This window comes from Streptomyces sp. NPDC102437, from assembly GCF_044765565.1.
Lineage (GTDB): Bacteria > Actinomycetota > Actinomycetes > Streptomycetales > Streptomycetaceae > Streptomyces.
The window spans coordinates 115,343-173,013 of the sequence record NZ_JBIWKI010000007.1; the positions used below are offsets into that span (position 1 = coordinate 115,343).

Here is a 57,671-nt window from a genome sequence, read left to right on the forward strand (position 1 = left end):
GCCGCGGCCGCGCACCGGCTGCGAGGGGGGCCCGCCGCCCCCGGCGGGGTGAGGAGCACGCAACACTCCGTAAACACCGCAGGCGTCCGGAATTAACAATTACGCCGTATACAGAGGGAAGCAATCGGGCGGGATGTCGTCACCGGTTCGGACCGAATTTCGCGCCACCTGAATTTCGCGTGCCCGCGCTCCGCCCGCCCGCATTGTTTCATCCGAATCCTCGCCGGAGGCTCTGCTCCGGAAAACAAAAGAGCCGCGGCCCCGGTTCAGGGTGCCACGGCTCTTTCGCGGAACATGATTCAGACGGTCTCCGGGAGCTCCTCGAGCCCCTCGGCGACGAGCTTCGCCAGGCGGTCCAGAGCCGCTTCGGAGTTGTCGGCCTCGGATGCGAGCACGATCTCCTCGCCGCCCTGCGCGCCGAGACCGAGGACCGCGAGCATGGAGGCAGCGTTCACCGGGTTGCCGTCGGCCTTCGCGATCGTCATGGGGACGCCGGAAGCCGTGGCGGCACGGACGAAGATGGAAGCGGGGCGGGCGTGCAGGCCCTCGGCCCAACCGACGTTGACGCGGCGCTCAGCCATGGTTCTGCCCTTCACGAATCAAAAGTTGTCTAGACCAGTCTCTCACGCGGTGCGCGGTGCTCCGGCCGACCAGGGGAACAGCCCGCAATGCCCGCGACCCCGCCGATCGGCCCTCTCAGACTGCCCCGGCCCCGGGACCTACGCGACCGCTGACAGAGCCGTACGCTTTGCCCATGCAGCCCGCGCCCGAGCAGAGTCCGCATCACGCTTATCCCGACCACTGGGAAGCGGACGTGGTGCTCCGCGACGGAGGCACCGCACGCATCAGGCCCATCACCACGGACGATGCCGAACGGCTGGTCAGCTTCTACGAGCAGGTCTCCGACGAGTCGAAGTACTACCGGTTCTTCGCCCCGTACCCGCGGCTGTCCGACCGGGATGTGCACCGCTTCACCCATCACGACTACGTCGACCGGGTGGGGCTCGCCGTCACGGTCGGCGGCGAGTTCATCGCGACCGTCCGCTACGACCGGATCGACGAGCGGGGCAGGCCCGCCTCCGCCCCCGCCGACCAGGCCGAGGTCGCCTTCCTCGTCCAGGACGCGCACCAGGGCCGGGGCGTGGCCTCGGCGCTGCTCGAACACATCGCGGCCGTCGCACGCGAGCGCGGCATCCGCCGCTTCGCCGCCGAGGTGCTGCCCGCCAACAACAAGATGATCAAGGTGTTCCGGGACGCCGGATACACCCAGCGGCGCAGCTTCGAGGACGGCTCCGTCCACCTCACCCTGGACCTCGAACCGACCGCCGAGTCCCTCGCCGTCCAGCGCGGCCGTGAGCAGCGGGCGGAGGCGCGGTCCGTGCAGCGCCTGCTGGCCCCCGGGTCCGTCGCGGTCATCGGCGTCGGCCGGACTCCGGGCGGTGTCGGCCGCACGGTCCTGCGCAACCTTCTCGGGGCCGGCTTCACCGGCCGCACGTACGCCGTGAACCGCGCCTTCGCCGCCGGCCAGGCGACCATCGACGGCGTCCCCGCCCACCGCTCGATCGGCGAGACAGACGAGCCGGTCGACCTCGCGGTCGTCGCCGTTCCCGCCGACCGGGTCCCGGAAGCCGTCGCGGACTGCGGCGAGCACGGCGTCCAGGGCCTGGTCGTGCTCTCCGCCGGATACGCCGAATGGGGCGCCGAGGGCCGGGAACGGCAGCGCGAGCTGGTCCGCCAGGCCCGCTCGTACGGGATGCGGATCATCGGCCCGAACGCGTTCGGCCTGATCAACAACGCCGAAACGGTTCGGCTGAACGCCTCGCTCGCCCCCGAGCCGCCCGCCCCCGGGCGCATCGGCCTCTTCACCCAGTCCGGAGCGATCGGCATCGCGCTGCTCTCCGGGCTCTACCGGCGCGGCGCGGGCCTGTCCACCTTCATCTCGGCGGGCAACCGCGCCGACATCTCCGGCAACGACTTCCTCCAGTACTGGTACGAGGACCCCGACACCGACGTCGCCCTGCTCTACCTCGAATCGCTCGGCAATCCCCGCAAGTTCACCCGCCTCGCGCGGCGTACCGCGGCAGTGAAGCCGGTGGTCGTGGTGAAGGGCGCCCGGCACAGCGGTTCCACCCCGCCCGGCCACGCGGTACCGATCAGCCGGATCCCGGACGCGACGGTCTCGGCACTGATGAGGCAGGCGGGCGTGATCCGGGTCGACACGGTGACCGAGATGGTCGACGCGGGCCTCCTCCTCGCCGACCAGCCGCTCCCGGCCGGCCCCCGGGTCGCGATCCTCGGCAACTCCGAATCGCTCGGCCTCCTCACGTACGACGCCTGCCTCGCCGAAGGGCTGCGCCCGCGCCCGCCTCTCGACCTCACCACCGCCGCCACCCCGCAGGACTTCAGGAACGCCCTGGCCGAGGCCCTCGCCGACGACGGCTGCGACTCGGTGGTGGTGACGGCGATCCCGTGGGTCGGCGAGGACGGCGAGGCGGAATCGGGCGACGGGGAGGTGCTCGCGGCAGCCCTGCACACGGCCGCCGCCGCAGGCCCCGCCAAGCCGGTGGCCGTCGTGCACGTCGAGATCGGCGGGCTGGCCGAGGCTCTCGCCGCGGCCACCAGCACGGTCGCCCAGCCCCGCCCGGCCCCGGCCCAGAACCCGCCCGCCCCGGCAGCGCGGACCGGATCGACCACTCCGCCCGGCCCCGCCCCGGCACCCGCAGCCCCCCTCGCCGGCGCCCCCGGCACAGCCCCCCTCGCCGGCGCCCCCGGTGCCCGGAACGGCCGGATCCCCGCGTACCCCGCCGCCGAACGGGCGGTGCGCGCCCTGGCCGAAGCGGTGCGGTACGCGCAGTGGCGGCGGCAGGCCGCCGTGCCCGGCAAGGTGCCCGAGTTCCTGGACGACACCATCGACGAGCCCGGCACCGCCGGCCTCATCGACACCCTCCTCGGCCCCGACCCCGACCCGAGGGGTCTCCAGCTCACACCCGACCAGGCCCGCGAACTCCTTGGCCGCTACGGCATCACCGTACGGGCGACGCTCCCGGCGCCCGACCCGGACGCCGCGGTCGCGGCGGCGGCCCGGCTCGGCTACCCCGTGGCGCTCAAGACCACCGCGCCGCACCTGCGTCACCGGGCCGATCTCGGCGGTGTCCGGCTCGACCTCGCCAACGAGACCGCGCTGCGCCGGGCGTACGGCGAACTGACCGACCTCCTCGGCAAGCCCGCCGAACTCCAGCCCGTGGTCCAGTCCATGGCGCCGCGCGGCGTCGACACCGTCGTACGGGCCACGATCGACCCGGCGGCCGGCGCTGTCCTCTCCTTCGGGCTCGCGGGCGCGCCCTCCGAACTCCTCGGCGACACCGCCCACCGCCTCGTCCCGGCCACCGACCGCGACGCCGCCGAACTGATCCGGTCCATCCGGGCGGCCCCGGTGCTGTTCGGCTGGCGTGGCGCGGCGCCGGTGGACACCGCCTCGCTCGAAGAGTTGCTGCTGCGGGTCTCCCGGCTGGTCGACGACCACCCCGAGGTGGTCTCCATCGCCCTGGAACCGGTCGTGGTCGCAACCCAGGGGCTGACCGTCCTCGGCGCGAGCGTCCGCCTCTCGCCGCCCCCGGCCCGCACCGATCTCGGCCCCCGCCGCCTCCCCAACTACTGACCCGGGCGCCGTCGGGCCCGGACCGCCCTGCCGCGCAACGTCCCCGGCAGTCATCAGCCCCCCGTAGGATGGTCCTCATGGCAAAGACCGGTACGACGACCCAGGGGCTGCGCGCGGCGATCGAGCGCAGTGGCTACTACCCGGCCCTCGTGGCCGAGGCGGTGGAGGCCGCCGTGGGCGGTGAGCCGGTCGCTTCGTACCTGGTGCACCAGGAGACCACCTTCGACTCCAACGAGGTGCGCCGCCACGTCACGGTCCTGGTCCTGACGGACAACCGTTTCATCGTCAGCCACACCGACGAGCAGAACGCCGACACCAGCTCCCCGACCCCGTACGCCACCACCTCCACGGAGTCGGTCAAGCTCGACCGGATCTCGTCGGTCGTGGTCAGCCGGGTCGTCGCCAACCCCGAGAAGTACGTGCCCGGCACGCTGCCCCGCGAGGTCGTCCTCACCATCGGCTGGGGCGCGGTCTCCCGGATCGACCTGGAGCCGGCCGCCTGCGGCGACCCCAACTGCGAGGCCGACCACGGCTACACCGGCAACTCCACCGCCGACGACCTGAGCCTGCGGGTCAGCGAGGCCGGGGACGGCCCGGACACAGTCCGCCAGACCCTCGCCTTCGCCCAGTCGCTCTCCGAGGCCACGGCCGCGACCGCGGCGACCGGCCGCTGATGGCACAGCCGGCCTGGCAGGACCCCGTTCTGCTCCCTGTCGAGAGCGCCCCGGTGCCGGAGTACGGCAGCGGATCGCTCGCCGATCTGCTGCCCACGCTCGTCGCCGGACAGGGCGTTCCGGGCTTCACCGCGGCGATCCCCGAACTCACCCCCGCCGACCGGAACTGCGTGTTCCTGATCGACGGCCTCGGCTGGGAGCAGATCAAGGCCCACCCCGACGAGGCACCGTTTCTGCACTCCCTGCTCCCCACCTCGCGCGGCGGCACAGGCCGTCCGATAACGGCGGGCTTCCCGGCCACCACGGCGACCTCGCTGGCCTCCGTGGGCACAGGCCTCCCGCCCGGGGAGCACGGCCTGCCCGGGTACAGCGCGCGCAACCCGGAGACCGGCGAGCTGATGAACCAGCTCCGCTGGAACCCCTGGACCCCCCCGAAGGTCTGGCAGCCGTACCCCACCGTCTTCCAGCTCGCGGACGCCGCAGGTGTGCGTACCGCCCAGGTCTCCGCCCCCGCCTTCGAGCAGACCCCGCTCACCAAGGTCGCGCTCAGCGGCGGCTCGTTCCTCGGCCGGCTCTCCGGCGAGGAGCGGATGGAGACCGCCGCCGAACGGCTCGCCTCGGGTGACCGGTCGCTCGTCTACACGTACTACAGCGAGGTCGACGGCAAGGGCCACCGCTTCGGCGTCGACTCCGATGCCTGGCGCGGCCAGCTGATGTACGTGGACGGCCTGGCGCGGCGCCTGGCCGAACAGCTCCCGCCCCGCTCGGCGCTCTACATCACCGCCGACCACGGCATGATCGACATCCCTTTCGACGAGCAGTCCCGGATCGACTTCGACGAGGACTGGGAACTGCGCGCGGGCGTCGCCCTGCTCGGCGGCGAGGGCCGGGCCCGCCATGTGTACGCCGTCCCGGGAGCCGAGAACGACGTGCTGGCCGTCTGGCGTGAAGTGCTCGGCGAGCAGTTCTGGGTGGTGAGCAGGGACGAGGCGATCGCGGCCGGCTGGTTCGGCCCGAAGATCGACGAGCGTGTGCACGGCAGGATCGGCGACGTCGTCGCGGCGGCCCACGACGACGTGGTGATCACCGCCTCCGTCAATGAGCCGCACGAGTCCGCGATGGTCGGCATGCACGGCTCGATGACCCCCGTCGAGCAGCTCGTCCCGCTCCTCGAAGTACGCTCGTAACCGCGTTCTTCCCCACCGCCCACTGCTTCTCCTCCCGCCCGAAAGGTGCTCAGCCCCTCATGCCCGAGCTTGTGTTCTTCTCCGGAACGATGGACTGCGGAAAGAGCACACTGGCGCTGCAGATCGCGCACAACCGGTCGGCGAGGGGGCTGCAGGGTCTGAACTTCACTCGGGACGACCGCGCGGGGGAGGGGAAGCTCTCTTCGCGGCTCGGGCTGGTGACCGAGGCGGTCGAGGCGGTGGCCGGCATGGATCTGTATGCCTATGTCGTCGACCGGGTGTCGCAGGGTGGCAGGGTCGACTACTTGATCGTGGACGAGGCGCAGTTCCTGGAGCCGGTGCAGATCGATCAATTGGCGCGGGTTGTGGACGACCTGGGCCTGGATGTCTTTTCGTTCGGGATCACCACTGACTTCCGCACGGAGCTCTTCCCCGGCTCGCGGCGGCTGATCGAGCTGGCGGACCGAGTGGAGACGCTTCAGGTGGAAGCGATGTGCTGGTGCGGGGCGCGTGCTACGCACAATGCCCGCACGGTGGGCGGCGAGATGGTGATCGAGGGAGAGCAGGTCGTTGTCGGTGACGTGAGCAGCCCCGCTACGGAGATCGGCTACGAGGTGTTGTGCCGGCGTCACCATCGTCGCCGTATGACGAGCGGTTCGGCCCGCGCCGGCGCGCTCTCGCCGGATGTCCTGCCGGTGACCTCCGACTGACGCTTGCCGGCCGAACGAGCCGGTCACCGCCTGCCCCTCCCGCTGTCCGCACTGCGGCCGGTGCGCTGCTGGTGCTGGAGGCGGGCGACCGCAACGTCGCCGGACCGGACACCGTGCCGAACAGGAGCGCGGCGGACGCGGCGGAGGCTGAACACGGCCGGGCGAGCCCGTGGCTCCAGGGCGGCACTGGTGCGGCAGGTGCCCTGGTCCCCGGAGGCCAAGCCTTCCGGGGACCGGGCGCCTGCCGCGTTCGTTTGGTGCGCGGGGCGTCGGCGGACCGCGCCGCCGGCCGGTGACGCAGCCGGATTCTCAGTGGTGTCCGAGCCGGTTTCTCAGCCGGTGCAGGTCACCTTCAGCGCGGATATCGCGTGGTGCTCGTAGTTGTTGTCCTCGCCCCGGTCGTGCAGTTGCACGGAGAGCTTCTTGGCGTCGACGGAGAAGGTGCCCGGGACGTTGTACCAGGTGCCGCGACGCTCCTGCTGGCGGACGTAGTAGGAGCCGACCAGGTTGCTGGTCCTGGGCAGGAACCGGTCGTACACGGTGTAGTAGCTCGGGTTGCCGCCGACCCGATTGATGTCGGAACTCCCGGGCACGTGGACGGAGATGCTGCACTTCCTGGCGGTGGCGGGCAGGTCGAACAGCCAGGTCGCCGATCCGCCCGAGTCCTTGGAGGAACTGCCGGACATGGGCATGGAAAGGTACTTACCCGCGCAGCCGTACCCGCCGAAGCCGCCGCTGTGGGTGGCCCAGCCCTCCTTGCCGTCGCTGTAGTAACCCGACTTCTGGAAGCGCTGGGTGGGGCACTCCGGTCCGGACACGCCGCTGTACACCACGGCGGGCGCCGACTTGGGCGCCGAACCGGCCGAGGGGGCCTTGGTGGGAGTGTCCGAGCCGGTGTCGGCAGGGGCTTTGTCGCCGGAACCGCTCTTCGCCGTCCTGTCGGCCGGGCCCGTGGTGTCCTTGCCGCCCTTGGCCGTCTCCTCGGCCGATCCGTCCGCGGGCTTCCGTCCGTCCCCGGTGTCCGCGCGAACGTCACCGACGGGGCCTTTGTCACCGCGGGCCGGGCCACCACCCGGCTTGTCGCCACCGACGGCTCGTTTGCCTTCGGGGCTGTCGGGGTCGGTGCCCGGTACGTAGCCACCGGCCCGGCCGTCCTCCTTCCAGGCCGCCGCCGCTTCGGTGTTCCCGGGCTTGTCCTCGTCCTTCTGGGCGCCCGCCACGATGAACGGGGTCGCGAGGAGCAGTGCACCGGCGAACGCTGCCGCGACCACCATCGGGCGCGACACCCGGCCGGGGCGCTCCGGGTCACCGCCCTCGCCCGCCGCGGCATCGCCGGGAGGGCCGGACGAAGCCGCGGCGGAGACGGCGGCCGTGGCGGTGGCCCGCCCGGCCGCGACGGCCGCCGCTGTGGAGCCGGTCGTCGCGGCAGCGACAGCCGGCTCCGTAGCGGTCTTCTCGGAAGCGGTTTCCTCGGAAGCTGCCTTCTTCGATGCGGAGCGTACCCCTGCGGGCGTCGGTTCCGCGGCGGCCGTCGCGGGCGACGACGTGCTCGCCCCGGTCGTCCCCCCGGCGGTGCTCTCCGCGACGCCCGACGAGCCCGAGGAGGCAGTGCCCGCAGCAGTGGTGGTGGCGGTGTTGGCCACCACCGCGGGCGTTTCGGCCGCCGGCGTCGCCTCTTTTTCCTGGGCAACCGCCGAGTCCTCGCCGCCCGGTTGGCCCTCGGCCCCGGACGCGGTCCTGCCGATGGAGACCCCGGCCGCGTGCACCACCGCCGGGGTCTGGACCGCGGGTTCCCCGGCCTCCTCCGGGCCGGACTTCGACGAGGTCGGTGTCCGCGCGCCGCCACCGTCCTTGCCGCCGGTGACCGAAGTGCCCCCGCCCTCTGTCACTGTGCGGGACGAGGGTGCGGACGGGGCGCCTATGCTCCCGGGAACCGCGCCCTGCGAACCGTCCGGAACCGTTCCGCCCGAGGCCTCGCTCCGGCCGTTGCCGGACTCACTCTCCTCGCTGGACCGCTCTCGCTTCACAGGTCGCCCCTCTTTCCCTGTCATTGATTCCCTTTATTCTCTTCGCTTGCTGATGAGAGCACTCGGTACCCGCCCCTGCCCGGCGATGTGATGGTCAGTCACATGTGTTCGTAACCCTGGTTCCCGTTTTCGGCCGCCGGCCAGTCCATGGCGTCGTGCACGTGTCCTCCCTGGCGCCGGGACCGCGGGAACTCGCCGCGTACGTGGTTCATCACCCCGAACGCATCACGCAGGTGGACATTGACTACCCGGAGCAGGGGGATCGGCCCCGAGGACGCCGGGCCCGACAACTTCCTGGCATCCAGGGTATCGAGCATTTCGATGGTGTCGGTGCTCCCGCCGTCGCCCCCTGCGGATCCCCGCCGGCGACGCGTGGCCCAGCGTCCGGCCGTCGGTGTCACGCATCACCTGGAGCCTCCGCGGAGCTGGCCGAAGGAGACCTGACGTCCTTCCGTGGAGTTGGATCGGGGCCCCCGAGCCCGTGGTACATCCGCATGACCTCGGGCGAGAACGGCTTCCCGTACACCAGCCCGGTGAAGACCTCCGCCACGAACTCGCGGGGGTTGCCGGCGGCGTAGGCGCTTACCCCGAGGGCGAGAGCCTGATGGGGTACGGCGTCGCCGCCCTGTCCGCTGCGGCCGGCGAATTGAGTGAAGGCCAGATCATGGTACTGGGCGCGGGCGTTGGCGTAGTGCAGGAAGTGGCCCAGTTCATGCACCATCGTGCCGACGCCGGAGGGGTCGAGCTCGGTGGAGAGGTAGCGGTACCGATGGCCGGCGAGCTTGTTGGTCAGCGGATTGCCGACGACATCGGGCGAGGCGATCACCGCGTTGGGTGCGAGGTACTCGGCGCGCTGTAGCCGGCCCCCGCTCCGCTCGGCGACAACGTCGTTGTGGACTTCCAGGAACCGGCCGTACTTGGGCAGGTGCAGTTCGACATCGGGTACGTGGAAGCCGGCCTCCTGCACTGTGATGACGGCCTTGCGGAAGTTGTCGATCCGAGCGTCGCGGAGGCTGTCCGTGGGGTCCCCGTGGATGGTGACCTGCGTGCCGTGGACGTCCTCGACCACCGGCGTCAGCTTCCCGAGGTGGGAGCCGGTGTCGAGCGCCTCGGTCTGGTCGGCCCGGTCGAGATAGGAGTTGAGTTCCGGGTAGAGCGTGGAGCGGGTCAGGTCGTTGCGGGCGCTGTCCATCAACTCCCGTACACGCTCGGCGGACACACCGGCGTCGACGGTCACCCCACCGGCCGCCGCCTGATCCCGCTTGGCCGCCAACTGCCGGCGCGAGAGCTCATCGGCGGCATCGAGTGCGTCGTCCGACAGAGCGCCGTGGTGGGTGCGGTCGCCGGTGAAGATGTCGTGCGTGGGGTTGTTCGCCGGATCGACCCGGTCCGGCAACCGTCGGCCCGCGAAGTCGCTCACATCGGGATGGATGCGGGTGTACCGGTCGAGAAGTTGTGCCTGGTGCGCCCGCTCGGCGATGCGCTGGTGCAGATCGTCCTGCTCGGACCGGACGTGTGCGGTGAGGCGGTCGACCGCCCCGGCACGGTCGCTGGGGCCGTTCTTGCCCGACTTCCACGCCTCCACGGCATCGAGGATGGCCCCCAGCTGACGCTGGTTGATGTCATGGGCACCAGGCAGCTGCCGGCCTCCGTTCGCCCACTCCTGGACAGCCGTGTCGATGCGCCGCAGGGTGTTGGAGCGCCGCGCCCGCGGAAGCGTAGACAGAGCCCGCCAACTGTCGACGATCTCGCTGTCCCCGGCCCCGCGGCCGTCGGCCCGGGGGGCGTCCGGCGTTGCCGTCGTCGGAGTGTCAGCGGGGTTACCGGGTGAGCGTGACGTGGGCCAGCGGTCAAGGGCCGGGTCGGTGGTGGGGCGGTGGTCGCGCCGGACTGCGGGGTTCTCGCCCGGGGCGGTGAGGGGGTGGTCGTGGAAGACGGTGCTGAGGTCGACCGTGTCCTCGATGGCGGCCAGATAGCGCTCCGGCAGCGGCGCCAGGCGCGCGGTGTCGGCCATCAAGCCATCGGTGTGGACGGCCCCGCTGTCCGCGTTCCGGCGGAAGAGGAAGTCCCGGTCCCGGTACTCGTCGGGCAGGCCCAGGTAGTGCAAGACCTCGTGGATCATCACCGGCAGATACCTGTGGTCCTCGGCGGGCGGTCCGAGGTTCCAGTGCCGCTGGTCGGAGCGACCGGGATTGTCGGACCGGCTCACGATCACATGCTCGGGGTGATCGTCGTCATGGACCAGTCGCAGATCGACATTGAACTGATCACCGGAGCGCGGAAGCGCGTAGCCGACTGCGTTGAAGTGCTCGTCCAGCGCGCCCTGGACGCCTGCCCGGAGGCCGGCCAGATCCTGCTCGGACAAGCCACTGCCGGCCAGGCGGACGGGGAGCGTCACGACATGGTCGCGCACCCATGTGCCGTTGTGGGCCTCGATGCGGGAGACCTCGGCGCGCATCAGGGTCTGCGAGCCGGCCAGCGTGCCGGGAACACGGTGGCGGCTCATGGCGTCGACGGCCGGGTCGAACCTCTCGACATGCAGACGCCCGACATGCCCCGCCGGCACCTCCTTCCGGCGCTCCACCCAGGTCGAGGGGTCGGCGGGGAAAGGCACCTGGCGAGCTGGACGACTCAGCACCTGTGCATCTGACGAGTCGTCGGGAACATGAGGCGGCGCCATGCTGACCGAAGGCCCTGCCGCCGGCTGCTCGGCAACCGGTCCGTCCAGCTGGCGCTCACTTTCCGCGGTGACCCAGTGGATTCCCTGGAAAGCCTCCAGCGTGCGGGGGGAGAACAGCGCTATCGCCTCCTTCCGCTGGAATGTCGGATAGGAGGAACCATCGAACTCGGCAACCCCTTCCGCACCCGCCTTCATGGCGAACCGTTGAAGCGGAGGGAACTTTTCGCCACCGGGGATCCGGTCCTCGATCATGGCGGGGCCACTGATCTGCGGTGCCAGGTTCTTGAGCTCCTCGGCGAACTGCGACGCATCCGCGGAGGACACCTCCATGTGCTTCCGCAGGGCGGCGAAGTTCTTGGGAATCGCGTCCAGGAGCGAGGTGATGAACTCCGATCCCGGTGGCGCGACGATGAGGTGGTTGCCGAGGACGCCCGCTTCCCACCGAAGCCGCGCCGCCAGATCCACTTGCTCGTTCCGGACGGCGGGAGCGTCCACCCCTGCCGTGGCCAGCGCGTCGGCGACGCTGGCCATGTCCCGCACGCGCGGGGCGAGCAGGGGAAGATCCCCCGAACGCATGGTGATCGCTTCCATCGAGGACAGATCCACGGTTCCCGGATGCAGGTCCACGTCGGCGTAGACCCCACCGATCCGCTCAAGGATCAGGTAGCGCGCGATGTCGGAGGCCAGGTTGTAGGCCCCATTCGCCACAGCTGTCTCGTAGACCTCCAGCACTTGCGGCCGGTCCGCCATGCGCAGGGAATCAAGCGAATCCTGGTGGACGGTGACGATCTGCTCAAGACGCGTGCGCACCGGTCCGCTCCACTCGGCGTAGGTCGCGTCGGTCCACAGGTGCTGTTGCCACCTGCCCCCGGCCGATCGTGCCCACGCCTCAAGGTTGTTCAACGCCGCCGCGCTGGGCTCCTCGCCCATCCAGAAGAAGTGAACGTCCTTGGGCACCGGGGTGAGCGTACCGGCGGGCGTTGCGATCTCGGCAACCCGCTCCGCGTAGCGCGATTCGAGCTCACCGCGCAGTACGTGAAGGTTCTGAAGCTCCAATCGGCGCAGCAGGAGTCGGACCCGGGCATCTTGGCCACCCCTCACGGACTCGTCGACGTAGTCCATGAGCGCCTCGCGCCGGTCGGCGTCGAGTGGCGTCCCGTCGTGCGCCAGCAACCGCAGTACGCGTGCGGGCCCGTCGGCCGCCGCCCAGATCCGGACCGTACGACGGGCCGCACGAGCCTCCGCGGCGGTCAGCGACGTTATGGGCGTCCCGGGAACCGGGGCGGCGGACTCGCCCTGGCCCCGGGACCGGGGCGCCTGGAGCAGGGAAGTGGCGGTCAGGGTATCCGGATCTCCGCTCCACAGCCGGGAGATCTCCTCGTTCAATTGGCTGCGCAGCACGTTCCACACCGACTGAGCACGCTCCAACCCGGTGTCGGCTCTGCTCGGCGTTCCGCGCAGCGACTGCCATTTGCTGCCGTTCCCGCCTCCTTCGACGTACACCCGGAGCGGCTTCTCGTCGTGGGTGGCCCGGCGCACCGCTTCGGCGGCGACCGACGCCGAGAAGACCTCGATCCTGGTCAGTTGGTCTTCCCGCGGGCGCTTCGAACCCTCCCCGAAGGCGATCTCCGCAGTCGCCCGGAAGGACTCCCCCGACGAGGGTGAAGCGTGGGGCGCCGGTGGCGCGGGCTCTGTCTGATCGGCCTCCGGGCCGCTCTGCGCCAGGTCGTCGGACATCACCTGCTCCGCACTGTTCTGCGAGGCGGAGTTGAGGGTTTCGAAGATCATGTCCGAGAACGTGGTGGTGGGCGGCACCGCTTCCCCCTGCGTGTCGGGGACGAAGGCCGGGCCGGTTTCGGGTGACTCTCCCGCCACGATCCACGTACCGCGGCGCTGTGCGACGGGGTCCGCGAGCAGGCCCAGCACACCTCTGACGCCGTCGGAGCCGTTCGACGGTCCGACATGGCCGACCTCGGTGTCGGGCGCGTACCAGAGACGTCCCGATACGGCACGTGCCGCGTCCGTCGCCACGCTTCCGCCGTCGCCACTGCGGATCTTCGCCGTCTCGCACGCGACCAGTACGACCGGAGCCGGGGGCTGCGCCGGGTCCCTGAGCGTCTCCATGAAACGCGCGAACCGGGCACCGTCGACGACCAGCGGCTTTTCGCCCACCACATGGAGTTCGATGCCGTTCTCGCTGCCGTGCGCGTCGAAGAACAGAGGCCTGACCGGCTCCTTCGCGTCCCGTACCGGTGCGCCGGTCTGCCAGGGGACCTTGTTGGCCGGGGAGTCCGGGTCGCTGTCGGTGTCGAGTACGGCACCCCCTTCCTCCGTGGGCCGATAGTGCGCGAACAGGGCCTCGTCGGCGCGGTACTTCTTGTAGAAGTCGTTGCGTGGGGCCCAGTCCCGGTCGCTGTGCGAGGCGTATCCGATGACCTCGCCGGTGGCGTCGCGGATGGTGTGAAGGTTCTGGCGTGCTTGTGCGAAGGTGATTTTCCGGCCGTCGTTGCCGACGAGTTCGTCCTTCGGTGTCCCGTTGTCCTGTTCCAGGCGTTGTGGTGCGGGGTCGAGGCCGGTCAGGAGTGTTCCGTTGTTCGGTAGCAGTGCTGTGTCCGAACCGGACCTGCCGCTGCCCCATCGGATGGAGCCCTTGATTGTCCTGACGGTGTCGCCGAGGCGTTTGGCCAGCGTTTGGCTCCGGGCGGGTGCGGACGTGGTCTGGGGGGTTTCCTGGTTCTCGCTCTCTTCGGTCAGCCAGTCCAGGCGGGTCCAGTCCGTCCACTGGTCCGTCCGGACACGGAACTCGGGGGGCGGCCCGAACCTGAGGTTCGGGGTGTGTGTGGTGTCGAGGGACTTGATGTGCTCGTTGAACTGTCGCAGGAGGAATATCGGACCGGTGCTGGCGCCCACGTTCTTCGACTTCATGGCCAGCTCAAGGACACCCCTGGCGTAGGCGTCCTTGTTGTTGATGTCCGGGAGGTTGTCCAGAACCTGCTTCATGAAGCGGCTGCGGGGGTGGGTGACGATGAACTGGTTCCCGAAGCGTCCTTCTTGGTAGGCGACTTCGGCGGCCTGGTGGATGTGGTCCGCGGTCACGGGTGCGTTCTCTTCGAGTCGGAGCAGTTTCCGGACGCTGTTGGGGTCGCGGAGCATGGGTCCGAACATCGGCAGGGTGTCGTCGCCCCTGGGCATCGTGACGCCCTCGGGGCGCAGTACGACCTCTCCGGGGCCCAGGTCCACATCGAGATAGACCCCGCCGTGCTTGTGGAGGAGGGCGTACCTGGCGATGTCGGAGGCCATCGCGAAGCTGTTCTGCTTGCGCGCGGCCTCGTAGAGCTTGGACACCTTGGAGGGCAGCTTCTCCGCGCCGGTGGTCTTGTCCTTTTTGAACAGGTCCTCGACCCGGCCTTGATGAACGGTGCCGGAATCGGCCAGGCCCGTGAGGAACTCCTTGTTGTTGCGCCGGCCGCCCTCGTCCGTCCAGATCGTCAGCTTCCACTGTGCTTCTTCTGCCTTGGCCGCCCATGTCCGGAGGTTGGCGCGGGCACCGTCGGTCAGTTCGCCACCCAGCCAGACGAAGTTGAGTTCCTTGGGGACCACGGCCGACGGACCGAGACCGGCGCCCACGTAGTGGACCGGACCGGCAGGAGACGCATCGCCGGCCGACGCGGTCGCGGTGCTCCGGGACAAAACCGGGCCGGCCGGCTGCTGCGTGATCTCCGAGTCGGCGTTGAGCAGCAGGCCCGGACCTTGACTGTCCGGGAGTTTCGTTCCGTCGCCGGTGTCCTGGTGGGTCTGTTCTTTCTCCCGGGTGAGGAGGGTTTCGAGTGCGGTGGGCTCGCTCGCGGTCACCCACCGGCCCTGGCGCCCGGTCGTCCGGTCCTGGAGAAGGGCCAGCACTCCGGTTGCCCCGCCCGCGGCGGCTCCGGTCGGCGGTCCCACGTGGCCGACCGCGACATCGGGGGCGTACCAGCGGCGTCCGGGCACCGCCCGTGCCGCGTCCCGCACGACGCTTCCACCATCCGTGGAGCGGACGCTCGCTGTGTCACAGGCCACGAGCACCACCGGAGCCGGAGGCTGGTCGGGATCACTCAGGGACTCCATGAAGCGCGCGAACTGCGCACCGTCCACCTCGAGCGGAAGGTCGCCGGCGATGTGGAGCTTGACGCCGTCCTGGGAGCCGTGCGCGTCGAAGAAGACAGGTTCGGGTGTCCGCTGCCCGGCCGGGGCGTTCGTGCCGGTGCGCCAGGGAACCGTGCGGGGCGACGTCTCGTCCTCGGCCACGGGGACGAACTTGCCGTCGTCGGTCGTCCGGTAGGCCTTGAAGGACGTCTCGTCGGCGCGGTACTTCTTGTAGAAGTCGTTGCGTGGGGCCCAGTCCCGGTCGCTGTGCGAGGCGTATCCGATGACCTCGCCGGTGGCGTCGCGGATGGTGTGAAGGTTCTGGCGTGCTTGTGCGAAGGTGATTTTCCGGCCGTCGTTGCCGACGAGTTCGTCCTTCGGTGTCCCGTTGTCCTGTTCCAGGCGTTGTGGTGCGGGGTCGAGGCCGGTCAGGAGTGTTCCGTTGTTCGGTAGCAGTGCTGTGTCCGAACCGGACCTGCCGCTGCCCCATCGGATGGAGCCCTTGATTGTCCTGACGGTGTCGCCGAGGCGTTTGGCCAGCGTTTGGCTCCGGGCGGGTGCGGACGTGGTCTGGGGGGTTTCCTGGTTCTCGCTCTCTTCGGTCAGCCAGTCCAGGCGGGTCCAGTCCGTCCACTGGTCCGTCCGGACACGGAACTCGGGGGGCGGCCCGAACCTGAGGTTCGGGGTGTGTGTGGTGTCGAGGGACTTGATGTGCTCGTTGAACTGTCGCAGGAGGAATATCGGACCGGTGCTGGCGCCCACGTTCTTCGACTTCATGGCCAGCTCAAGGACACCCCTGGCGTAGGCGTCCTTGTTGTTGATGTCCGGGAGGTTGTCCAGAACCTGCTTCATGAAGCGGCTGCGGGGGTGGGTGACGATGAACTGGTTCCCGAAGCGTCCTTCTTGGTAGGCGACTTCGGCGGCCTGGTGGATGTGGTCCGCGGTCACGGGTGCGTTCTCTTCGAGTCGGAGCAGTTTCCGGACGCTGTTGGGGTCGCGGAGCATGGGTCCGAACATCGGCAGGGTGTCGTCGCCCCTGGGCATCGTGACGCCCTCGGGGCGCAGTACGACCTCTCCGGGGCCCAGGTCCACATCGAGATAGACCCCGCCGTGCTTGTGGAGGAGGGCGTACCTGGCGATGTCGGAGGCCATCGCGAAGCTGTTCTGCTTGCGCGCGGCCTCGTAGAGCTTGGACACCTTGGAGGGCAGCTTCTCCGCGCCGGTGGTCTTGTCCTTTTTGAACAGGTCCTCGACCCGGCCTTGATGAACGGTGCCGGAATCGGCCAGGCCCGTGAGGAACTCCTTGTTGTTGCGCCGGCCGCCCTCGTCCGTCCAGATCGTCAGCTTCCACTGTGCTTCTTCTGCCTTGGCCGCCCATGTCCGGAGGTTGGCGCGGGCACCGTCGGTCAGTTCGCCACCCAGCCAGACGAAGTTGAGTTCCTTGGGGACCACGGCCGACGGACCGAGACCGGCGCCCACGTAGTGGACCGGACCGGCAGGAGACGCATCGCCGGCCGACGCGGTCGCGGTGCTCCGGGACAAAACCGGGCCGGCCGGCTGCTGCGTGATCTCCGAGTCGGCGTTGAGCAGCAGGTCGTCCGTCACGAGAGGGACGGCGGGCCGGTACCGGTCGTCCGCCATGTGCAGCACCACGCCCGACCGCGTGTTCCCTCCCGTGCCCGTTCCAGGAGCGCTGAATGTCAGATGGTTCAGGTCCGACAGGACCACGGTCACCGGGACCCCGAGCACACGGGCCGCGAGCAGCGCCGCCAGGTCGCCCGCGGAGTGGTTCCAGCCGGCGTCCTTGCGGTCGCCTATCCGCCCGTCGCCGGACCGCAGCAGTGTCGTACGGGCCAGTTCCAGACGCTGGTCGGGGGTCAGCCCGGCGGCCACCGTGTCCGGGAGACGTCCACGCGAGTCGACGTGTTCGGCGGCCTGCGCCGCGCTGAGCGTGATACCCGCGTCGGTCAGCTCCTGTGGGGTGAACCGCTCCTGCGGATCGATGGCGAGGAACTCCGCGAGTTCGTCGCGGTCCGCCATCAGGCGGTCGGCGAGCCGCTCCCTCAAGTGCTGGACATCAGCGGCGGAAAGGCTCCTGCCCCGCGCGTGCAGCCCCAGCTCGGCGAGGAGCCCCGGATGGGCGCGCTCGACCGCGTCCAGGAGGGACCGGTGGAAACTCGTACCGGCATCGAGGCGCGCGGGTCCGACGGAGGGCGGCTCCACGAGGTGGAGGACGCGGCCGTCCGGCGCCTTCAGTGCGACGGGCCGGCCCTCGGTGTCCTTGCCCTGGGCGATGTACGGGTCGGGGACGGATGTCGCGTCGGCCGGACGGATGTAGCCCTCCGGTTCCGGCGCGGGGTGCCAGGGGGTGACGACGCGGGGGACGCTTCCTTCGGGCCGCGGCTCCAGAACCTGGCGCGTGGACGCGTCCACCGAGTCGAAGTTCGTCTGCACCAGAGCGAGTTCGCGGTAGTCGGCAGTCAACTGTGCGACCGCCCCGTCATACGCCGACCGCGCGTCCCGCAGCTCGGCATCGACCGCGTCGAACCGCCCCGCGGTCACCTCCCGGTCCGGTGTCTTCCGGGCTCGGGCCTCCCGCAGCTGGGCGGCCTCCACGGTGTGCCGGGCGGTCCGTACGGCCTCCAGCGACGACCGGTAGGCGGCGTCCGCGACCCGCAGGCGCTGTGCCCAGCCCGCAGCCTTGGTCTGCTCCCGGCGTACGGCGTCCGTGTCCGGCAGCGGTCCGGCGTCGCCCAGCCAGAACTCCGTGCGGGCGAGGACGTCCTGCCGTGTGACCGGGTGCGGCAGTCCGGTGAGCCCGGCGGCCGGGCCCGCGTGGGGCACCGTGGCTTCGAGGGCTTCGAGGGCTTCGAGGGCTTCGGCGAGCGGGGGGTAGCCGGCGACCATGACGGGAACATCGTCGACGGCCGCGGCCGCGGCCGGTTCGCTCCAGGTGACCGGCGGCGTACCGGAGGGACGGGGGCCGGTGATCGTGTAGTGCTCGACCGCCTTCCAGGCGGCCTCGGAGGCACCGGCGAGGCGCTGCTCTGCGGTCGCGAGGTCGCGACGATGGTTGACCAGGTCCTGCTGGGCTTCGGCGTACCGTGAGCGGGCCGTGGCGAGCCGCTCCCGCGCCGTGGCCACGTCCGTGCCGGTGGGAGTCGGCGTCTCCAGGAGGCGCCGGAGCTCCGTCCGGAGGGAGGAGGCCTCGCCGTCGAGTGCGCGCAGGCGCCGCTCGGCCGTCTCGGCCTTCTCGGCGGCCTCGATGTACTTCTTGGTCTGCTCCTTGACGGTGACCGCGGCGGCCTCGACCTCGGGTGGCAGCAGTCCGTGCTCCCGGGCGACGTCGAAGGACACCCACATCGTCACCCCGTCCTGCACCGTGTGCTCGACGGTGACCGGCGGCCGGGACCCGGACCTGAGGACGGACGGGACGACCGGAAGGTCCGCGATGCGGTGCGATGCCTTCGCCGTCTGGAGTACGCGCAGGGGTGCCTGGACGAGTACGGCGCCGCCGGCGAAGGGCTTGAGCGTGGTCAGCGCGGAGGTCCGGCGGTCGGCGGCACCGCCTGCCGCGTCGGAGTCCGCCCAGCCCGGCACGGCGGCAGTGGTCTGGACCAGGGGCTGCGTCTGGAAGCCCGGTCCCGCGGTCATTGCCGGCATGTGCGCTTCGGTGGTGTCACCCGTGTAGGTGTCGTTGTCCATGGTCCGGCGGCTGCCGCCGAGCCCCGCTTGCGGGTCCACCGCCAGCAGACGGGCCCCGGACAGATCAACGTCCGCGGAGATCTTCAGGTTCGCGTCCGACCCGCCGATCGTCGACGTGGTGTCGTGCAGTGTGATGGTCAGGCTGTCGCGGACCATCTGCGGCAGGTAGGCGCTCAGCACCTCGGTGCTGATGGCCCCCTTGAGGGCTTCACCGGCTGCGGTGCCGGGCCGCGTCAGCTCCGTCCTGCGCACATAGCGGCCATTGCCGCCCGCGGGCATGGCCGTCGCGGTGTCGCTCGTGGCGCCGCGTCCCTTGACGGCGAGGTCGACGGCGTACGCCGCGGCGTCCCGGAGAACGGTGATGCCGCCCACAGTGGTGACGACGACGCTCTCCGGACCGGCCGCGAACAGCTTCCTGCCCGCCGCGTTGCGCTCCCGCAGTGCCACGGCCTGCTGCTGGTCCGGGGGAAGCAGTACTGGGCGCGCGGCTTCCCGGGGTGTGCGTGCCACCGACGGTCCGGTCCGCGGTTCAGTGGTCCGCTGTTCGGTCGTCCGAGGTCGGGCGAGGCTCAGGGGCAGCACCACCTCGGCGTCACCGACGGGGTACGTGTCACTCACCACTGTTCCGTCGGGCAGCTCCAGGGTGAAGGTGACGTCGAACCCCGTCCGACCGGTCACCACGGGGCCCTCGAAGGCGACTTGGGCGCTGACGGCGTCGGTGACCGCGTGTGCCAGGGAGGACGAACGGGTGGATCCGACCCGGTCGTCGAGGGTGAAGCCGCCGCTCCGGAGACCCGGTTGGCCCAGGACGGTGGGCACCTCGCCGAGCCGGTAACCGGCCTCGTACCCGCGCGCCAGCTTCTCCGTGACTGTCTCCGCCGTGGACGTGGGCCGGGTGATCGTGGGCTTCACGTCGTGGCGCAGCGCACCGGCGGTGAAACCGGACCGTTCCAGGGTCACTGTGAGACTGGCGTCCTTGGCAGGCCCGATCTTGTTCCGGGCCAGCCGCAGGGAGGTGCCGCCGTTCTCCATGCCCGTCTGGAGGGCGCGCATACCGGACGGCGACAAAGTGGTCATCTGCCGCGCCAGGCCGCCGAGCTGGTCGGCCAGCAGACTCCTGGGCCCGAGCCAGCTCTTGTGCTTGGGCAGGGTTTCCAGCAGGCGGTTGGTGAAAGCGCTGATCGCCGGTGCCATGTCGAGGCGGCCGACCGTGAGCGTGGCATGAGCGGCCGCATCCACGGCGGTGTAGAGCTGCGGGGGCGGCGCAGCGGTGAGACCGTCGTCGAAGAGACCGGCCTTCCTTGCCTCGGCGAGCGGCAACCATACGAGCAGACCGTCGGGGATCTCCACGATCCGGCCCTGGGGCGGCCGTCCACGCATCAGTTCCATGGGCGCCTGGAGCAGACCGGACGGCTGGGAGCGGGCCGCGAGGTGCCAGGCCACATCGGCGCTGACCAGGACCATCGGTCCGGTGCACTGAACCGTGTGAGCCGGGTTCGCCGAGAAGGTCTCGGCGGTGGTAGCGGTGCTGGTGCGCTGGTACGGCGACGCGGCGAGACCGTAGGTGCCGGCGGTCTGGAACGCGTCGGTGTGCTTGGCCCGGAAGGCGAGCAGGGACGAGATGGTGTGACTGCGGACGTGGGCGACCGAGTGCCCCGCCCCGCTGGTTCCGGAGCCGATGTTGGAGAGGGCCAGGTCCCTGGAGTCGACGACGGCGAGCACGCGCGTCCCGCGCACCTGGGGCCAGGCGCTCACCGACGCGGTGATGTCGGTGACGGCCGTCCGCCCGAACAGGTCGCTGACGTGCTTGCCCGTCTGCGCCGCGTCGCTGAAGTCCGCTTCGTTGCGGCCGACTGCGAACGCCTCGGCCAGGGCGCCGGAGGCGGGGGTCCCGTCGGTGCCGTAGATCCAGGACTTGCCGGAGACGGAGGCGAGCAGTTCCTTGAGGTGGTGCAGCACGACCTCGGGCGAGGTGACGCCCTGCACGGAGTGCAGGCCGTCGAAGAGCGCGTGGGGCGTCCAGTCATCCGTGGAGACGGGTTTCCCGGAGGAGAGCAGTTCGGCCATGGCCCGGTCCATCGGCACGGGCACGGGCGCCGGGACGGTCTCCGGCCGGTTGACCGGCAGGACGGAGGGGACGGACAGCGACGCGGGTACGGCGAGGGTGACACGGCCGGTGACGGGGGCCTGGGCGGCCTGTCCGCCGGCCTGCCCGGAGGTCAGGACATCGACGCTCCCGGCCGCCTGCTTCACGAACCACCGGGTACTGAGCAGCTCGCCGGTCATGGTCCGTGCGATCTGGCGCGGCCGGGTGAAACTGGTGGCCTCCGCCGCGAAGGTCAGGTTGTACGACCACAGGTGCTGCGACCCGGAACTGGTGATGCCGCCGTCCGGGGTCAGCGTCGGACCGTACGTCATGCCGTAGGCGGTCTGCCTGCCGTACCGGTAGCCGATGCTGCCGGTGCCCCCGAAGCGCTCGATCCCGGTCAGTCCCACGTCGACGCCGACCGACCAGCCGTGAGTACGTGTGGTCGCGCTGTCCGCGCGGCGGGTCGACAGGACGTTGTTGGCAAGACCCAGGTCGTGGTGGGTGCCCACGAACCGGCGATCCGTCGCCTCGGCGCGCACAGTGAGCACGACGTACCGCTTGTTGACGGAGTCGAGCTGCTCCAGCTGGATGCGCAGTCCGGTGCTTGTCAGGCGGTCGAGCGAGCCCTCCAGCACCGTACGGGAGAGCGCCTGGCGCAGCAGATGGGTGTTGCGCACCGCGTTGTTGTACGTCCGGTCGCTGCCGCCGTTGCGGTCGCCGGTGACCGCGGTGTCCGCCCGGGGCGGAAGCACCAGGTCGGGGTAGGCGTGGTGCAGGCCGGCCCGGAGGCGGTCGACCAGTTCGTCCGTCAGGGATGTCTGGGGCGGGACCGACTGCGAGTCGCGGGTCGCCGTGAGGTCCAGGACCGCGTGCAGGCCGAACGTCGCCGGGTTCGACAGCGACAGGTACGCGGGGGCGGGGGGCGCTTCGGCGTCCGGGACGGGCGCGGTGCCGTCGTCCCAGCCGGCCAGTCTGCGTGCGTCGGCCCGCGGCAGCTGCACGGTGGCGGTGAGGAAGGCACCTGCCTCGTTCGGATCGTTCCGGTCGACCCGACCGGTCGGGTCGACCGGAACGGGCGATTCCCATACGCCGCCCTGCCTGCGCAGCTCCACACGGAAGCGGACGTCGTAGAGCCCCGAGTGACCACGGCTGTTGAGCGTCCGCACGGACTCGGCCGTGTTGCCGCTGTAGCTGCTCTCCGCGCGCTGGGTCGTCAGGCCCGCCGATCCCGCGACCTGGAGGTTCAAGGTGCCCGCGGGCTGGAGCAGCGCGAGCTGAGGGCCGGCGGAGATCCCGATCCCGGCGCCCTGGGTGTTCTTCTTCTCCGTGGTGGCGGTGGAGCGCTGTGCGTCGGCCTTCTTGACCTCGGTCTTGTCGGATGCCTGGAGCAGCGTGGCATCGACAGGGATCAGCCGGAGTTCGACGGAGCCCAGTGACCGGTTGCCCAGACCGGCGAAGAGCGGGGCGCTGACCACCGTCTCCCCGGAACTCTGCGCGATCATGGTGCGCAGGCTCTCCTCGCCGAACAGATCGGCCAGTTGGTGGCGGAGGAAGCTCCCCGGGGCCGCCTCGGGAAAGTTCCTGAGGGCCCAGTCCAGCAGCCGGGTCTCCGTGGTGACGCCCAGCGGCGCGAGCAGGTGCGGCCGGGCGCCGGGCGCGAACACGAACGCGGTGGGCAGCCGGTCCGGGATCGCCGGGTCGGTGACGCTGTCCGGGACCCGCCAGGTGACTCCGTCCCGGATGCGGTAGCGCCTCTGTTCGGCGGTGCCGGCCCGCTGCTGGTCCGCGGGCCGCTCACGGCCCTTCTTGTCCCAGACGTGCGAGGACTCGACGACGATGTGCAGGTCGCTCACATGCAGATGACTGCCGCCCTTGCCGACCGCGGTCACACTGCTCTGGGCGCGGCTCTCCTGGGTGTACGTGTAGCCGGCCTCCATGCGCCGCGCGGTGAGGGACACCGACCCGAGCGCGCCGAAGGTCCCCGCGGAGGGACCGAGCGGGACCGCCACTCCGAAGGCGCGGGAGGTGCCCAGCGACTTGGTCTCCGTCGCTCCGGGGCGGGTGCGGAGTTCGGTCTCGATCTTGACGGGGGCGTCGGCGGCCTTGGTCCCGTCGGTCTTCGTCGCGTCCTTCTTCGACTCGTCGGTCCTGGACGCGTCGGTTTCGGCCGTGTCGGTCCTGGGCGCCTCTGCCTGCGGCTCCTGCGCCTTCGGCGTGGTCGAACTGCCCTCGTTCCGGTTGTTGCCGTCCTTGCTCGGTGCGGACTCGGCCACGTCGTCCGGGGTGGCCAACGCCGATGGCTCGGCATGGCGACGCCAGTTCCCGTAGCTCTCCACCGCGAGGGAGATCTCCCGGTGGCCGCCGTCCACGGTCGGCAGGACGAAGGTCCGGGGACTGAGCAGCGTATGCGGACTCTGGGTGAGCACACGCTTCAACTCGTCGAGCCCGTCGGGGCGCAGACGCCATTGCGTCGCGACGGAATCAGCCAGCAGGTCGACACCCCGGATGGTGATCCGTCCGTGCCCGTGGCCCTTCATCGACTTCGGCAGCATCGCGTTGTCGTCGAACGTGACGAACCGACCGGACCCCTCCTGCGGGAGCGGATCCACACCGTGGCTCAGCAGCGGAGGGGCGAGAGCTGTCGTCTCCACCTTCACGCCCGGGTTCTCGATCCGGCGGAACACCTCGTCGCGGAGGGCCTCCTCGGTCGTCAGGTCCGGACGGTCGCGGCGTGCCCGGTACATCCGCTGCTCGTACTCGTCCGCCGAGAGGGCGCTCAGGGCCTTGTCGCGGGCCGAGGGCTGCCGCACGCCCGACGAGCCGGCCGGTGCGGAGCCGTCACCGCCAGGACCGCCCGGCGGCTCCTCGTTCGCCTTCGCCGGCCCTTCGGAGCCCCTGGGGACGGAGGCCACGGAATCGGCGTCGTCGTTGCCCGGCCTCTTACCGGACGGCACGTCCGCATCACGGTCGACATCGTGATCGGTCTTGTCGTCGGACTTGAGTCCGGACGTGGCGTCAGCCTTCTGGCCGGACGTGTCATCGGATGTGAGAGCAACGTCGTTGTGCGATTCGGATTCCGAAGCGGTCCGCGGGTCGGTGAGGGACTGGGTGTCCTCCTCGGTCTGCGTACGTACCCGACGGGTGGCCGGCGACGGCAGGTCGTCCCGCTCCCGCGAGGGAAGGCTCTCACCGCCCTTCTCCCCGGACACCGGCGCATCGTCCAGCTGCCGCGGAGCCTCCATCAGCTGCTCGCCCGGCTGCACCGGAGCGCGCCGGTCCGGCTCGGAGCCGGCCGGCCGCGGGGTCTTCGCCGAGTTGCCGGCCCCCTCGTCGACGTTCGTGCGGGAGGCCGGATTGCGCGTGGTCGCCGACGGTCCTGCGTTCGAGGGGCCCGACGTGCCCGCCGGATCCGGGTCCTGGACGTCCGTGCTCTTCTCCGGTACGGCGTCGTCCCCCTTGGGGGTACCGGGCCCGTCGCCGGGTGCGACCAGGTTCCGCAGGCGTTCCACCAGTGTCCGGGCGTCATGGGCGGCCTGTCGACGTATCTCTTCGGGCAGCTTGTCGAGCGAGCGGTCGATACGACGGTCGAGGTCCCGCAGCCGGTCCGGAGCGCGCAGTTCCCGCTCCAGGCGCTCCTGCCCCTCACGCCTCAGCTCCGCCGTCTCCGCGTCGTAGCCGTCGAGGATCCGGTCGATGGCCTGCGGGTCGTCCGCCGCCTCGGCCAGCCTGTTCTGCCATGCGGCACGGCGCTCGGTGCTGCGCTGCGCCCCCTCGGGGTCGCCGTCCGCGATGGTCTTCAGACGACGGTCACGCTCCAGCTGCGCCATCCGGTCGAGCTGCTCCCGCTCGACAGCCTGCCTGGCCGTCTCGTCCTCGGCGTTCGCGTGCCGCTCTTCCCACTGCTGCCGCTCCTCGCGCGACATCCCGGTGTCGTCCGTGCCCTCGCGCAGCCGGTCGAGCCGCTCCTCCAGAATCCGGTCGTTCTCCGCCCGGGAGTCCCCGGACCGGTCCCGGGCGGGGGTGCCGTCGCCGGGACCGTCCTGCGGCGGGGGCAGCGGCTGTGAGGACTCCTGCTGGTTGCCGCTCTCACGCAGTGAGTCCAGCCTCGCCCGGTAGGAAGCCAGTTCGGCTTCCCTGCCGAGGGTGACCGTACGGCGTTCGTACAGTGCGTCGAGGTCGCTTCCCCGTCCCGGTCCTTCGAACCGGCTCTTCCAGGTGGCCAGCTCCCGCTCGGATGCTCCGAGATCCCGCAAGGTCGCGAGCCGTCGTGACGTCTCCAGTTCGGCGTCGTAGCCGGCCTGCACCCTGCGCAGATCCTCGGGGGTCGCCGCCTGTTCCCGGCGGTCCTCCCATTCGAGGAACCGCTCGCGGTCCATGCCCGCTTCTTCGGCGTCGGCCCGCCGGCTGTCGGCGAGTTGCTTCCGGAGCGCCTCGGGGGTGCTGTCAACGCGTGCGCTCAGTTCGGACCCGAGGGTGCCGAGCCGGTTCTCGAACTCGTCCAGCAGCTGGGTCGTGCGACGCGGATCGCCGCCGAGGACCGACTGCTCGATGTCGAGGGCATGGCGCAGCCACTCCGTACGGCGCATGCCCAGCTGCGCGGCCCGTGCCTCGTATCCGCCGTCCATATGACGTCGGAACTGCTGGAGGCGTTCACCGAGACCGTGCTCGGCGACGAGGTCGCCGAGTTCCCGCAGTCCGTCCGCCGCATCGGCGTGCCTGCCCGCCCGGACGTCGTCCCGGATGCGCTCGCCCAGCCGCCGCCGTGTCTCCCTGTCGACGCCCACCCGCCGCGCATCCGACAGCAGGGCGTCGGTCTCCCGTTCCACGTCCCTGGCCAGTCTGCGCTGCTCGGCGCGGGCCGGGCCCTCGGGCACGACGGGCAGCTGCTCCAGCCGGGTCACCGGGTCGTCGGTGACGCCGCCCAGTTCGTCGAGGCGCGTGATCAGCGCATCGACATCGCCGTCGTTGTGCACGTCGAAGCCGTCGCGGAAGGGCAGTTCGTCCTGCGACTCCGTGCGGAGAGGATTCGGCGGGTCATCCGTGGCCGCCCCCGTCCCGTCGTTCTCGCTTTCGGTCCGCTCCGTCTCCGCCCGGCTCCCGGCCGGGGGCTCGGAGCCGGGCGGGGCATCGGGAACGTCCGGGAACACGAGGTCCGGCTCGTCCCCCGCGAAGGGCCCGGCACCGGGTTCGTTCCGCGGGATCTCGGGGAACAGCGCGTCGAGCCCGTCCGGGGACGGGGACGGGCCCGCGGGTGTCTGCTGACGGGATCCGCCGGGGGAGACGCCAGCACCCGGGGCCGTGGACACGTTCGGTACGGGGCGCGGCGGCGCCGCGGGGCCGCCCGCACCGTTGTATGGGAGGGCTCCGTCGTTCTTGAGGTCCGTCGTCCCGTCGGTGCCCTCCTCCTCCAGGGCCGCGCGGTACTGCTTACGGAGTTCGTCCACCCGTGCGGGGCCGGCGAGGCGGTCCGAGCCGCTTTCCCGCAGTTTTGCCATCCGTGCTGCGAGGTCGGAGTCCGTGTCGTCGAAGTTCTGTCGCCCGGTGATTCGGTCCAGGCGTTCCTGGAGGGGATCGTGGTTGTTCGTGGTCCGGTTTCCCGGCCCGGAGTCGTGTGTCCGGCTGGACGATGGCACGCCCGATCCGTCGTCGGACGTCCGCGGAAGGTCGTTGCGCGGTACCTCGGGCAGGTCCGCCAGGAGCCGCTCCGCCTCCGGCGACAGCACCGTGCCCGGCACGGTGTCGGGTACGTCCGGGAGGCCCTCCAGAATCGTGTTCACGTCCCGGAGATCCGGCGTCACGTTCTCGGGTGCCTGCTCCGGGGAGGGCAGCGTCTCGGGTACGTCCGGGAGGCCGTTCAGCAGGAGGTCCAGCTCAGGTACCGAGTCCGGCGGCGCGACGGGTTCGGGCGTGCGGGAGCCGGTGGTCGAATCCCCGGAGTCGTCCGCGGCGTTGGGGTTGTTCGTGCGGTCCGTGAAGTTGCCGTCGTCCGTGAAGCTCGTGGAGTTGCTGTTGTTCGTGAGGTTCGTGTCGTTCGAACTGGTGGCGAAGGAGGGGGCGGACGCCTCGGTCAGGTCGTACGGTGCGGCGTTCCCGTCGTCTTCGCTCGAGTACAGCGTCCGGCTGTCCGAGAAGTCGTCCACGTCCAGGTAGTACAGGCTCTCGCTGTCCGATGCGTTGTCGTCGCCGCTCCGCGGCGAGACGCTGTCCGAACCGGAGTCGGAGGCCGAACCGGTGAGCGTGCGGTTGTCGGCTTCGTTCCTCGCTCCGGAGCCGTCGCGCACCGTCGTGTTCGACTCGGTGCTCGGCCGGGGCGCGGTGGACGGTGGGGTGGGCGAGTCGGACGAGAAGACCGGAGGGCGCGGCGGCGGAGCGGCCGGGGGGCCCTGGACCGCGTGGTGCAGGGCCTGGAAGCCGTGGGCCACTCCCCGGCCCATGATGCCGCCCGCCGCGCCCGCGGCCGCCGTCCAGCCGCTGACCGTGAACTTGTGCTCGGGCCCGAAGATCAGGTTGTACATGCCCTCGGTGACCACGGCGTGACCTGATTCGCCGGCGATCTCGCCGACGAAGTTGCCGATCCGGAAGCCGAGGTTTCCCTCGATGTTCCTGCTGATGGTCTGTACGAACGAGCCGGGAAGATCGTGCGAGAGGGCACGCACCCCGCCCTCCCCGAGGTCCTTCACGTACGGCTTGAGCGCGTCGTCCAGCGAGTGGGTCAGCCCCTGCCAGTCGGCCTTGCCGCCCCAGTTCTTGACCAGCGCCTCACCGTATTCACGGCCCAGGTTCCGGGCGGTCTCGTTGCCGAGCGAGTCCCCGAGGTTCTTCTCGAAGGCGTTCGCGAAGTCCTTGACGACCTCCCGGCCGACCGCACCGGCGGCCGCGCCCCTCGCGCCGTCCGCCCCCACATGGTTCAGGGATTCGTTGGTCCGGCCCATGATGTTGCCCAGGCGCTCGCCGAGCTTGCGGGCGGACTCCTCCGAGATCGTCTGGCCCGCGGCATCCGCTCCGGCCCTTGCGCCGGCCCCGGCCGCGCCGTCGCCCGCGGCGCCTGCGCCCTTGCCCGCGCCTGCTCCCGCACTGCCTGCGCCCTTGCCCGCGGCACCGGCCCCGGCGCCTGCGCCCTTGCCCGCGGCACCGGCCCCGGCGCCTGCGCCCTTGCCCGCGGCACCGGCACCCGCGCCTGCGCCCTTGCCCGCGCCTGCTCCCGCGCTGCCCGCTCCCTTGCCGAGACCGCCCGCGGCCTTGCCCGCACCGCCTGCGGCACCCCCCGCTCCCTTGCCGCCCCCGGCCAGCCCCTTGCCCAGTACGTTCGCCGCGTCATTGCCGAGGATCTTGCCGAGCCCCTTGCCGCCCAGGTTGCCGAGCAGCTTGCCGAGCCCGCCGCCCAGCAGTGCGAACGGCCCGCCGAGCACACCGCCGATGGCGGCGAACTTCGCGGCGTCCGCGGTGAAGTCCTTGTTCCACTCCGTACGGTCGCCGCGGCCGATCTGGGTGAGCTGGAGGATGGAGTCGAGCAGCAGGCCGCCGACGAGGCCGGTGATGGTCTGCATGATGATCTGGGCCAGCAGGAACTTGAGGATCAGCACGGCCATGGAGCGGAACGCGGCGATCGCGGCGGCCGCCCAGATCTCGGACAGCCCCGCGGTCACCGGCATCAGCGCCTGGGCCAGGGCTATCTGCACGACGAGCAGGGCAAGTTGGCCGAAGATCATCCACTTGGTGTACTCGATGTCGGCCGCGGTCTTGTGGGCGTTCTTCGACAGCTTGATGGCGTCCTCGTAGGCCCGTTCGAGGATGCTCTCGTTGCCGTTCGTCCTCTCGACGAACTGCCGGGCGTACGTAACGAACCGCGTCGCGGTCTCGCCCTCGAAGTCCTCGTCGACGCGGACGACGACCTGCCGCAGAAGCTCCTCCACCTCACGGAACTTCTCGGCCATCTGGCGATACTCGTCACTGACCACCCGCAGGGTGTCCTCGTTCGCCTGCGGGAAGGGCATGCCGGTCAGAGTCTTGAGGAGGGTCGCCCATCCCCCGGAAACCTCAATCGCCATCGTGTGGTGCCGCGTCTTCGGAGTTCGGCCGGCTCAGCCGGCGGCCATGTGGTTGGCGTCGGTCTCGGCGTCGTTCAGGATCACCGAGGCGTTGTTGCCGCTGATGCCGACCATTTCGAGCAGATCGGAGAGGCCTTCGAGGCCGTAGGTGAGCCCCTTGCCGGTCGAGTCGACGAACTTGTGGTACTCCTTCGCGTACACATCGTCCCGGCCGCCCGCCGTCCTGTTCTCCAGGTTGATGTTGTCGTTGAGGACGCCCAGTTCGCCGACGATCCTGGCGATGGTGCCGAACTGGGTGAACCGTCGCGGGAGATCCGACGGAACGCTCAGGGTTTCAGCCATAGAACTCGTCCTCCTCGCCCCGGTTCGCGGACGGCTTGCGCCCGCCGCCCAGTACCGTCTCCGTCAGCCCCTCGGGCTGCATCGCACGCAGCGGAGCGAGCAGATCGTCCAGCTCACCCCCGCCGAAGAGCCCGCTCGCCAGCTCCTCCTGACTGCCCATCAGTGGTCGTACCGAGCCGCTGACCTTGGAGTTCATCTCGGCACGTGCGGCGTTGACGGTGGTCTTCAGCACCTCGGCGAGCTGCGCCCCCGGCATCGTGCGATAGCCCTCGGTGTGGAACTTGAAGGAGAGGATCTCGCCGTGAGCGTTGACCGAGGCGGTCACCATCCGGTCCTTGGAGGTCGCCGAGGCGGATGCCCTGGCCAGTTCCTCCTGGACCTGCTGGATCTTCTTCGTCTGTTCCGCGAGGCCGGCCATGGCCTCCGCGACCTGTTCCTGGAACGACACCATCAGTACTGCTCCTCCTTGCCTTCCGCCGCCGCTTCCAGGACATCGACCGCACGGGACAGATCGTCCGCGGACAGCCGCAGGGCGACGGGGCCCGTCGGGTTGAGGTACAGGTCCTGGCCTTCGGGTACGAGTGCGAACACCTCGGAGACGGGCAGCACCCGATGAGCGAGTGCACCCGCCCGCTCCAGATGGGCGGGCGCGGTGAACACCAGCACCACCGGGTCGCCGTCCGGGGTACAGGCGCTGACCGCGCCACCGCCCGGAGCGGTCAGCACGGCCAGTTCGGCCGTGACCACGGCCATGGCGACGCCTTCGACCGGGCCGTAGCCGGTTGCCGCGAGTTGCATGGCGGCATCCACGTCGTCGGTCGGTTCGGGCCAGCCGAGCATGCCGGGCGACGGCCGGTACTCGTCGTTTCGCTGCCATTCGACGATCTCGCCGTCGGCGTCGGAACGCCACTGCCCGATCACCGCCCACAGCGGCGGTTCGCCTTCTCCGCGCCACGCGGGGTCCACTGTGCCGAACCAGTGCTCGGGGGCGGTGCGTGCGGCTGCGCGGATGTCGTCGGGCACCGGCGGCATGGCGGATGCCTCGGCCCCAGTGGGTACCCCGGCTGGTATCCCGCCCGCTTCTGCACCTGCGGAACTCATCGTCCGATCACGCCCGTTCCGGCGTCGGGCTCGGTGCCCCACACCTCTTCGTCCTCCGAGAGCCATACGTTGCGCTGCCGGTCGCCGCCGTTGCCTCCGCCACCCGGCGCACCGCCGCCGCCCATGCCCATGGGCGGCATGAAGGGCATGCCGGCCCCCGTCCCGCCCCCCGCTCCGCCCCGCCCGAGGGCGCCGAGCGACTGGGTGGACACATTGCCCTGAGTCGGCGGGGCAGCCGGGATCGCGGGCAGCCCCATGGCGGCACGGGCGCGGTTGCTGAGCCCGGACACCACGGCGGTCGGCTCACGGACCGGGTTGCCGTTGCTGTCGACCATCTTGCGCAGATTCTCGGTGGCTCCCTTCGAGCCGCCGAAGAGATCACCACTCGACGTGGACGGACGGCGGTGGCCGTTGAGCAGTTCGTCGAGCGTCTTGGGGTTACGCGTCCTCAGGTTGTTGCTGCTCTCGGTGATGTGCTTGCCCTGCGGGTCGCTGATGGTTCCGTCGGCGTTGATCCGGGAGCCGGGCGGGACGGTGAGCTTCCCGCCGTACATGTTGGTCAGGGGCTTGCCGTCCGCGCCGATCAGGTTTCCCTGGGCGTCCACCCTGGTGCCCTTGGGGACGATGACGTTGCCCTCGGCGTCGATCCCGAAGCCACGCGGCTGGTTCCCCCCTGAGGTGGAGCCGTTCGGAAGCGTCGGCGGCTTCGGGCCGGGGGGCGAGATGATCTTACCGCCGGGGCCGATGGTGGAGCCGGGCGGCACGACCAGGGGCCTGCCGTCCGCACCGAGGACCGGCTTGCCCTTGGAGTCGGTGACGGCTCCGGTCTTGGGGTCGATGCGCGAGCCGGCCGGCAGCCCGCCGCTTCCCAGGGGGTTGCTCGTGCCGGAGGTGCTGCCATTGGGGCCGGTGATCGGATTCGGACCGAGGCCGAAGCCGCTCGTGCCGGGGCCCTTGGACGAGGACTCGCTCCCGCTCGGCCCCGTCACCGGTGGCGGGCCACCGAGGCCCAGATCCCCGCCGCCGCCCCCGCCGTCGGCTCCGCCTCCGTCACCGCCCGCGCCGTTGCCGAACATCTCCTTGAACTTGTTGAGGAAGTCGTCGGTACCGCCTGTGCCACCGTCACCTCCGGCACCCGCGTCACCGTAGAAGTCCTTCTGCTCCTCGGGCGTCAGCGAGATGGTGAACGTCGGCTTCACGACAGAGTTCGCGTCGGAGAGCGCCCCGCTCGCCTTGTCGTAGGCAGTCGCGAGTTCGAGCATCGTCTGCGCGGACGCGTCGTCCAGCCCGGCCTTGACTTCGGCGAGCCAGCTCAGCTTGGCTTCGCCTTCCACACTTTCGTAATCCAGACCGTCGACCGTGTCCCGGTACGCCGAAGTGAAGGTCTTGGCTCCCAACGCCTTCAGAAACTCGGCGCGGAGGTGGGTGAAGGGCATGGAGGTGGGACCTGCTTCGCGGGGCGTCTCTCCTGCGACAACAGGCACAACCTCCCGCTTTTCGAACCAATCCCAGGCATTCTTCGCCAGAACATCTATGGTCGCCTTCAGCTTGGTGCCCACGGCGTCCAAGTCTGTCTTGATTGCGCCACTCATGTAGAAGGACTGTGTCTCCAGGAGGGAACGCTTGACCGCCAGGAGCACGGCTTCGAAGAGAGCTGCGGAGTTTCCTTGGAGCTCCTCCGAGCCGTTCCCCACGCTCTCGGCCCACTTATTGAACTCGACCGCCCAACCGCCGGTCCACAGATCCAGATTGTTGAACACGGCGGCTGCTTTTTGGGACATCAGCGGATTGGTGTCCTTGTTGGTACCTGCCCAAACGGAGCCGAAGATGGCCCCGGCGGCCCCCGTGAAATCACTCAACGGCCCCGGGCCGTTGCCGAATTCATTCCAGTCATATCTGAATCCGAAAACGAGGTACGGCTTGTCCGATCTGGAGGCAAAATAGTATGCCTTATACGAGTCGAACATCCAGTCCTTGCCGTCGCTCCTCGTAGCGGTATCGGACCAGGCCCCGTTCACCGCTGAGGTAATCCACCGCTTGGACCCCGGCCCCGCCACAAGATTCCGGTCCGGAAGCTTGGTGGTGCCGTCGTGAAACATGGCGAGGATTTCCTCCCACTTGGCCGGCATCCCGGGGGGCACCGCGACCATGGTTTCACTTTCCCTTCGGGGTCAGGATCTCGGAGAACTCGTCGGCAAGGGCACCACCGATGCTCGTCGAGTCGTCCTCGGCGTCCTTGTGCTTGGCCTCGACGTCCCGCAGGCTGGCCGAGAAGTTGTTCAGGAGCGTGATGGCCGTCTCGTACCGGGTTCGCATGCTCGCGCGATACGCCTCCAGCTGACCTTCCAGCGCCTTCGCCTGTGCGCACTTCTCGGGGTTTCCGATGGCGAGCGGGATCTTCGATCCCAGGCTCACATAGTCCGGCTTGACCGTGAGGTCGCGGCGGAACCTGGGGATCTCCTGGTTGGCGTATCTGAGATAGACACCGTCGGTCGACTGGAAGATGCCGCCCGGATTCGCGTCGTCAGCCATGCTCACACCTCACAAGTCGATTCGGTCGGTCGGGTCAGCTGCCCTGGAGGTTGCCCAGGCCGCGCCCGCCGTCGAGGTCCCCGTCGATCTGCCGGGCGTGCATCCGCTGGAGAGTCGTCCGGGCGACTCCGTACTGCTCGTCGAGCTGCAGCTTGATCCGGGCCAGCTCCGCCTGGAAGTCCTCCCAGGAAGTACGGGTCTGACCGGTCAGGGTGTCGCGCAGCGCGCCGAAGTTCTTCTCCATCCAGGCGAGCGCCTCCTTCATCTCCTGCTGGGCCGTGTCCATGTTCTTGATGGCGTCCAGGACCCCTTGGTGGCTGATCTTGACGGACATGAAGGAACTCCTCGTGAGGCAGTTATGAGAGCGGGGAAGAAGAGCGCGGGGAGAGAGCCGGGGAAGGTCACCCGGGGTTGATCGTGCCGCTGATCAGGGAGGCGTAGGTGTTCGCCTCGTGCTCGGCGTCGGTGAGGAGCCGGTTGGCCAGGGCGGTGCCCTCCCGGAAGAACTGGGTGCGCTCCATGACCCGGCTGTGCGCCCTGAGCCACTCGTCGATGCCCGCCGCGTGGGTCTCCGAGGAAACAGCCTGGTAGGCGCCCCGCACCTGGCTCTGGATGGCCCTGACCTTGCGGCCCGCCTCGTCCATGTCGCGAAGATGCTGGTCCAGGGTCTTCAGCGTGTCGAGCATCGCTGTTTCATCGTTGGACAGGCCGTCGGCCGAGTTGACGTTGAAACCGGAGACATCAGGCATGGGGGTCCTCCTGGACACTGCGGGAACACGGCGGCGCCATGTGCGCACGGCAGGCCGACCACCGGGAATCACGACCTCCGGTAGTCGACGGATCATCAGGCTAATACGCCGTACAGGATCTTGGTACGAACGTGCCCCGATAATCTGAGTGTTCATCTTCGACATGTGTGTGAGCTGCGGAAACGCCGGAGAAAGCGCGTGCCTCCCGGCCTTCCTACGCTCAAGGGAACCTCAACTCCCTTGAGCCGGAGGAAAATCGGTATCAGGGCGTCGTCCGTGACGCTTCCACGAGCCCCTGCGTCAGCAGGGCCGTGTCGTCCAGCGCGGGCCCCGACGCGAGCATCCCGAGAACACCTGACGGGATGGGCACGGACTGATCGACTCGGTACCCGAGCCGCTGGAGTCCCTTCTCGCCCCCGGGGACCGCGTACTTGGCACCCGACTCGGTGACCAGGTAGTAGGCCGTACCGGTGCCCGCCGAGGAGAGTGCCGTGACGAGGGCACCGCCCTCCGGGCGTACCGCGAACATGTCGGCGGTCCCGGAACCCGCGGTGATTCCGGGCTGGTTGGACACCGCCCGGCCCCCCACCGCGTCCGCGCGGGGCAGGACGACCGAGACCGTCGGCCTGCCGTCCGCGGTGCCGACGACGGCACAGACGCCCTCGCCCGCGCCGACCGGGCTGGGCCTGGGCAGGCCGGTCGGGACCGTACCACCCCCGGCCCCCACGAGCCGGGGCGTCTTCGGGTCCTGATGGCGCGCCAGGTCGTCCGGGCCGATCTTCTGCAGGACGACGGCTCCTCCGGCGTACGCGGTCCGCTGGGTGCGCGGATCGCCCTTCAGCAGCGCCTCCTCCAGCGCGGTGACCTCGGTCAGCCCGTTCTCCGTCAGCAGGTAGTGGCCACCGGGGCCGTCGAACAGCTGCCCGATCCGTGTCGGGCGGCCGGCCAGCGACGGGCCCGCCTTACCGCGTCCGGTCACTTCCGGCACCGCCAGATCCGGGCCCGCCGGCAGGGCGTTGAGGAAAGCGTCGGGGACCGTATGCGCCCCGTCCGGGTTGTAACCCAGGGCCTGCACGGCGTAGTTCGCGGTGTTCAGCCGCATCCGGGTGCCGTGCCAGAGGAGGTACGTGGTGCCGCCCGGGGCGGTACGGACCAGGGTGGCCGCGTCCGAGGTGACGGGCCTGCCCTTGGCGGTCAGGCCGACAGCCAGGGTGAGGAGCGGCTCCGAGGCGGCGTCGGGCCGGGTGGCGCACACCGACCAGGCGTCGCGGCTGAGCGCGCCCGCCTGCGGCAGCGGATCCGGTGCGCCGACGATGCCCAGGGTCGCGCCGCGCGGGGCGTCCTCGATGGAGGCGGGCTTGACGCTCACCACCTTCATCCGGTCACCGGCCAGCAGTCTGGCCGAGGTCTCGTTGAGGACCGGGTGGAGGACTCCGTCGAGCGTGAGGTAGCGGGCGCCCGAACGTTCGTCGAGCACCAGCGTTCCGGTGGCCTTCCACGCGTTCGAGCCGCCGGGCACCACCAGCCCGTACACCGTGACGATGAGCGCGGCCAGGGTCGCGACCACTAGGCCGATGACGAAACCCTTCGTGGTCCGCCGGTGTGCGGACTCGGGGCCGTCCGGGTCGTCCCGGAGCATTCCCAGTGACAGCCGGCTCATGACGAACATGTGCGCGTGGACCTGGTCCCGCCTGGACTGCATTCCTTGCCTTTCCGACCGGGCGTCGGCCCGGCACACGAGGGCCCGGGATACCGGGGCTTTCGGCCGCCGGACCCCGGGGTCCGCCCGCTGTCCGGCGGCGGCCGCCGGACAGCGGGCTCAGCTGTTGAGGCCCCGCAGGTACTGGTAGAGACCGGCGACGAGCAGGGCCAGCGGGACGAGGACGATGGCGAAGAGCAGATGGAGCAGGTCGACCGCGCGCCCCCAGTAGGGCACCAGACGCCGGCCAGGGAGCGTCCAGCCCGTGATGGCGAGTACGGCCGCGACGGCCAGCAGAGCGGCGAGCAGCAGCGGCCGGGCCCCGTCGTCGGTCCGCAGGACCAGCTGCACCGTCAGCAGGAGGGAACCGTAGGCGGCCGGCAGGAGGACGGCGAGCCGCTGCCAGGCGCCGCCGATCGCCCGTGCGTGCGTGAACATCAGTGCGCACAGGACCGCGGCCAGGGTGAGCGGCGCCCAGGACCTCTCGAACGCCAGCACCGTGAGGCAGCCCGCTGCCACCAGCCCGGTGGCGCCGTAGAGGCCCGTGAGGTAGCTGTCGGCCACGGCGCCGCGGGCGGCGATCCGCTCGTCCGGGGTGGGCTCGATGCCCTCCTGGAGCTGGTCCGCGTTGGTGGGCAGCAGCGGCACCTTCAGGCCGGACAGGCGGAACGCCAGGGCCGGCAGGAAGTGTCCCAGCACAACGACCGCCAGGACCAGCGGGGCGGCCGTGCCGGTGGCCGGGACGCCGCAGAGCATCACGGCTCCGCCCACGGCCCCGAGGACCGCAGCCAGGGCGGCGGCCAGGAACAGCGGGGCGCACGCGCCCACGGCGGCCAGCGCGAGCACGGCGGCGCCGGCCGACGCGGAGCATCCCGCGAGCAGTCGGGCGCCCAGTTCCGCGTCGGACACGGCTCCCTGGGGCACCAGGGCTCCGGCCAGGGCGAGATAGGGGACGGCCGCCGCGCCGAGCGCGGCGCCCGCGCCGATGTCGCCGACAGCGCGTGAGGCTGCGGCCGAACCGGCCAGCAGGAGGATCGCGGTCGCCGCCGCGCAGATCGCCCTGAGCCCGGTGGCGCCGGGCAGCAGCAGGAGCAGCAGGCCGGTGGCCAGGGCGCACAGGGCGAGCGCGGTCATAAGGTGGTGCGAACACACCGGCCGCCAGGAGTCGGGGCGTTCACGAAGCCGACTGGAGAGCCCGTCGACGAGGTCGTCGTAGTGGATCTCGGGGAGGGCGTCCCCCCGCAGGCGCAGATGGACCGTTTCGCCGTCGTGCAGGCCGAGGTCGCCGAGCGTGTTCTCGTCGTCGAGAGGTTCCTGGCCGAGGCGCTGGAGTACCCAGCCGCCTGCCTGCGCACCCCGTTCGTAGAGGTCGGTGCCCCCGTGGTCGACGATGGTCGGCAGAAGATCGGCGAGCACGATGTCGGACGGTACGGCAAGTTCGACGGAGCGGTCGGGCGTCATCACCGTGAGGCGGCACAGTGGTGCCGCGGATATGTCGGTCAAGCGCGTTTCATCGCCTTCCAGGACAGTGGTCGACGCGGTCAGATTGATCACATTAACTTGTGTGTGCAGTCTGTACGTTGTGGGGTGCGGTCAAGATCGTCGGCCCCGCCCCCACTCACCCCCCGGCCTGCGTTTCCGCACCGGCGGCCGTACCGCAGGTGTTTGACGTCCTGTCATCCCGAAGACGCGTCACGGCAACCGCCGGCACCCCTCAGGAAGGCGATTCCCTTTGAGCGTGGTCCTCTTCAAGAGGCCTCCCCGGCGTCTTGGCCCCGAGATGCCCCATGGCGAACTGAGCCTCCAGGAGCCGCCCACGGTGCCGGAGACACAGAGCGCGATGGGCAACATGATCACGTACATGCCGATGGCGCTCAGCTCGCTCGGCATGGTTCTCATCTTCCTGCGTCCCGGCAGTGGCGGCGGCCCCATGATGTATGTCGCCATCGGCCTGATGGCGCTGTCGGCCGTCGGCATGCTGGTCTCGCAGATCGTACGGGCTTCCGGGGACCGCAAGCGGGTCCTGCTCGGTGAGCGGCGCGACTACATGCGGTACCTGTCGATCAGCCGGAGGCGCGTACGCAAGGTGATCAACCAGCAGCGGGAGGCGCAGGCGTGGTCGCACCCGGACCCGGCGTCCCTGTGGAGCCTGGTGCCCACGGCCAGGCTGTGGGAGCGGCGGGCGACGCACGCGGACTTCGCCGAGGTGCGGATCGCGGTGGGCGAGCAGCAGTTGGCGACGAAGCTGACACCACTGAGCACCAAGCCGGTGGAGGACCTGGAGCCGCTGTCCGCGCACGCCCTGCGGCGCTTCATCAAGGCGTACGGGACCGTGCCCGACCAGCCGGTCGCGGTCTATCTGCGTACCTACGCGCGCGTCCTGCTCCAGTCCGACGAGGAGGCCGTGCACGCGATGGTGCGGGCTCTGCTGGCGCAGCTGAGCGTGTTCCACGCGCCGCAGGACCTGCGGATCGTGGTGCTGGCGGACCATGAGCGCCAGGGCGCCTGGGAGTGGGTGAAGTGGCTGCCGCACGCCCAGCATCCGACGGACGTCGACGGCGGGGGACCCGTGCGGCTGGTCACCGATTCCGTCCTGGGTCTCGAATCGCTGCTCGGGGAGGAACTGACCGGCCGGCCCGCCTTCGAGACGGACGCCGTCCCGAGCGCCGAGGAGCCCTACTGTGTCGTGGTCCTGGACAGCGCCCGGACGCCCGCCGACTCCCGGCTGGCCACCGACGGCTACCGCAACGCGGTGACGCTGGATGTGTCCGGTTCCCTGCCCTGGCGTCCGTCCCGCCACACGCTGCGGCTGCGGATCGCCGGGCAGCGGCTCGAACTGGTCAGCACCGACCGGTCGGGGAAGGAGACCACGTCCGCGCTCGGCAGGCCCGATGTGCTGGGTCCCCGGCGGGCCAGGGCACTGGCCACGCTGCTGTCCCCCTATCGGATGGGCATCACCACGGACAACGGTGAGGCGCTCACCTCGGACGTGCAGCTGACGACCCTGCTCGGCCTTCCCGACCTGCACACCGTCGATCTGGACGCCGTGCGCGACGACCGCAGCGAGCGTGCCAGGCTGCGGGTGCCGCTGGGGCTCGCCGGTGACGGCACCCCGGTGGAACTGGACATCAAGGAGGCGGCGCAGGGCGGGATGGGCCCGCACGGCGTGCTGATCGGCGCGACGGGTTCCGGCAAGTCGGAGCTGCTGCGGACCCTGGTGCTGGCGCTGGCGCTCACCCACTCCTCGGAGAAGCTCAACTTCGTCCTGGTCGACTTCAAGGGCGGCGCCACGTTCCTGGGTCTGGACGGTCTGCCGCACACCTCGGCCGTGATCACCAACCTCGCCGACGAGTCCTCCCTGGTGGACCGCATGCAGGATGCCCTGCACGGTGAGCTGATGCGCCGCCAGGAGCTGCTGCGCAGCGCCGGGAACTACACGTCGGCGTTCGAGTACGAGACGGCGCGGGCGGCGGGGACCGACCTGGAGCCGCTGCCGACGCTCTTCGTGGTGGTCGACGAGTTCAGCGAACTCCTCTCCGCACACCGCGACTTCATGGACCTGTTCGTGATGGTGGGACGGCTCGGCCGCAGCCTGGGTGTGCATCTGCTGCTCGCCTCGCAGCGGCTGGACGAGGGCCGGATGACCCAGCTGGAGTCACATCTGTCGTACCGGATCGCGCTGCGGACGTTCTCCTCGATGGAGAGCCGTGGCGTCCTGGGTGTGCCGGACGCCTACCAGTTGCCCTCCGTACCCGGCAGCGCCATCCTCAAGAAGGACACCGGGACCCTGGTCCGGTTCAAGGCCGCGTACGTCTCCGGGCCCTATCAAGGGGTCCGCAGGGTCGGCGCGTCGGCTGTCGCGGGTCAGGTGGTCCCGTACCGCACGGAGTGGACAGCGCCCCGGCTCCCCGCGCCCGACCCGGCCCCGCAGCCGGTGGCGGAGGAGGAGAGCGAGGAGTCCCTGCTCGCGCTGGCCGTGTCCCGGATGCGGGAGGGCGGCAGGCCCGCGCACCGGGTCTGGCTGCCGCCGCTGGACAGCCCGCTGTCGCTGGACGTCCTGCTGATGGGCGTGGAACCGCACGCCGAGCGGGGTCTCACCACCATCGATCCCGAACTGCACGGCACGCTGACGGTGCCGGTGGGCATCATCGACCGGCCCTTCGACCAGACCCGCGAACCCCTGGTCGCCGAGTTGTCCGGCGCGGGCGGGCACGTCGGAATCGCGGGCGGTCCGCAGAGCGGCAAGTCCACCCTCGTACGCGACCTGATCATGTCGCTCGCCCTCACGCACACGCCACGCGAAGTCCAGTTCTACTGCCTGGACTTCGGTGGAGGTTCACTCGGTTCGCTCCGCGACCTGCCGCATGTAGGTGGTGTGACGGGCCGACTGGACCTGGAGCGGGTGCAGCGCACACTGGCCGAGGTGCACGGGCTGGTGGCCCGGCGCGAGAAGCAGTTCGCCGAGCTGGGCATCGACTCCATGGCGACCCTGCGCGCCCGCCGGGCCGCCGGTGAGATGCCGGACGAGCCGTACGGCGATGTGTTCCTCGTCGTCGACGGCTGGGGCACGATCCGCCAGGACTTCATGGACATCATGGACACCTTCACGGCGCTGGCGGCGCGGGGGCTCAACTACGGTGTGCACCTCATCGTGGCGGCGGGCCGCTGGTCGGAGATCCCCACCGCGCTGCGGGACCAGCTCGGCACCCGCTTCGAGCTGCGGCTCGGCGACAGCATGGACTCCATGATCAATATGCGGGCCGCCGCGACCATCCCCAAGTCGCCCGGCCGCGGCATGACCGATTCCAAGCACCACTTCCTCACCGCTCTGCCCCGGCTGGACGGCGGCGACAGCGCCTCGGACCTCGGGGCGGCCGTCGCCGACGCGGTGGCACAGGTGGCCGAGCACTGGCAGGGCCCGCCCGCACCCGCGGTCCGCACGCTGCCGTCGGTTCTGGAACCCACCGAGCTGCCCGACGCCGAGGTAGGCGCGGACGGCGATCTGCGCCTGCCGCTGGGCCTGGAGGGCAACCAGCTCGACGTCATGTGGCACGACTTCGCACAGACGGCGCACCTGGTGGTGGTGGGAGACGCGGAGACCGGCAAGACCAACCTGCTGCGCTCGGTCTGCCGGGCGGTCACCGACCGCTACACCCCCGCCGAGGCGCGGGTACTGCTGATCGACTACCGGCGCGGGCTGCTGGAGAGCGTCCCCGAGTCGCACCGGCTGGGCTACGCCGTCTCCGTCGACGTACTCAAGCAGGCGGTGGACGGCGTCGCACGAGCCATGAAGGAGCGCCTGCCCGGCGCGGACATCTCGCCCGCCCAGCTGAAGCGGCGGGACTGGTGGAGCGGCCCGCGGGTCTTCCTGGTCGTGGACGACTACGACATGGTGTCCGGCGGCAACATGAGCAACCACTTCGGGCCGCTGCTCGACTACCTCGCCCAGGGCGCGGAGCTCGGTCTGCACCTGATCGTGGCACGCAGCGCCAACGGCGCGGCGCGGGCGATGAACGATCCTCTGCTGCGCCGTCTGCTGGAAGTCAACACGCCTGCTGCGCTGCTCTCCTGCCCGCCCTCGGAGGGGTATCTGTTCAACGACACCAAGCCGAGGCAGCTGCCGCCGGGCCGGGCACAGCTGATCACGCGCAGGGGTGTGGTGCAGGTGCAGACCCCGCTGCTGCCCGACCCGGGTCCCGAGAGTCCTTAGGGGTTCTGCCGGGCGGTCATGGCTCAGCCCGTTTCCGTGACCGGCCCCCGGCCCGCCCGCCATCCCCGGCGGCGCCCTCTGGGCAGCACGAATGCGAGGAAGGCGACGAGCACCGCCACCCCGGCCGCCCCGCCGGACACGGCCAGCGCACGGTTGCGTGCCTCCGGCGGGTCGAGCGGCGGGACGGCCGGGGCCGAGGCCTGCCGCGTTCCGGACGGCGGCTGTGGGCGTTCCTCGGGAAGTACGGCGGAGAGCGCCCGCACCGGATCCACGATCCCCAGCCCGATGCCGGGGTCCGGTGTGTCACCCACGGCCCCATAGGCGGTGGACTCCAGCCGGTGCGCGACCTGCTCGGCGGTCAGCCGGGGGTGGTAGGAGAGGACCAGGGCTGCCGTACCGGCGACGAAGGCGCCGGCCACCGCGTCACCGCGGCCGGTGAACTGGCCGCGGCCGCCCGGGCCCGGCCCCACCACCGAGACGCCGGGAGCGCTCAGCCTCGGCTGCGAACGCCGCCCCTTCTCCGTGCCCGGCGCTTCCGGCTCGCCCCCCGGCCCCACCGAGGAGACCGCGAGCACCCCGGGCAGCGCCGCCGGGTAGGCGGGCCCGTTCCCCGCCTGCGATGTCCCCACCCGGCTCTCCCACTCCCGTGCCGAGGCGGGCGCCACCACCAGCGCACCGGCCTTCTGTGCGGCGAGGACGGCGTCCTTCAGTTGCTTCGGGGCGGAAGGGACGCTCAGCGCCACAAGGACGATCTGCGCCCCGGATCCGGTGGCCGCCCTGATCCCCTTGGCCAGCGCCTCGGGTGTGGTCGCGCCGTGTCCACCGGTGGCCCGCACCGCGATCACCTCGGCCTCCGGGGCGACCCCGGCCGCTTTGAGGCCCTGCTGCTGCCCGCCCGCGACGATGCCGGCGAGGAACGTGCCGTATCCGACGCAGTCGTCCCGCACCGTGCCGCCCGCCACCACATCCGGGCCTCCGGTGACCCGGCCGTCCAGCGCCGGTACCCGGCGCAGATCCGCTCCGGTACCGATGACGGCGACCTTCACCCCCGCGCCCCGGCTGAGCTCCCAGGCCCTGTCGATCCCCAGGAAGCTCTGTGCCCAAGGGACTTGGGCCGTTTTCTTGGCGGACCCCGCAGTGCACGGGCGGCCGTCGGCGAGAGTGGTGGGTATTCCCGGCAACGAGGGGCTGTCCGCCTCCCCTGCCGCACCGGCGGGAGACGCAGTGCCGGGTATCAGGAGCAGGGTGGCCAGTGCTGCCGGTCCGAGCGCGCGGGACACCGAGGACCTCGAAGATCGCATGCGCCGATGGTAACGACGCTCCCCCCACCACCGGTACCTGCCCGGATCGCCCCGAACCGGTGCTTCGGCGGCGCCGGAACGTCGATCACCATGGCGGGCGACCTGCAGCAACAGGCATGATGGCTACAGCAGTTTCCCACGCCCTACATGCCGCGCGCTCCGCCCCGTACCTACGGCGCAGGGGTCCGGGAGGTCAGAACGTGTCACGCCAGATGCTCACCGTCGCCGCCGACGGGACGGGCGACCACCGCACCGTCGGGGAGGCCATCGCAAGGGCCCGTGCCGGAGCGGTCGTCAGGATCGCTCCAGGACGGTACGAGGAGAGCGTGACGATCTCGACCGCGATCACCCTGGCCGCCGCCGAGGGCGAGGGGACCGTGGAGCTGGCGCCGCGGCGCGGAACGGCGCTGACGCTCACCAGGGACGCGGTGATGGTCAGGGACCTCGTGCTGCGCGGGCACGATGACGAACTGCCCGTGGTCGACGCGCCGCGCGGGCAGCTCGCGATGGACCGGTGCGACATCCACGGTTCGGCCTGGTCGGCGCTCTTCGCGCGGGACGGCGGGTCGCTGGCGCTGCGGCAGTGCCGGATCAGCAACCCGGTGGGCGCCGGTGTGGTGTCCACGTCCTCGGCCGAGAGCTTCCTCGAGAACTGTGTCGTCGAACACCTCGGGACATCGGCCCTGGTGGCCGGTGAGCGGGGCAGGATCACCGCGCGCTTCAGCCAACTCAGGGACACCAAGGGCAACGGTGTCCTCACCAACGGGCAGGCACACGTCCACCTGGAGGAATGCGCGATATCGGCGACCGGCAAGCCGGGCGTCGCCGTCGAGGAGGAGAGTTCGGTCAGGATGGTGCGCGGCACGGTCCGCAAGGCCGTCGTCGGCGTGTTCGTGAACAGCGCCGGACTGGTCGTCCTGGAGGATGTCGCGGTCAGCGATGCCACCGGGCACGGATTCGTCCTGGGCGGCGGCAGTTCACCGACGCTGACCCGGTGCAGTACCGAACGGAGCGGCGGGCACGGCCTGTTGGTGACCGAGCGCAGCCGCGGCACGTTCGAGGAGTGCGTGTTCGCCACCGCCGAGGAGCCCGCCGTACGGGTCACGGGCTTCTCCTCACCGGTGCTGACGGACACCGTCGTCCGTGACTCCAAGGGCATCGGTGTGCTGCTCGACGAGGATTCGGCCGCCGAGTTCAACCGCCTCGAGGTGCGCGACAGCGCCGGATCCGGAATCGTGATCCGCAGCGGCGCCAACCCGCTGCTGCTGCGGGCCACGGTCACCGGGGCAGGCACACACGGGGTGGAGGTCGTCAAGGACGGCAGGGGGCGGCTGGAGGAGAGCGTCGTCGAGCGGTCGGGCGACTCGGCGGTCCATGTCTCGGGCCACGGCAACCTGTTCGTGGGCAAGGGCCGGCTGCGCAACTCCGCCGGGGCCGGAATCCACATCGGGGCGCTGGGCGCGCTCACGCTGCGGGACACCGCGGTGGAGGACTCCGGTGGCGCGGGCATCCACATCGCGGCCGAGGGCGAACTGTCGGCCGTGCGTGCCGTGCTGACGGATGCCGCCGAGTGCGGCGTGCTGGTGTCCGCGGGCGCCCGCGCCTCTCTCAACGGCTGCGAGGTGACCGGTTCGGGCGCCGACGGCATACGGGTGGAGGGCACCGACGCCGTGTCGGTTACCGGCTGCACCGTCCGTGCCAACCGGGGCAGCGGAGTGCGCCAGACGGTGCCCGGTGACCGGCTCGCCGTCGAGGGGCTGGTCAGTGCGGACAACGGTGCCCCGGACGCCTGGGGCACCGTGGAGGACGCGGGAGCGGCGGGCGACGGGCGGCTGCCCGGCGGAGCGGCCCCGGCAGCCGACACCCGGTCCGGTACGGGCCCGGTCGCCGAGCTGGAGTCGCTGATCGGCCTGGACGAGGTCAAACAGCAGGTGCTGACGCTGATCAACCTCAACCGGATGGCGCAGCGCAGGGCGAGCATCGGCATGCCCGCTCCGCCGATGAGCCGCCACCTGGTCTTCGCGGGCCCGCCCGGCACCGGCAAGACCACCGTCGCCCGGCTGTACGGCTCCATCCTGGCCTCGCTCGGCGTGCTGCGCTCCGGGCACCTGGTGGAGGTGTCGCGTGCCGACCTGGTGGCGCAGATCATCGGCGGGACGGCCATCAAGACCACCGAGACCTTCAACAAGGCGCTGGGCGGGGTGCTGTTCGTCGACGAGGCGTACACCCTGCTCTCCGACGGCGGCGGCAGTGGCGCCGACTTCGGGCGCGAGGCGATCGACACACTGGTCAAGCTGATGGAGGACCACCGCGAGGACGTGGTGGTGGTGGCGGCCGGTTACCCGAAGGAGATGACGGACTTCCTGGCGTCCAACCCGGGTCTCGCCTCACGTTTCACCCGCAGCGTCGAGTTCACCGACTACACCTCGGACGAGCTGGTCACGATCGTGGAGCGGATGTGCATCGGCCACCACTACGAGCTGGATCCGGCGGCACGGGCGGCACTGCTCACCCGCTTCGAGCGGATCCCCCGCGACGCGGGCTTCGGCAACGGCCGTACCGCCCGCAAGGTCTTCGAGGAGATGGTGGACCGGCAGGCGTCCCGGCTGGCCGCCCTGCCGGAGGCCGGCGAGCGGGAGCTGGCCGTGCTGACCGCGGAGGACGTGGGCGTCCCGGCGGGCGGTGCGCAGGGGGACGGGCAGGACGGCGAGGACCCGCTGCTGCGGCTGGACGCCCTGGTGGGCCTCGCGGCCGTCAAGCGCGAGGTGGGCAACCTGGTCAATCTGCTCGCCACCACGCGCCGGAGGAAGGAGGCCGGGCTGCCGGCGCCCCGGATCAGCAACCATCTGGTCTTCGCGGGCCCGCCCGGTACCGGCAAGACAACGGTGGCGCGGCTCTACGGCGAACTACTGGCCTCCCTGGGCGTACTTCCCCGTGGCCAGCTCGTCGAGGTCTCACGTGCAGACCTGGTGGGCCGCTATGTCGGGCACACCGCGCAGCTGACCCGAGAGATGTTCGAACGGGCTTTGGGAGGCGTCCTGTTCATCGACGAGGCGTACACCCTGACGCCTCGCTCGGGAGCCGGTTCCTCGGACTTCGGCCAGGAGGCGGTGGAGACGCTGCTGAAGCTGATGGAGGACCACCGTGACGAGGTGGTGGTGATCGTGGCGGGGTACACCGCGGAGATGAACCGGTTCCTGAACTCCAATCCGGGTCTCGACTCACGCTTCCCACGGCGTATCGAGTTCCCCGACTACTCCTCGGACGAGCTGGTCACGATCGTCCGCATGCACGCGGCCGACAACGGCTACGAGTGCGCACCCGGCACGGCCAGCGCGCTGCGGAACCACTTCGACGGCATCCCCAGGGAAGCGTCCTTCGGCAACGCTCGGCTGGCCAGGCAGACGCTGGAGCAGATGATGACCCATCAGGCGGGACGGCTGAGCACCGTTGCGGTACCGAGCCTGGACGACCTGCGGCTGCTCCTCCCCGAGGACCTCTCCCCGCGCTGAGGTCGAACGAGGCCGGTCGGCGTCGGTCGGCGCCGCGCCCGCGGGGGTGCCGGTACCGCCCCCGTGGGCGAGTACGTCGCGCCGCGTGCCAACCAGCGGAGGGGCGAAGTCGGTTACGAGGTGCTGTGCCGACGCCACCACCAGCGCAGTACGGCCAGCGCGCGTGCCCGCGCGGGCGCGCTGTCGCCGGACGTGCTGCCCGTCACCTCCGTCCGAGCCGCCCGCTCGGCACGGTGTGCGGCTGCTTAGGATGACGCCTGTGAACACGGTGAGCGCGGAAGCGGAAGAGGACGACTCCGGACCGGGCCCGCTGGGCAAGGTGCAGCCCAGACAGCTGATCGTGACCGTCTACGGGCTGTACGCGCGCGACACCGACGGCTGGATGTCGGTGGCCTCGCTGATCCAGCTGCTCGCCGACCTCGGAGTCGAGGCGCCGACCGTACGCTCCTGCGTCTCCCGGCTGAAGCGGGCCGGACTGCTCGAAGCACGGCCGGTGTCCGGAGCGGCCGGCTACCGGATCTCGCCCGAGACCGAGCGGATCCTGCGCGACGGCGATCCGCGTATCTTCGCTGCCCGGCGGGCCACCGTCGACGAGGGCTGGGTACTGGTCGTCTTCTCGGTGCCCGAGTCCGAACGTGCCAGGCGGCACACCCTGCGCACGCAGCTCACCCGGCTCGGCTTCGGTTCCGTCTCCGCCGGGGTGTGGATCGCGCCGGGGCATGTGCACGACGAGGCGGAGTCCATGCTGGCCAGGCACGGCCTGCGCTCGTACGCCGACCTCTTCCGGGCCGACTACCTTTCGGCCGGCGGGGGAGACGCAGAGGAACTCGCCGCGAAGGTCCGCTCCTGGTGGGACACCGCCCGGCTGCAGCGGCTGTACGTCGATTTCCTCGCCGCGCACCGCCCGGTGGCCGAGCGGACCGCGAACGGCAGTGCGGTGACGGACCGGGAGGCGTTCGCGATGTACATCAGGGTCCTCACCGACTGGCGCAGGCTCGTCTACCTCGATCCCGGGGTCGCGCGTGAGCTGCTGCCCGCCGAATGGAGCGGGACCCACGCCTCCGAGCTCTTCGACGAGATGCACGCCCGGCTGGCCGGCCCCGCCCGTCGGCACGTCGAACGGATCCGGACCGGCTGAGACGCCGCCGTCGGACCGGCTCAGCGAGGGGCCGACCGGACGATAGTGAACGCCGCGCCCTCCGGGTCCGCCACGGTCGCCACCCGGCCGCTCGTGCCCTCCCGGGGCGGCTGCAGGACGTACCCGCCGAGCTCCACCACCCGCCGGGCGGCCTCGTCGGTGTCGGAGACCTCGAAGTAGGTCATCCAGTGCGGGCCCCGGTCACGCGGCAGGGCATGGCCGACACCGTGCAGCGAGGCCACCGGGCGCCCCTCCAGGTACAGGGTCTGGTAGTCGAAGTCCGCCGAGACGACCGCCTCCGCCTCGTAGCCGAAGACCGTCTGGTAGAACTTGCAGACCGTCGCGGTCTCGCGCGTCATCAGTTCGTTCCAGACCGGCGTGCCGGGAGCACCGGCGAGCGCCGTGCCGATGTGCGCGGCGGCCTGCCAGATGCCGAAGACCGCGCCCCCGGGGTCGGCGGCGATGGCGAGCCGGCCCGCCTCACCCGCGTCGAGCGGGCCCACGGCGACCGTGCCGCCGCACGACCGGATGGTCTCCGCCGTGTGATCCGCGTCGTCGGTGGCCAGATAGGTGGTCCAGGCGACCGGCAGATGCCGGTCGGGCGGCAGCTGTCCGAGGCCCGCCACCACTTTTCCGTCGAGCAGCGCCCGGACGTACGGACCCATCTGGTCCGGACCCGGCACGAATTCCCAGCCGAACAGGTCGGCGTAGAAGTCCTGGGTCGTGCTCAGGCCGTGCACGATCAGACTCACCCAGCAAGGTGTTCCGGGCGTACGCGGGGCGGCAACCTCGGTCATCGTCACTCTCTCCTCGGACCATCGGGGTGGCCTTACGGGGGGAACGGGGCCGGCGCGCCGTTGTGCGGTACGGAATGTGTACGCCCCGTGCAGATGTTGGCACCACCCGGCGCACGATGCGCTCCGGCCGCGCCGCACTTTCCGGATCTCGACGCAGGGAGACCGATTCGCAGCGGTGCGCCCGTTTCGAGGGTGTTACGGGCAGGGCGCCTCCTGCGCGAGGATGGCACCCATGAAGCCCATCATCACCGCATCCGAATACGTGAGCGAGTCGACGGGGCCACGTCCGCCGGTGCTCCTGGACGTACGTTGGCAGCTGGGCGGCCCGAACGGGCGGCCCGACTACGAGGCCGGGCACATTCCCGGCGCGGTCTTCGTCGACCTGGACGCGGAACTCGCCGGCCCCGCGGGCAGCGGCGGCCGCCATCCACTGCCCGATCCGGACGAATTCGGGGCCGTGATGCGCCGGGCAGGTGTCTCCAGGGACACCCCGGTGGTCGTGTACGACGGCGGTCAGGGCTGGGCGGCGGCCCGTGCCTGGTGGCTGCTGCGCTGGACGGGCCACCCGGACGTCAGGGTCCTGGACGGCGGTCTCGCCGCCTGGACGGGTGAGCTCCAGACCGGGGTCCCGTCCCCGGCCGAGGGCGACTTCCGGGCCGTTCCCGGCGCGCTGCCGCTGCTCGACGCGGACGGAGCGGCGGCGCTGGCCCGCTCGGGGCTGCTGCTCGACGCGCGGGCCGCCGAGCGCTACCGGGGTGATGTGGAGCCGATCGACCGGGTGGGGGGCCACATCCCGGGCGCCGTCTCGGCCCCGACCTCCGAGAACACGGGGGACGACGGCCGGTTCCTGGCCCCGGAGGTGCTGGCGGTCCGCTTCAAGGAGCTCGGCGCCGACCGGGCGGACGAGATCGGCGTCTACTGCGGCTCCGGCGTCTCCGGTGCCCATGAAGTCCTGGCCCTGGCAGTCGCCGGGATCCCCGCGGCGCTGTACGCGGGCTCCTGGTCCGAGTGGTCCGGCGACGAGTCCCGCCCGGTCGCCACGGGGCCCGAGCCCCAGTAACGGCGGGCGATCCGGCCGGGACCGCCGCGCCCGGCCCCATAAGCGCCGGGGGCGGCGGACGAGGACGGCACGAGGGCCCGTACGCAGTGGCGTACGGGCCCTCGTCATGCCGTGGTTCCCCCGCTCAGTCCTGCTTCTTGCGGCGGGTACCGAAGACGATCTCGTCCCAGGTCGGTACGGCGGCCCGGCGGCCCGGTCGGACGCCGTCCGCCTCGGCCTGGCGGTCCGTGGTACCGGTCAGCCGGTCACGGTGGCCGGCCACCGCTCGCGGCATCAGCACATCCGCGTAGGCGGAACCGGCGCCCGCGGAGGCTGCCGCCGGTGGCTCGTCGGCCTCCGGCTCCTGTGCGGGGGGCTCGATCGCGGGAGGCTCGGGCTGCGTCGGCCGTTCCGGCACCACCATGTCGCCGCGGAAGCTCGGCACCGCCTCCAGCAGGCTGGTCAGCGAATCGCGCTCACCGGCCGAGACGGACGCGATGTGCTCCTCGGGCTCGGGCGGGGGCGGCGGGGCCGTGGGCCGCTCCATCTGGCGGTCCAGGGCGCGGTCCAGCGGCCGGTCGCGCGGCAGCCGGGCGATCCGGGGCACGAACGGGAAGCTCGGCTCGGGCGCGGCGACGTCGTCGGTCTCGCCGATCAGCGAACGCGCCTCGTCGTCCACGGCCTGGACCAGTCGGCGCGGCGGGTCGTAGGTCCAGCTGGCCGAGTGCGGCTCGCCCGCGACCCGGTACACCAGGAGGACCTCCCAGGTGCCGTCGTCGCGGCGCCAGGAATCCCACTGGACGGTCTCCTTGTCGGCGCCGCGCAGCAGCAGCCGCTCCTGCACCGCCTCTCCGAGCTGGGGTCCGGTGTTCTCGCCGGGACGGCGCACGGGAGTCTTCCGGGCCCGCTCGGCCATGAAGGCGCGCTCCGCGAGCACGGGGCCCTCGAAGCGGCGGACACGGTCGACGGGGATTCCGGCGAACTGGGCGACCTCCTCCGCGGAGGCACCGGCTCGTATCCGTGCCTGGATGTCGCGGGGGCGGAGGTGGCTCTCCACCTCGATCTCGATCTGGCCGAGTCGCGCGCGGTCGTTGCGCACGGCGGCTCGCAGCCGCTCGTCGATGGGAAGCGTGTACTCCGTGCTGTCCGCAGCCTTGAGCACCAGTCGTGTGCCGTCGTTGGAGACGGCCACGACACGCAGTTCGGGCATGGGGACCTCCCGGGTGGTGCCTGCCGACGTCACGTGCGTCGCTGCTTCCGCTAGTCGAGTGTGGCCTGCCCGGGTGCAGCCTGCCACAACATTGCCGTGTTGCCCGGCGTGTCGGGCGTGAGCCCTTGATCGCCGGTATGACACGGTGACCTATTCTGCAACAGAAAGTGACCGCTGGTCACCTCATGTAGCCAGTCGCCGTGCGATGCCGTGGCGCCGCCGGATCGAGTGCCTCCTTCGGCCCCCTCCCGAAGATCCCGGACACCCGCTCGGGAGTCCGGCCCCAGGGCTCGCCACAGTACTCCATTCGGGCCACCAGGGTGGACCGCCGCGCCGTCGAAGTTCTCGTGAGGTGCGGAGTTGGGCTACCCGGCCCCGGGTGGCGCACCCTTCACGCGTGTCCCGCTTCACAGAATCCCCCGAAGCGGAACTAATCCCTTCGCTCAAGTGTCCCTTCCTGTTGCATGGTGGGAGAGATGTCAATCAAGGGCTGGAAATGGTGCAGAAGCCGGAAAATGACATAGAACCCAAGGAAAGGCGAATAGATCTGAGCCTGCCGCAGGTGGCGGGCAGCGCCGTGGCAGCGGTCGCGGCAGCGGTGGCCGCTTCCCAGCTTGGTGTGTACGGAACGATCCTCGGCGCCGGAGTGATGAGCGTCGTCGCAACCTGCGGGGGTTCCGTCTTCCAGCACTTCTTCCGTCGCACGGGGGAGCAGATCCGCGAAGTCACCGTCCAGGTGAAGCACCCGGACCGCGAGGTGACGGTGCATACGCGTGAGACGAGCGGTGCGCGTGCGACGAAGGGGACGCGGCGGCCGCCGACCGGAGCTCCCCGAGGAGCCGCGGATGCCGAGGACGCCACCACGGTGCTGCCCGCCATGGACGCCACGACCGTGCTGCGCAGGGCGGACGGCACGGTTCCGCCACCCGCCCCGGCCGACGATCCGGACCGCACCCGCATGCTGCGGCCCCTCGACGCGACCCAGCTGCTCACCACGGCACGCCCGGCCCCGGACGAGGAGTTCTCCGAAGCCAGCACGCACGGCACCCGGATCCGGGGCTGGAAGCGGTCGGCGCTCGGCGCGGCGGTGGTCTTCGTCCTCACGATGGCCGGAATCACCACGTACGAGCTGGTCTCCGGCAACGACCTGAGCGGCGGTCAGGGCACGACCGTCGGCTCCGTCGTGCGTGGCGGCGAGCGGGGTTCCGGGTCGGACGGTCCGGCGCCGTCGACGAGCACCGGCCCCGGCCAGGAGCGGACGCCCGGTCAGGAGAGCGGCGCGACGTCCGGTACGGACCCGCAGGGCGGCGCGAGCCGGAGCCCCGACCCGGGACAGGGCGACCGCTCCCCGGCCGATCCGACGCCCGGCCCCACGCAGTCCGGCAGCACCGGTGACGGTACGAACCCGCCCCCGGCGGCCACTCCCTCCCCGTCGGCCCCCACCGACGGCGCCACCGCCGGCACGGACCCCCCGGGGGAGATCCCGGCACAGGGCAACGGCGCCACCGCGGGCACGGACACCGGGCAGTGACGAACGGCCCCGCGCTCCGGGGCAGGTACGCCCGGCGCGCGCGGGGCCGTCGCGGGCCGGAAGGCCCTACTCGCCCAGGACCCGGCGCAGGTAGTCGTTGCCGAACAGCCGGTCCGGGTCGAGCCGGTCGCGTACGGCGGTGAACTCACCGAACCGCGGGTACACCCCGGCGAGGTACTCGGCGTCACGGGTGTTGACCTTGCCCCAGTGCGGGCGGCCGGCGTGGGCGGTCATGATGCGCTCGACCGCCGTGAAGTACGCCTGGTAGGGCGTGCCCTTGTAGAGGTGGACGGCGATGTACGCGCTCTCGCGGCCCGAGGCCGTGGAGAGCGCGATGTCGTCCGCCGGGGCGGTACGGACCTCCACCGGGAAGCTGATCCGCAGCGGCGAACGCTCGACCATCGCCTTCACCTCGCGCAGGGCCTCCGCGGCGGCCTCGCGCGGCAGCGCGTACTCCATCTCCACGAAGCGGACCCGGCGCGGACTGGTGAAGACCTTGTAGGGGATGTCGGTGTACGTACGGGCCGACAGGGCGCGGCTGGAGAGCTTGGCGATCGAGGGAATGGTGGCGGGCACCGCCCGGCCCAGCGAGCAGGCCACCTGGAAGATCCCGTTGGAGAGGAGCTCGTCCTCGATCCAGCCGCTGACCTTTCCGGGCGGGGCGGCGGGGCCGGCGCTGCGGTTGTTGCGCTTGGTGTTGCAGTTCCCGGTGTGCGGGAACCAGTAGAACTCGAAGTGCTCGTTCTCGGCGACCAGCTCGTCGAAATCGCCCATGACCCGGTCGAAGGCCATCGGCTCCTCACGGGCCGTCAGCAGGAACACCGGCTCCACGGCGAAGGTGATCGCCGTGATGACACCCAGCGCGCCGAGCCCGATCCGGGCGACGGCGAAGATGTCGGCGTTCTCCTTCTCCGAGCAGGTCAGCACCGTGCCGTCGGCGGTGACCAGTTCGAGGGCGCGGATCTGCGCGGATATGGACGCCGAGTCACGGCCGGTGCCGTGGGTGCCGGTCGAGGTGGCTCCCGCGACCGTCTGCTCCATGATGTCGCCCATGTTGGTGAGCGAGAGGCCCTCGCGGGCCAGCGCCGTGTTCAGCCGCTTCAGCGGGGTGCCGGCCTCGACGGTCACCGTCATCGCCTCGCGGTCGATGTTGCGGATGCCGGTGAGCAGGTCCGGGCGGATCAGCACACCGTCGGTGGCCGCCGTCGCGGTGAAGGAGTGGCCGGTGCCGACCGGCTTCACCCGCAGACCGTCCTCGGACGCCCGGCGCAGCACCTCGGCCAGCTCCGGGACGGAGGCGGGGGACACGGCCCGTACCGGTCGGGCGCTGACATTCCCCGCCCAGTTACGCCACGCGTTCGTCGTCGTCCGTGCGTCGGTCATCTTCCGCGCGCCCTTCCATGAGAACCGGCCCGCTGAGCCGGCGATACCCCAGGAACGCCACCGCGGCCGCGAGCGTTCCCGCCGCGACGGGCACCGCGTACCCCGCCTCGGCCCCCGACGCGTCGACCACCCAGCCGGCGGCCGAGGAGCCGAGCGCCACTCCGACGGCGAGCCCGGTGCTGGTCCAGGTCATGCCCTCGGTCAGTTCGGCGCGCGGTACGTGCTGCTCGACGAGGGCCATGGTGGTGACCATCGTCGGTGCGATGGCGAGACCCGCGACAAAGAGCGCCACGGCCAGGAACGGCAGGCTCCCGGCCAGTTGGAGGGGGATCATACTCACGGCCATCGCACACACGCCCACCAGCCACCTGGTGGACGCCTTGCGCTTGAGATGGAGCAGCCCGAAGACCGCTCCGGCCAGACAGGACCCCAGCGCGTACACGGCCAGTACGAGGCTGGCCGCGGCCTTGTGGCCCCGTTCCTCGGCGAAGGCCACCGTCACCACGTCGACGGACCCGAAGATCGCGCCGGTGGCCACGAACGTCACCACGAGCACCTGGAGGCCCCGGGAGCGCAGCGCGGAGCCGCCGGTGTGCTCCCGGCGCGGATGCGGCACGGGCTCGGTGGCCCGCTGCGCGGTCAGCCAGAGGACACCGACGAGCAGGAACCCGGCCGCCAGGAGCGGCCCCGCCTCCGGGAACCAGGCGGTGGACAGACCGATCGAGATGATCGGCCCGAAGATGAAGCACACCTCGTCGACGATCGACTCCCACGAGTACGCGGTGTGCAGCTGCCGCGGCGAACCGCGGTAGATGGCCGCCCAGCGGGCCCGGATCATCGAACCCACGCTGGGCACGCAGCCGGCGCCCGCCGCGAAGACGAAGAGCGTCCAGTCGGCGAGCCGCTGCTGCGCGCAGAACAGCAGCCCGGCCACCGCCGCCAGCGCGACCAGCGTGGCGGGACGCAGGACCCGGCGCTGTCCGTGCCGGTCGACGAGCCGGGAGATCAGCGGCCCGATCACCGCCGCCGACATCGCCAGCGTCGCGGAGAGCGCGCCGGCCAGGCCGTAACGGCCCGTGAGCTGGGAAATCATGGTCACCACACCGATGCCCATCATGGACAGCGGCATCCGGCCGAGGAAACCGGCCGCCGAGAATTGCTTGGTGCCGGGGGCGGCGAATATCGCGCGGTAGGGACTGGGCAAGGAGGGCTCCGGAACAGCGTGGTCGCACGCGCCTGTAATACGTGAACGTAACCGATACAGCTTACGGTCGGCGCGACCGGTCCGGCAGCGGGGCCTGCCCCGGAGCCGACGTCGGTGGGAAGGCTGTCCGAGACGGGTGGCAGGATCGGTGCCATGTCCGATCTGCGCGATCCCGCCCCCTACGACGCCCTGCTGCTGCTCTCCTTCGGCGGCCCCGAAGGCCCGGACGACGTGGTCCCGTTCCTGGCGAACGTGACCCGTGGCCGAGGCATCCCCGAGGAGCGGCTGAAGGAGGTCGGCAAGCACTACTTCCTGTTCGGCGGCGTCAGCCCGATCAACGCCCAGAACAGGGCCCTGCTGGACGCCCTGCGCAAGGACTTCGCCGAGCACGGGCTGGATCTCCCGGTGTACTGGGGCAACCGCAACTGGGCGCCGTACCTCACCGACACCCTGCGCGAGATGACCGCCGCCGGGCACCGCCGCATCGCCGTCCTCGCCACCAGCGCCTACGCCTCATACTCCGGCTGCCGGCAGTACCGCGAGAACCTCGCCGAGTCACTGGCCGTGCTGGAGGCGGAGGGGCTGCCGGTGCCCCGGGTGGACAAGCTCCGGCACTACTTCAACCACCCCGGCTTCGTGGCACCCATGGTGGACGGCGTCCTCGCCTCCCTGGCCGACCTCCCCGAGGACGTACGGGCGGGGGCGTACCTCGCCTTCACCACGCACTCCATCCCCACCTCCGCGGCCGACACGTCCGGCCCCGTGGAGACGCACGGCGACGGCGGCGCCTATGTCGCCGAGCACCTCGACGTCGCCCGGCTGATCGTCGACGCGGTGCGCGAGGAGACCGGCGTCGAGTACCCCTGGCGGCTCGTCTACCAGTCGCGCAGCGGCGCCCCGCACATCCCCTGGCTGGAGCCCGACATCTGCGACCACCTGGAGGCACTGCACGCGGACGGGGTGCCCGCCGCGGTGATGGCCCCCATCGGATTCGTCTCGGACCACATGGAGGTCCTGTACGACCTCGATACGGAGGCCACCGCGAAGGCCGCCGAGCTGGGGCTGCCGGTGCGCCGGTCGGCGACCGTCGGCGCCGACCCGCGGTTCGCCGCGGCCGTGCGCGAGCTGGTGCTGGAGCGCGCCGCCACCGAGCGGGGACAGGACGTGCGGCGGTGCGCGCTGGGCGCGCTCGGGCCGGGCCACGACCTCTGCCCGGCCGGCTGCTGCCCGGCCAGGGTCCTGAAGCCCGCCGCGGCGGGCGCCGACAGCCCGTACGCGTAACCGCCCCGCCGCACGCCCACGAACCCCTGGAGAGCCGTGACCGACCCGAACCTGTCCGAACTGCTCGCCCTCGCCCTGGAGGCCGCCTCGCGCGCGGGCGCGCTGCTCCGTGACGGCCGTCCGGCCGATCTGGGAGTGGCCGCGACCAAGTCCAGCCCGATCGACGTCGTCACCGAGATGGACCTCGCCGCCGAGAAGCTCATCACCGGCTTCCTGACCGAACGCCGCCCGCAGGACGGCTTCCTCGGCGAGGAAGGGACCAGCGCCGAGGGCAGCAGCGGCATCCGCTGGGTCATCGACCCGCTCGACGGCACCGTGAACTACCTCTACGGCCTCCCCACCTGGGCGGTGTCCATCGCCGCCGAACGGGACGGTGTGCGGGTCGTGGGCGTGGTGGAGGCGCCGATGCGCCGCGAGACGTACCGGGCGGTGCTGGGCGGCGGGGCGTACGCCGAGGGCGGCGCGTACGGCGACGGCGCCGCGCTGCGCTGCCGGCCCGCGCCGCCGCTCGACCAGGCGCTCGTCTCGACCGGTTTCAACTACGTCAGCGAGGTCCGCACGCACCAGGCGGACGTGGCCCACAAGCTGATCCCGCGGTTCCGGGACATCCGGCGCGGCGGCTCCGCCGCCGTGGACCTCTGCGACGTGGCCGCGGGCCGTCTCGACGGCTACTACGAGCGCGGGCTCCATCCCTGGGACCTGGCGGCGGGCGACCTAATCGCCCGCGAGGCCGGTGCGCACACCGGCGGGCGTCCCGGGCTGCCCGCAGACGGTGATCTGACGGTCGCCGCCACGCCGGGCGTCTTCGAGCCGCTGCAGGCCCTTCTGGAGGAGTTCGGCGCCTGGCACGACTAGTAGGGCCTGTCCGGCGGATCATGGCCGGGGTCGCGGGCTGTCGTCAGGCTGCCGTCTGCCGCCCGGCGCGCGAGAAGGGCCCCCGACGCCGGTCCCGGCGTCGGGGGCCCTTCTCGCGTGACGTGCTCAGACGCTGGTGGCGCCGATTTCGACGCCGTGCTCGGCGGCGAGGCGGTGAAGGTCGTCCAGCTCGCTCTGCTCGACGTCCGCGAGGAAGTCGTCGCCCGTCTCCCGAGCTCTCGTGAGGTCGTACTCGGTAGTCTTGATCCGCTGCAGCAGACCTGCGGTGAAAGCGTCCATAATGCGCCCCCTCATCGTGGGTCGGTGGCACGGGGGTGTGCCCGGGGTTTCCCTCCGCACGGAGGCGGTAGGGCGGTGATCACGCGCTCTCCGGGGACGGAGTGGCCTGTGGTACGCCACATTCAAGGCGTGATCTCGGGTGTGAATGCGTCCTCCCCGGGCCGGAACCCGGGGAAACCTCAACTGGCCGGAAAATCCGGTGAATTCCGCCGAGCCCCAGGTCGCGGGGCGTCGTCTTACCGCCGGTTTATGCGCGTTGAGTGCAGGATGGTGCCGCACAGACCTGTGCCGACAGGTGTCCGGACCACGGACCGTCGGCACTCCGGGACGTTCTGAAGTTTCTACGTAGGTTTCTAAGGAAGGACAGCGCCGTGCGCGTACTCGTCGTGGAGGACGAGCAGCTGCTCGCCGATGCGGTGGCCACCGGATTGCGCCGGGAGGCCATGGCCGTCGATGTCGTGTACGACGGTGCGGCGGCCCTGGAGCGCATCGAGGTCAACGACTACGACGTCGTGGTGCTGGACCGGGATCTCCCCCTGGTCCACGGTGACGACGTCTGCCGTCGGATCGTCGAGCTGGGCATGCCGACCCGGGTGCTGATGCTCACCGCGTCGGGCGATGTCAGCGACCGCGTCGAGGGCCTGGAGCTGGGGGCCGACGACTACCTGCCCAAGCCGTTCGCCTTCAGCGAGCTCACCGCGCGGGTGCGGGCGCTCGGCCGGCGTACGACGGTGGCCCTGCCGCCCGTCCTGGAGCGGGCCGGCATCAAGCTCGACCCCAACCGGCGCGAGGTCTTCCGGGGTGAGACGGAGGTCCAGCTCGCACCGAAGGAGTTCGCCGTGCTGGAGGTCCTGATGCGCAGCGAGGGTGCGGTCGTCTCGGCCGAGCAGCTGCTGGAGAAGGCCTGGGACGAGAATACCGACCCGTTCACCAATGTCGTCCGGGTGACGGTCATGACGCTGCGCCGGAAACTCGGCGAGCCGCCGGTGATCGTCACCGTGCCCGGTTCCGGCTACCGGATCTGACGGCCGATGCCCACCGCCCCCGCACCGCCGACGGCGCCCCCGAAGCCCACCTGGGAGCCCAA

At 71.0% G+C, this 57,671-nt stretch carries 32 protein-coding genes (2 of these 32 running past the window's edge); 14 read left to right on the top strand and 18 right to left on the bottom strand.

Annotated elements, in window-relative coordinates; translation table 11 throughout:
- On the top strand, nucleotides 1-96 hold the end of the coding sequence (locus ACIRJP_RS11560) for a GntR family transcriptional regulator (protein WP_404171394.1). 594 nt of this gene lie to the left of the window's left edge; the window shows 96 of its 690 coding nt (coding positions 595-690); its start codon lies off the left edge, out of view; its stop codon occupies nucleotides 94-96.
- Between the two features lie 203 nt (nucleotides 97-299).
- Here the strand turns inward: ACIRJP_RS11560 and ACIRJP_RS11565 are convergent, their stop codons facing one another.
- Nucleotides 300-581, bottom strand: a complete 282-nt coding sequence (locus ACIRJP_RS11565) for an HPr family phosphocarrier protein (protein ID WP_356088077.1) — start codon at nucleotides 579-581, stop codon at nucleotides 300-302.
- Between the two features lie 173 nt (nucleotides 582-754).
- On the opposite strand from ACIRJP_RS11565, the gene ACIRJP_RS11570 reads away from it, so the two are divergent.
- The 4 genes from ACIRJP_RS11570 to ACIRJP_RS11585 all read left to right on the top strand — a co-directional run bounded on the left by ACIRJP_RS11570 (nucleotide 755) and on the right by ACIRJP_RS11585 (nucleotide 6,229).
- Complete coding sequence (locus ACIRJP_RS11570; protein WP_404171397.1) at nucleotides 755-3,658, top strand: GNAT family N-acetyltransferase; 2,904 nt, start codon at nucleotides 755-757, stop codon at nucleotides 3,656-3,658.
- A 77-nt stretch (nucleotides 3,659-3,735) separates the two neighbouring features.
- The gene (locus ACIRJP_RS11575; protein WP_093539487.1) at nucleotides 3,736-4,332 is read left to right on the top strand and encodes a DUF5998 family protein; all 597 of its coding nucleotides are present in this window, start codon (nucleotides 3,736-3,738) and stop codon (nucleotides 4,330-4,332) included.
- Complete coding sequence (locus tag ACIRJP_RS11580; RefSeq protein WP_404171400.1) at nucleotides 4,332-5,519, top strand: alkaline phosphatase family protein; 1,188 nt, start codon at nucleotides 4,332-4,334, stop codon at nucleotides 5,517-5,519. Before ACIRJP_RS11575 ends, ACIRJP_RS11580 begins: the two co-directional genes overlap by 1 nt.
- Nucleotides 5,520-5,578: 59 nt before the next feature.
- The gene (locus tag ACIRJP_RS11585; protein ID WP_404171403.1) at nucleotides 5,579-6,229 is read left to right on the top strand and encodes a thymidine kinase; all 651 of its coding nucleotides are present in this window, start codon (nucleotides 5,579-5,581) and stop codon (nucleotides 6,227-6,229) included.
- Between the two features lie 332 nt (nucleotides 6,230-6,561).
- On the opposite strand, the gene ACIRJP_RS11590 is transcribed toward ACIRJP_RS11585, so the two are convergent.
- From ACIRJP_RS11590 to eccD, 11 genes are all read right to left on the bottom strand, one after another.
- Entirely contained in the window at nucleotides 6,562-8,256 is a 1,695-nt protein-coding gene (locus ACIRJP_RS11590; protein ID WP_404171406.1) for a hypothetical protein, read from the bottom strand.
- 397 nt (nucleotides 8,257-8,653) lie between these two features.
- On the bottom strand, nucleotides 8,654-28,846 hold the full coding sequence (locus tag ACIRJP_RS11595; RefSeq protein WP_404171409.1) for a glycosyltransferase: 20,193 nt from the start codon (nucleotides 28,844-28,846) through the stop codon (nucleotides 8,654-8,656).
- 87 nt (nucleotides 28,847-28,933) lie between these two features.
- Complete coding sequence (locus ACIRJP_RS11600; RefSeq protein ID WP_404171412.1) at nucleotides 28,934-29,242, bottom strand: hypothetical protein; 309 nt, start codon at nucleotides 29,240-29,242, stop codon at nucleotides 28,934-28,936.
- Nucleotides 29,235-29,693: a YbaB/EbfC family nucleoid-associated protein gene (locus ACIRJP_RS11605; RefSeq protein ID WP_404171415.1), complete on the bottom strand. Its 459-nt coding sequence runs from the start codon at nucleotides 29,691-29,693 to the stop codon at nucleotides 29,235-29,237. The genes ACIRJP_RS11600 and ACIRJP_RS11605 overlap by 8 nt, the downstream gene beginning before the upstream one ends.
- The gene (locus ACIRJP_RS11610) at nucleotides 29,693-30,274 is read right to left on the bottom strand and encodes a type VII secretion system-associated protein (protein WP_404171418.1); all 582 of its coding nucleotides are present in this window, start codon (nucleotides 30,272-30,274) and stop codon (nucleotides 29,693-29,695) included. Before ACIRJP_RS11610 ends, ACIRJP_RS11605 begins: the two co-directional genes overlap by 1 nt.
- Nucleotides 30,275-30,339: 65 nt before the next feature.
- The gene (locus ACIRJP_RS11615) at nucleotides 30,340-32,124 is read right to left on the bottom strand and encodes a hypothetical protein (RefSeq protein WP_404171421.1); all 1,785 of its coding nucleotides are present in this window, start codon (nucleotides 32,122-32,124) and stop codon (nucleotides 30,340-30,342) included.
- Nucleotides 32,125-32,497: 373 nt separating this feature from the next.
- The gene (locus ACIRJP_RS11620; RefSeq protein WP_114247093.1) at nucleotides 32,498-32,875 is read right to left on the bottom strand and encodes a hypothetical protein; all 378 of its coding nucleotides are present in this window, start codon (nucleotides 32,873-32,875) and stop codon (nucleotides 32,498-32,500) included.
- 34 nt (nucleotides 32,876-32,909) lie between these two features.
- Nucleotides 32,910-33,209: a hypothetical protein gene (locus ACIRJP_RS11625; RefSeq protein WP_404171425.1), complete on the bottom strand. Its 300-nt coding sequence runs from the start codon at nucleotides 33,207-33,209 to the stop codon at nucleotides 32,910-32,912.
- Nucleotides 33,210-33,276: 67 nt separating this feature from the next.
- Nucleotides 33,277-33,624, bottom strand: coding sequence for a hypothetical protein (locus ACIRJP_RS11630; protein WP_404171428.1), 348 nt, complete (start codon nucleotides 33,622-33,624; stop codon nucleotides 33,277-33,279).
- Between the two features lie 262 nt (nucleotides 33,625-33,886).
- Entirely contained in the window at nucleotides 33,887-35,326 is a 1,440-nt protein-coding gene (gene eccB / locus ACIRJP_RS11635) for a type VII secretion protein EccB (RefSeq protein ID WP_404171431.1), read from the bottom strand.
- A gap of 117 nt (nucleotides 35,327-35,443) precedes the next feature.
- Nucleotides 35,444-36,826 carry a type VII secretion integral membrane protein EccD gene (gene eccD / locus ACIRJP_RS11640; protein WP_404171434.1) on the bottom strand — a complete coding sequence of 461 codons (1,383 nt, stop codon included), beginning with the start codon at nucleotides 36,824-36,826 and terminating at the stop codon, nucleotides 35,444-35,446.
- A gap of 277 nt (nucleotides 36,827-37,103) precedes the next feature.
- On the opposite strand from eccD, the gene eccCa reads away from it, so the two are divergent.
- Nucleotides 37,104-41,033 carry a type VII secretion protein EccCa gene (gene eccCa, locus ACIRJP_RS11645; RefSeq protein WP_404171437.1) on the top strand — a complete coding sequence of 1,310 codons (3,930 nt, stop codon included), beginning with the start codon at nucleotides 37,104-37,106 and terminating at the stop codon, nucleotides 41,031-41,033.
- Between the two features lie 23 nt (nucleotides 41,034-41,056).
- Here eccCa and ACIRJP_RS11650 read toward each other — a convergent pair whose 3' ends face one another.
- On the bottom strand, nucleotides 41,057-42,334 hold the full coding sequence (locus ACIRJP_RS11650; protein ID WP_404171440.1) for a S8 family serine peptidase: 1,278 nt from the start codon (nucleotides 42,332-42,334) through the stop codon (nucleotides 41,057-41,059).
- 212 nt (nucleotides 42,335-42,546) lie between these two features.
- Between ACIRJP_RS11650 and ACIRJP_RS11655 the strand changes: the two genes are divergently transcribed.
- Entirely contained in the window at nucleotides 42,547-45,846 is a 3,300-nt protein-coding gene (locus ACIRJP_RS11655) for a right-handed parallel beta-helix repeat-containing protein (protein ID WP_404171718.1), read from the top strand.
- A gap of 259 nt (nucleotides 45,847-46,105) precedes the next feature.
- Nucleotides 46,106-46,984, top strand: a complete 879-nt coding sequence (locus tag ACIRJP_RS11660; protein WP_404171443.1) for a PaaX family transcriptional regulator C-terminal domain-containing protein — start codon at nucleotides 46,106-46,108, stop codon at nucleotides 46,982-46,984.
- A gap of 20 nt (nucleotides 46,985-47,004) precedes the next feature.
- Here the strand turns inward: ACIRJP_RS11660 and ACIRJP_RS11665 are convergent, their stop codons facing one another.
- Nucleotides 47,005-47,781: a VOC family protein gene (locus ACIRJP_RS11665; RefSeq protein ID WP_404171446.1), complete on the bottom strand. Its 777-nt coding sequence runs from the start codon at nucleotides 47,779-47,781 to the stop codon at nucleotides 47,005-47,007.
- Between the two features lie 232 nt (nucleotides 47,782-48,013).
- On the opposite strand from ACIRJP_RS11665, the gene ACIRJP_RS11670 reads away from it, so the two are divergent.
- Complete coding sequence (locus ACIRJP_RS11670; protein ID WP_404171449.1) at nucleotides 48,014-48,841, top strand: sulfurtransferase; 828 nt, start codon at nucleotides 48,014-48,016, stop codon at nucleotides 48,839-48,841.
- Nucleotides 48,842-48,965: 124 nt separating this feature from the next.
- Here ACIRJP_RS11670 and sepH read toward each other — a convergent pair whose 3' ends face one another.
- Nucleotides 48,966-50,030 (bottom strand): septation protein SepH, encoded by a 1,065-nt coding sequence (gene sepH / locus ACIRJP_RS11675; RefSeq protein ID WP_404171452.1) that lies wholly within the window; start codon nucleotides 50,028-50,030, stop codon nucleotides 48,966-48,968.
- A 496-nt stretch (nucleotides 50,031-50,526) separates the two neighbouring features.
- Between sepH and ACIRJP_RS11680 the strand changes: the two genes are divergently transcribed.
- Nucleotides 50,527-51,561 (top strand): hypothetical protein, encoded by a 1,035-nt coding sequence (locus ACIRJP_RS11680; RefSeq protein ID WP_404171455.1) that lies wholly within the window; start codon nucleotides 50,527-50,529, stop codon nucleotides 51,559-51,561.
- Nucleotides 51,562-51,627: 66 nt separating this feature from the next.
- Here ACIRJP_RS11680 and ACIRJP_RS11685 read toward each other — a convergent pair whose 3' ends face one another.
- The gene (locus ACIRJP_RS11685) at nucleotides 51,628-52,944 is read right to left on the bottom strand and encodes a D-arabinono-1,4-lactone oxidase (RefSeq protein WP_404171458.1); all 1,317 of its coding nucleotides are present in this window, start codon (nucleotides 52,942-52,944) and stop codon (nucleotides 51,628-51,630) included.
- Nucleotides 52,907-54,148, bottom strand: a complete 1,242-nt coding sequence (locus ACIRJP_RS11690; RefSeq protein ID WP_404171461.1) for an MFS transporter — start codon at nucleotides 54,146-54,148, stop codon at nucleotides 52,907-52,909. The genes ACIRJP_RS11685 and ACIRJP_RS11690 overlap by 38 nt, the downstream gene beginning before the upstream one ends.
- A 153-nt stretch (nucleotides 54,149-54,301) precedes the next feature.
- Here ACIRJP_RS11690 and ACIRJP_RS11695 point away from each other — a divergent pair, with 153 nt between their 5' ends.
- Together ACIRJP_RS11695 and ACIRJP_RS11700 are read left to right on the top strand one after the other, a co-directional pair.
- Complete coding sequence (locus tag ACIRJP_RS11695) at nucleotides 54,302-55,429, top strand: ferrochelatase (protein ID WP_404171464.1); 1,128 nt, start codon at nucleotides 54,302-54,304, stop codon at nucleotides 55,427-55,429.
- Nucleotides 55,430-55,465: 36 nt separating this feature from the next.
- Nucleotides 55,466-56,284: an inositol monophosphatase family protein gene (locus ACIRJP_RS11700; RefSeq protein ID WP_351262567.1), complete on the top strand. Its 819-nt coding sequence runs from the start codon at nucleotides 55,466-55,468 to the stop codon at nucleotides 56,282-56,284.
- A 126-nt stretch (nucleotides 56,285-56,410) separates the two neighbouring features.
- Here the strand turns inward: ACIRJP_RS11700 and ACIRJP_RS11705 are convergent, their stop codons facing one another.
- Nucleotides 56,411-56,584 carry a hypothetical protein gene (locus ACIRJP_RS11705; protein WP_164495334.1) on the bottom strand — a complete coding sequence of 58 codons (174 nt, stop codon included), beginning with the start codon at nucleotides 56,582-56,584 and terminating at the stop codon, nucleotides 56,411-56,413.
- A 371-nt stretch (nucleotides 56,585-56,955) separates the two neighbouring features.
- On the opposite strand from ACIRJP_RS11705, the gene ACIRJP_RS11710 reads away from it, so the two are divergent.
- Together ACIRJP_RS11710 and ACIRJP_RS11715 are read left to right on the top strand one after the other, a co-directional pair.
- Nucleotides 56,956-57,609: a response regulator transcription factor gene (locus ACIRJP_RS11710; protein WP_072485872.1), complete on the top strand. Its 654-nt coding sequence runs from the start codon at nucleotides 56,956-56,958 to the stop codon at nucleotides 57,607-57,609.
- A 6-nt stretch (nucleotides 57,610-57,615) separates the two neighbouring features.
- Nucleotides 57,616-57,671 carry the beginning of an ATP-binding protein gene (locus ACIRJP_RS11715; RefSeq protein ID WP_351262571.1) on the top strand. The gene runs 1,174 nt beyond the window's last position, so the window shows 56 of its 1,230 coding nt (coding positions 1-56); its start codon is at nucleotides 57,616-57,618; its stop codon lies off the right edge, out of view.

Coding starts and splice junctions, on each gene's coding strand:
- ACIRJP_RS11695 (WP_404171464.1), top strand. CDS start 54,302: ATGTCCGATCTGCGCGATCCCGCCCCCTACGACGCCCTGCTGCTGCTC.
- ACIRJP_RS11630 (WP_404171428.1), bottom strand. CDS start 33,624: ATGCCTGATGTCTCCGGTTTCAACGTCAACTCGGCCGACGGCCTGTCC.
- ACIRJP_RS11685 (WP_404171458.1), bottom strand. CDS start 52,944: ATGACCGACGCACGGACGACGACGAACGCGTGGCGTAACTGGGCGGGG.
- ACIRJP_RS11610 (WP_404171418.1), bottom strand. CDS start 30,274: ATGCCGCCGGTGCCCGACGACATCCGCGCAGCCGCACGCACCGCCCCC.
- ACIRJP_RS11655 (WP_404171718.1), top strand. CDS start 42,547: ATGCTCACCGTCGCCGCCGACGGGACGGGCGACCACCGCACCGTCGGG.
- ACIRJP_RS11620 (WP_114247093.1), bottom strand. CDS start 32,875: ATGGCTGACGACGCGAATCCGGGCGGCATCTTCCAGTCGACCGACGGT.
- ACIRJP_RS11565 (WP_356088077.1), bottom strand. CDS start 581: ATGGCTGAGCGCCGCGTCAACGTCGGTTGGGCCGAGGGCCTGCACGCC.
- ACIRJP_RS11625 (WP_404171425.1), bottom strand. CDS start 33,209: ATGTCCGTCAAGATCAGCCACCAAGGGGTCCTGGACGCCATCAAGAAC.
- ACIRJP_RS11615 (WP_404171421.1), bottom strand. CDS start 32,124: ATGTCCCAAAAAGCAGCCGCCGTGTTCAACAATCTGGATCTGTGGACC.
- ACIRJP_RS11705 (WP_164495334.1), bottom strand. CDS start 56,584: ATGGACGCTTTCACCGCAGGTCTGCTGCAGCGGATCAAGACTACCGAG.
- eccCa (WP_404171437.1), top strand. CDS start 37,104: ATGCCCCATGGCGAACTGAGCCTCCAGGAGCCGCCCACGGTGCCGGAG.
- ACIRJP_RS11665 (WP_404171446.1), bottom strand. CDS start 47,781: ATGACCGAGGTTGCCGCCCCGCGTACGCCCGGAACACCTTGCTGGGTG.
- ACIRJP_RS11605 (WP_404171415.1), bottom strand. CDS start 29,693: ATGGTGTCGTTCCAGGAACAGGTCGCGGAGGCCATGGCCGGCCTCGCG.
- eccB (WP_404171431.1), bottom strand. CDS start 35,326: ATGCAGTCCAGGCGGGACCAGGTCCACGCGCACATGTTCGTCATGAGC.
- ACIRJP_RS11585 (WP_404171403.1), top strand. CDS start 5,579: ATGCCCGAGCTTGTGTTCTTCTCCGGAACGATGGACTGCGGAAAGAGC.
- ACIRJP_RS11680 (WP_404171455.1), top strand. CDS start 50,527: ATGGTGCAGAAGCCGGAAAATGACATAGAACCCAAGGAAAGGCGAATA.
- ACIRJP_RS11570 (WP_404171397.1), top strand. CDS start 755: ATGCAGCCCGCGCCCGAGCAGAGTCCGCATCACGCTTATCCCGACCAC.
- ACIRJP_RS11575 (WP_093539487.1), top strand. CDS start 3,736: ATGGCAAAGACCGGTACGACGACCCAGGGGCTGCGCGCGGCGATCGAG.
- ACIRJP_RS11650 (WP_404171440.1), bottom strand. CDS start 42,334: ATGCGATCTTCGAGGTCCTCGGTGTCCCGCGCGCTCGGACCGGCAGCA.
- sepH (WP_404171452.1), bottom strand. CDS start 50,030: ATGCCCGAACTGCGTGTCGTGGCCGTCTCCAACGACGGCACACGACTG.
- ACIRJP_RS11670 (WP_404171449.1), top strand. CDS start 48,014: ATGAAGCCCATCATCACCGCATCCGAATACGTGAGCGAGTCGACGGGG.
- ACIRJP_RS11600 (WP_404171412.1), bottom strand. CDS start 29,242: ATGGCTGAAACCCTGAGCGTTCCGTCGGATCTCCCGCGACGGTTCACC.
- ACIRJP_RS11595 (WP_404171409.1), bottom strand. CDS start 28,846: ATGCCCTTCCCGCAGGCGAACGAGGACACCCTGCGGGTGGTCAGTGAC.
- ACIRJP_RS11580 (WP_404171400.1), top strand. CDS start 4,332: ATGGCACAGCCGGCCTGGCAGGACCCCGTTCTGCTCCCTGTCGAGAGC.